The sequence below is a fragment of the Streptomyces sp. NPDC014727 genome (assembly GCF_043083485.1).
GTDB lineage: Bacteria > Actinomycetota > Actinomycetes > Streptomycetales > Streptomycetaceae > Streptomyces.
In genome coordinates this window covers 113,177-168,583 of record NZ_JBIBYR010000015.1, presented here as the reverse complement: position 1 = coordinate 168,583, position 55,407 = coordinate 113,177, and the positions used below count along the sequence as shown (strand labels likewise).

At 70.4% G+C, this 55,407-nt stretch carries 53 protein-coding genes, 3 tRNA genes and 1 pseudogene (2 of these 57 only partly in view); 23 read left to right on the top strand and 34 right to left on the bottom strand.

The annotated features are described in order from the left end of the window. The 4 genes from ACF1B9_RS23810 to ACF1B9_RS23795 all read right to left on the bottom strand — a co-directional run. On the bottom strand, positions 1-406 hold the 5' portion of the coding sequence (locus tag ACF1B9_RS23810; RefSeq protein WP_391738795.1) for a MaoC family dehydratase N-terminal domain-containing protein. It extends 47 nt beyond the left edge of the window; 406 of the gene's 453 nt are visible here — the first part of the coding sequence; the start codon lies at positions 404-406; its stop codon lies off the left edge, out of view. Positions 407-509: 103 nt separating this feature from the next. Next, positions 510-674 carry a 50S ribosomal protein L33 gene (gene rpmG / locus ACF1B9_RS23805; RefSeq protein ID WP_003956487.1) on the bottom strand — a complete coding sequence of 55 codons (165 nt, stop codon included), beginning with the start codon at positions 672-674 and terminating at the stop codon, positions 510-512. A gap of 89 nt (positions 675-763) precedes the next feature. Next, positions 764-836: transfer RNA gene (locus tag ACF1B9_RS23800), tRNA-Met, on the bottom strand. Between the two features lie 45 nt (positions 837-881). After that, positions 882-954 (bottom strand) — tRNA-Thr (locus ACF1B9_RS23795). Between the two features lie 303 nt (positions 955-1,257). On the opposite strand from ACF1B9_RS23795, the gene ACF1B9_RS23790 reads away from it, so the two are divergent. Continuing rightward, positions 1,258-2,553: an amidohydrolase family protein gene (locus tag ACF1B9_RS23790; RefSeq protein ID WP_391738793.1), complete on the top strand. Its 1,296-nt coding sequence runs from the start codon at positions 1,258-1,260 to the stop codon at positions 2,551-2,553. Positions 2,554-2,587: 34 nt separating this feature from the next. Next, the gene (locus tag ACF1B9_RS23785) at positions 2,588-3,244 is read left to right on the top strand and encodes an SDR family oxidoreductase (protein WP_391738791.1); all 657 of its coding nucleotides are present in this window, start codon (positions 2,588-2,590) and stop codon (positions 3,242-3,244) included. A 62-nt stretch (positions 3,245-3,306) separates the two neighbouring features. On the opposite strand, the gene ACF1B9_RS23780 is transcribed toward ACF1B9_RS23785, so the two are convergent. Together ACF1B9_RS23780 and ACF1B9_RS23775 are read right to left on the bottom strand one after the other, a co-directional pair. After that, a complete protein-coding gene (locus ACF1B9_RS23780; RefSeq protein WP_391738789.1) occupies positions 3,307-3,756 on the bottom strand; it encodes a DUF523 domain-containing protein in 450 nt (149 codons plus the stop codon). 98 nt (positions 3,757-3,854) lie between these two features. Then, a tRNA-Tyr gene (locus ACF1B9_RS23775) sits at positions 3,855-3,936 on the bottom strand. 366 nt (positions 3,937-4,302) lie between these two features. Between ACF1B9_RS23775 and ACF1B9_RS23770 the strand changes: the two genes are divergently transcribed. The 3 genes from ACF1B9_RS23770 to ACF1B9_RS23760 all read left to right on the top strand — a co-directional run bounded on the left by ACF1B9_RS23770 (position 4,303) and on the right by ACF1B9_RS23760 (position 6,158). Continuing rightward, entirely contained in the window at positions 4,303-4,791 is a 489-nt protein-coding gene (locus ACF1B9_RS23770) for a YajQ family cyclic di-GMP-binding protein (RefSeq protein ID WP_351085021.1), read from the top strand. 187 nt (positions 4,792-4,978) lie between these two features. After that, a complete protein-coding gene (locus ACF1B9_RS23765) occupies positions 4,979-5,488 on the top strand; it encodes a methylated-DNA--[protein]-cysteine S-methyltransferase (RefSeq protein WP_391738787.1) in 510 nt (169 codons plus the stop codon). Position 5,489: 1 nt separating this feature from the next. Then, the gene (locus ACF1B9_RS23760) at positions 5,490-6,158 is read left to right on the top strand and encodes an alpha-ketoglutarate-dependent dioxygenase AlkB family protein (protein ID WP_391738785.1); all 669 of its coding nucleotides are present in this window, start codon (positions 5,490-5,492) and stop codon (positions 6,156-6,158) included. Positions 6,159-6,164: 6 nt separating this feature from the next. On the opposite strand, the gene ACF1B9_RS23755 is transcribed toward ACF1B9_RS23760, so the two are convergent. The 15 genes from ACF1B9_RS23755 to ACF1B9_RS23685 all read right to left on the bottom strand — a co-directional run bounded on the left by ACF1B9_RS23755 (position 6,165) and on the right by ACF1B9_RS23685 (position 18,866). Continuing rightward, the gene (locus tag ACF1B9_RS23755) at positions 6,165-6,437 is read right to left on the bottom strand and encodes a GlsB/YeaQ/YmgE family stress response membrane protein (protein ID WP_351085015.1); all 273 of its coding nucleotides are present in this window, start codon (positions 6,435-6,437) and stop codon (positions 6,165-6,167) included. Positions 6,438-6,454: 17 nt separating this feature from the next. Continuing rightward, positions 6,455-6,607: a hypothetical protein gene (locus tag ACF1B9_RS23750; protein ID WP_391738783.1), complete on the bottom strand. Its 153-nt coding sequence runs from the start codon at positions 6,605-6,607 to the stop codon at positions 6,455-6,457. Positions 6,608-6,779: 172 nt separating this feature from the next. Next, positions 6,780-7,172: a YccF domain-containing protein gene (locus tag ACF1B9_RS23745; RefSeq protein WP_391738781.1), complete on the bottom strand. Its 393-nt coding sequence runs from the start codon at positions 7,170-7,172 to the stop codon at positions 6,780-6,782. Then, a complete protein-coding gene (gene htpX / locus ACF1B9_RS23740; protein WP_351085008.1) occupies positions 7,169-8,032 on the bottom strand; it encodes a zinc metalloprotease HtpX in 864 nt (287 codons plus the stop codon). Before htpX ends, ACF1B9_RS23745 begins: the two co-directional genes overlap by 4 nt. A gap of 213 nt (positions 8,033-8,245) precedes the next feature. Further along, positions 8,246-8,704: a large conductance mechanosensitive channel protein MscL gene (mscL, locus tag ACF1B9_RS23735; RefSeq protein WP_391738779.1), complete on the bottom strand. Its 459-nt coding sequence runs from the start codon at positions 8,702-8,704 to the stop codon at positions 8,246-8,248. Between the two features lie 102 nt (positions 8,705-8,806). Beyond that, positions 8,807-10,411 (bottom strand): NADH-quinone oxidoreductase subunit N, encoded by a 1,605-nt coding sequence (locus ACF1B9_RS23730; protein WP_391738777.1) that lies wholly within the window; start codon positions 10,409-10,411, stop codon positions 8,807-8,809. Next, positions 10,408-11,958 carry a NuoM family protein gene (locus ACF1B9_RS23725; protein ID WP_391739313.1) on the bottom strand — a complete coding sequence of 517 codons (1,551 nt, stop codon included), beginning with the start codon at positions 11,956-11,958 and terminating at the stop codon, positions 10,408-10,410. Before ACF1B9_RS23725 ends, ACF1B9_RS23730 begins: the two co-directional genes overlap by 4 nt. A gap of 27 nt (positions 11,959-11,985) precedes the next feature. Next, positions 11,986-13,986, bottom strand: a complete 2,001-nt coding sequence (locus ACF1B9_RS23720; protein WP_391738775.1) for an NADH-quinone oxidoreductase subunit L — start codon at positions 13,984-13,986, stop codon at positions 11,986-11,988. Continuing rightward, complete coding sequence (gene nuoK, locus ACF1B9_RS23715) at positions 13,983-14,387, bottom strand: NADH-quinone oxidoreductase subunit NuoK (protein ID WP_351085000.1); 405 nt, start codon at positions 14,385-14,387, stop codon at positions 13,983-13,985. The genes ACF1B9_RS23720 and nuoK overlap by 4 nt, the downstream gene beginning before the upstream one ends. After that, positions 14,387-14,950 (bottom strand): NADH-quinone oxidoreductase subunit J, encoded by a 564-nt coding sequence (locus tag ACF1B9_RS23710; protein ID WP_391738773.1) that lies wholly within the window; start codon positions 14,948-14,950, stop codon positions 14,387-14,389. The genes nuoK and ACF1B9_RS23710 overlap by 1 nt, the downstream gene beginning before the upstream one ends. Next, on the bottom strand, positions 14,947-15,579 hold the full coding sequence (locus ACF1B9_RS23705; protein ID WP_391738771.1) for a NuoI/complex I 23 kDa subunit family protein: 633 nt from the start codon (positions 15,577-15,579) through the stop codon (positions 14,947-14,949). The genes ACF1B9_RS23710 and ACF1B9_RS23705 overlap by 4 nt, the downstream gene beginning before the upstream one ends. Beyond that, on the bottom strand, positions 15,579-16,547 hold the full coding sequence (locus ACF1B9_RS23700; protein ID WP_391738769.1) for an NADH-quinone oxidoreductase subunit H: 969 nt from the start codon (positions 16,545-16,547) through the stop codon (positions 15,579-15,581). Before ACF1B9_RS23700 ends, ACF1B9_RS23705 begins: the two co-directional genes overlap by 1 nt. After that, entirely contained in the window at positions 16,544-17,800 is a 1,257-nt protein-coding gene (locus ACF1B9_RS23695) for an NADH-quinone oxidoreductase subunit C (protein WP_391738767.1), read from the bottom strand. Before ACF1B9_RS23695 ends, ACF1B9_RS23700 begins: the two co-directional genes overlap by 4 nt. Next, positions 17,797-18,474: an NADH-quinone oxidoreductase subunit B gene (locus ACF1B9_RS23690; RefSeq protein WP_391738765.1), complete on the bottom strand. Its 678-nt coding sequence runs from the start codon at positions 18,472-18,474 to the stop codon at positions 17,797-17,799. The genes ACF1B9_RS23695 and ACF1B9_RS23690 overlap by 4 nt, the downstream gene beginning before the upstream one ends. After that, a complete protein-coding gene (locus ACF1B9_RS23685) occupies positions 18,465-18,866 on the bottom strand; it encodes an NADH-quinone oxidoreductase subunit A (RefSeq protein ID WP_189544080.1) in 402 nt (133 codons plus the stop codon). Before ACF1B9_RS23685 ends, ACF1B9_RS23690 begins: the two co-directional genes overlap by 10 nt. A 170-nt stretch (positions 18,867-19,036) precedes the next feature. Here ACF1B9_RS23685 and ACF1B9_RS23680 point away from each other — a divergent pair, with 170 nt between their 5' ends. From ACF1B9_RS23680 to ACF1B9_RS23655, 6 genes are all read left to right on the top strand, one after another. Then, positions 19,037-20,248 carry a sensor histidine kinase gene (locus ACF1B9_RS23680; protein ID WP_391738760.1) on the top strand — a complete coding sequence of 404 codons (1,212 nt, stop codon included), beginning with the start codon at positions 19,037-19,039 and terminating at the stop codon, positions 20,246-20,248. Between the two features lie 381 nt (positions 20,249-20,629). After that, the gene (locus ACF1B9_RS23675) at positions 20,630-21,985 is read left to right on the top strand and encodes a sensor histidine kinase (protein WP_391738758.1); all 1,356 of its coding nucleotides are present in this window, start codon (positions 20,630-20,632) and stop codon (positions 21,983-21,985) included. A gap of 184 nt (positions 21,986-22,169) precedes the next feature. Beyond that, positions 22,170-22,844 (top strand): response regulator transcription factor, encoded by a 675-nt coding sequence (locus tag ACF1B9_RS23670; RefSeq protein ID WP_305137553.1) that lies wholly within the window; start codon positions 22,170-22,172, stop codon positions 22,842-22,844. A 328-nt stretch (positions 22,845-23,172) separates the two neighbouring features. Further along, complete coding sequence (locus tag ACF1B9_RS23665) at positions 23,173-25,128, top strand: 2-oxoacid:acceptor oxidoreductase subunit alpha (RefSeq protein ID WP_391738755.1); 1,956 nt, start codon at positions 23,173-23,175, stop codon at positions 25,126-25,128. Next, positions 25,121-26,179 carry a 2-oxoacid:ferredoxin oxidoreductase subunit beta gene (locus ACF1B9_RS23660; protein ID WP_391738753.1) on the top strand — a complete coding sequence of 353 codons (1,059 nt, stop codon included), beginning with the start codon at positions 25,121-25,123 and terminating at the stop codon, positions 26,177-26,179. The genes ACF1B9_RS23665 and ACF1B9_RS23660 overlap by 8 nt, the downstream gene beginning before the upstream one ends. A gap of 310 nt (positions 26,180-26,489) precedes the next feature. After that, positions 26,490-28,445 (top strand): APC family permease, encoded by a 1,956-nt coding sequence (locus tag ACF1B9_RS23655; protein ID WP_391738751.1) that lies wholly within the window; start codon positions 26,490-26,492, stop codon positions 28,443-28,445. Here ACF1B9_RS23655 and ACF1B9_RS23650 read toward each other — a convergent pair. Further along, positions 28,433-28,855: a winged helix-turn-helix transcriptional regulator gene (locus ACF1B9_RS23650; protein ID WP_391738749.1), complete on the bottom strand. Its 423-nt coding sequence runs from the start codon at positions 28,853-28,855 to the stop codon at positions 28,433-28,435. The two genes, ACF1B9_RS23655 and ACF1B9_RS23650, sit on opposite strands and share 13 nt — an antisense overlap. A gap of 109 nt (positions 28,856-28,964) precedes the next feature. Here ACF1B9_RS23650 and ACF1B9_RS23645 point away from each other — a divergent pair, with 109 nt between their 5' ends. Beyond that, positions 28,965-29,825, top strand: a complete 861-nt coding sequence (locus tag ACF1B9_RS23645) for an SDR family oxidoreductase (RefSeq protein WP_391738747.1) — start codon at positions 28,965-28,967, stop codon at positions 29,823-29,825. 183 nt (positions 29,826-30,008) lie between these two features. Further along, complete coding sequence (gene rarD / locus ACF1B9_RS23640) at positions 30,009-30,983, top strand: EamA family transporter RarD (protein WP_391738745.1); 975 nt, start codon at positions 30,009-30,011, stop codon at positions 30,981-30,983. On the opposite strand, the pseudogene ACF1B9_RS23635 reads toward rarD, so the two are convergent. After that, positions 30,868-32,322: pseudogene (locus ACF1B9_RS23635) on the bottom strand (MFS transporter); the annotation flags it as partial. The gene rarD and the pseudogene ACF1B9_RS23635 sit on opposite strands and share 116 nt — an antisense overlap. A gap of 140 nt (positions 32,323-32,462) precedes the next feature. On the opposite strand from ACF1B9_RS23635, the gene ACF1B9_RS23630 reads away from it, so the two are divergent. The 3 genes from ACF1B9_RS23630 to ACF1B9_RS23620 all read left to right on the top strand — a co-directional run bounded on the left by ACF1B9_RS23630 (position 32,463) and on the right by ACF1B9_RS23620 (position 34,883). Next, entirely contained in the window at positions 32,463-32,915 is a 453-nt protein-coding gene (locus tag ACF1B9_RS23630; protein WP_391738743.1) for a winged helix-turn-helix transcriptional regulator, read from the top strand. A 71-nt stretch (positions 32,916-32,986) separates the two neighbouring features. After that, positions 32,987-34,597 carry an FAD-dependent monooxygenase gene (locus tag ACF1B9_RS23625; protein WP_391738741.1) on the top strand — a complete coding sequence of 537 codons (1,611 nt, stop codon included), beginning with the start codon at positions 32,987-32,989 and terminating at the stop codon, positions 34,595-34,597. A 70-nt stretch (positions 34,598-34,667) separates the two neighbouring features. Further along, the gene (locus ACF1B9_RS23620) at positions 34,668-34,883 is read left to right on the top strand and encodes a hypothetical protein (RefSeq protein WP_391738739.1); all 216 of its coding nucleotides are present in this window, start codon (positions 34,668-34,670) and stop codon (positions 34,881-34,883) included. Positions 34,884-34,915: 32 nt separating this feature from the next. On the opposite strand, the gene ACF1B9_RS23615 is transcribed toward ACF1B9_RS23620, so the two are convergent. Continuing rightward, a complete protein-coding gene (locus ACF1B9_RS23615) occupies positions 34,916-35,557 on the bottom strand; it encodes a CGNR zinc finger domain-containing protein (protein ID WP_391738737.1) in 642 nt (213 codons plus the stop codon). Positions 35,558-35,579: 22 nt separating this feature from the next. Here ACF1B9_RS23615 and ACF1B9_RS23610 point away from each other — a divergent pair, with 22 nt between their 5' ends. Continuing rightward, positions 35,580-36,029 carry a VOC family protein gene (locus tag ACF1B9_RS23610; protein WP_376210927.1) on the top strand — a complete coding sequence of 150 codons (450 nt, stop codon included), beginning with the start codon at positions 35,580-35,582 and terminating at the stop codon, positions 36,027-36,029. Positions 36,030-36,036: 7 nt separating this feature from the next. Here the strand turns inward: ACF1B9_RS23610 and ACF1B9_RS23605 are convergent, their stop codons facing one another. Together ACF1B9_RS23605 and ACF1B9_RS23600 are read right to left on the bottom strand one after the other, a co-directional pair. Next, a complete protein-coding gene (locus ACF1B9_RS23605) occupies positions 36,037-36,426 on the bottom strand; it encodes a VOC family protein (RefSeq protein ID WP_391739312.1) in 390 nt (129 codons plus the stop codon). 96 nt (positions 36,427-36,522) lie between these two features. After that, positions 36,523-37,461, bottom strand: a complete 939-nt coding sequence (locus tag ACF1B9_RS23600) for a nitroreductase/quinone reductase family protein (RefSeq protein ID WP_391738734.1) — start codon at positions 37,459-37,461, stop codon at positions 36,523-36,525. Positions 37,462-37,843: 382 nt separating this feature from the next. Here ACF1B9_RS23600 and ACF1B9_RS23595 point away from each other — a divergent pair, with 382 nt between their 5' ends. Then, complete coding sequence (locus ACF1B9_RS23595) at positions 37,844-38,650, top strand: HAD family hydrolase (protein ID WP_391738732.1); 807 nt, start codon at positions 37,844-37,846, stop codon at positions 38,648-38,650. 184 nt (positions 38,651-38,834) lie between these two features. On the opposite strand, the gene ACF1B9_RS23590 is transcribed toward ACF1B9_RS23595, so the two are convergent. The 5 genes from ACF1B9_RS23590 to ACF1B9_RS23570 form a co-directional block, all read right to left on the bottom strand. Next, positions 38,835-39,428, bottom strand: a complete 594-nt coding sequence (locus ACF1B9_RS23590; protein ID WP_391738730.1) for a TetR/AcrR family transcriptional regulator — start codon at positions 39,426-39,428, stop codon at positions 38,835-38,837. 196 nt (positions 39,429-39,624) lie between these two features. Further along, the gene (locus tag ACF1B9_RS23585) at positions 39,625-40,512 is read right to left on the bottom strand and encodes an ABC transporter permease (RefSeq protein WP_391738729.1); all 888 of its coding nucleotides are present in this window, start codon (positions 40,510-40,512) and stop codon (positions 39,625-39,627) included. Then, positions 40,499-41,485, bottom strand: coding sequence for an ABC transporter ATP-binding protein (locus tag ACF1B9_RS23580; RefSeq protein WP_391738728.1), 987 nt, complete (start codon positions 41,483-41,485; stop codon positions 40,499-40,501). Before ACF1B9_RS23580 ends, ACF1B9_RS23585 begins: the two co-directional genes overlap by 14 nt. A gap of 138 nt (positions 41,486-41,623) precedes the next feature. Continuing rightward, positions 41,624-42,880, bottom strand: coding sequence for an outer membrane lipoprotein carrier protein LolA (locus ACF1B9_RS23575; protein WP_391738726.1), 1,257 nt, complete (start codon positions 42,878-42,880; stop codon positions 41,624-41,626). A gap of 219 nt (positions 42,881-43,099) precedes the next feature. Next, entirely contained in the window at positions 43,100-44,110 is a 1,011-nt protein-coding gene (locus tag ACF1B9_RS23570) for a polyprenyl synthetase family protein (protein ID WP_391738724.1), read from the bottom strand. A gap of 156 nt (positions 44,111-44,266) precedes the next feature. On the opposite strand from ACF1B9_RS23570, the gene ACF1B9_RS23565 reads away from it, so the two are divergent. From ACF1B9_RS23565 to ACF1B9_RS23545, 5 genes are all read left to right on the top strand, one after another. Next, complete coding sequence (locus tag ACF1B9_RS23565) at positions 44,267-45,766, top strand: peptide MFS transporter (protein ID WP_391738722.1); 1,500 nt, start codon at positions 44,267-44,269, stop codon at positions 45,764-45,766. Between the two features lie 9 nt (positions 45,767-45,775). Further along, the gene (locus ACF1B9_RS23560) at positions 45,776-47,770 is read left to right on the top strand and encodes a CocE/NonD family hydrolase (RefSeq protein WP_391738720.1); all 1,995 of its coding nucleotides are present in this window, start codon (positions 45,776-45,778) and stop codon (positions 47,768-47,770) included. 135 nt (positions 47,771-47,905) lie between these two features. After that, on the top strand, positions 47,906-49,135 hold the full coding sequence (fahA, locus tag ACF1B9_RS23555; RefSeq protein ID WP_391738718.1) for a fumarylacetoacetase: 1,230 nt from the start codon (positions 47,906-47,908) through the stop codon (positions 49,133-49,135). Next, positions 49,132-49,809 carry a GPP34 family phosphoprotein gene (locus ACF1B9_RS23550; protein WP_391738716.1) on the top strand — a complete coding sequence of 226 codons (678 nt, stop codon included), beginning with the start codon at positions 49,132-49,134 and terminating at the stop codon, positions 49,807-49,809. Before fahA ends, ACF1B9_RS23550 begins: the two co-directional genes overlap by 4 nt. A gap of 155 nt (positions 49,810-49,964) precedes the next feature. Beyond that, positions 49,965-50,573 (top strand): Uma2 family endonuclease, encoded by a 609-nt coding sequence (locus tag ACF1B9_RS23545; protein ID WP_391738714.1) that lies wholly within the window; start codon positions 49,965-49,967, stop codon positions 50,571-50,573. A gap of 25 nt (positions 50,574-50,598) precedes the next feature. On the opposite strand, the gene recQ is transcribed toward ACF1B9_RS23545, so the two are convergent. The 3 genes from recQ to ACF1B9_RS23530 all read right to left on the bottom strand — a co-directional run. Further along, complete coding sequence (recQ, locus tag ACF1B9_RS23540; RefSeq protein ID WP_391738712.1) at positions 50,599-52,689, bottom strand: DNA helicase RecQ; 2,091 nt, start codon at positions 52,687-52,689, stop codon at positions 50,599-50,601. A gap of 153 nt (positions 52,690-52,842) precedes the next feature. After that, positions 52,843-54,507: an NADH-quinone oxidoreductase subunit NuoN gene (gene nuoN / locus ACF1B9_RS23535; RefSeq protein WP_391738710.1), complete on the bottom strand. Its 1,665-nt coding sequence runs from the start codon at positions 54,505-54,507 to the stop codon at positions 52,843-52,845. Then, positions 54,504-55,407 carry the 3' portion of an NADH-quinone oxidoreductase subunit M gene (locus ACF1B9_RS23530; protein WP_391738708.1) on the bottom strand. It continues 695 nt past the right edge of the window, so 904 of the gene's 1,599 nt are visible here — the last part of the coding sequence; its start codon lies off the right edge, out of view; the stop codon is at positions 54,504-54,506. The genes nuoN and ACF1B9_RS23530 overlap by 4 nt, the downstream gene beginning before the upstream one ends.

Genomic DNA, 55,407 nt, shown 5'->3' with positions numbered 1-55,407 from the left:
CGACGTGCTCACCGGACTCGTCGTGGACCTCGCCACGGATGTCCAGGATGTCGTTGCCCGCCAAGGACTTGACGCCCTCGATCGTCGAGGTGACCGTCAGCCGGTCCCCCGCCCGAACGGGACGCGTGTAGGCGAACTTCTGGTCGCCGTGCACGACGCGGCTGTAGTCCAGACCCAGCTGCGGGTCCTGCACCACCTGCCCCGCGGCCTTGAAGGTGATCGAGAAGACGAACGTCGGCGGCGCGATCACATCGCTGTGACCGAGCGCCTTGGCGGCTTCGGGGTCGACGTACACCGGATTGGTGTCGCCCACCGCCTCGGCGAACTCGCGAATCTTCTCCCGGCCGACCTCGTACGGCGGAGTGGGCGGATAGGTCCGCCCCACGAAGGAATGGTCGAGCGCCATGTGCTCGCTACCTCCTGATGAAAGATGAAAAGACCGAGGGGACAGCCCCATACAACGACACGAGGCCGCCCCCGGTGGGGACGGCCTCGTGTACGAGCCTTTTTCAGCGCGTTTCGCGGTGCGCCGTGTGCGAGTTGCAGCGCGGGCAGTGCTTCTTCATCTCAAGACGGTCCGGGTTGTTGCGCCGGTTCTTCTTGGTGATGTAGTTCCGCTCCTTGCACTCCACGCAGGCCAGCGTGATCTTCGGGCGGACGTCGGTGGCAGCCACGTGAGTGCTCCTTGGACGGACGGATGGACGGATGAACGCAAAAAAGAGTAGCCGATCGAAGGACCGACCCCACAATCGGCTACCGTAAGTAGCGGTGACCGGACTTGAACCGGTGACACAGCGATTATGAGCCGCTTGCTCTACCGACTGAGCTACACCGCTTTGATGAAGAGTCCCCCCGCCGAAGCGGGGTTTCCCGATCACCAGAGCCCCAATGCGGAATCGAACCGCAGACCTTCTCCTTACCATGGAGACGCTCTACCGACTGAGCTATTGGGGCGAGCGATGAAGACATTACACGGTTGGTCGCCGATCGCCCAAATCCGTTTCGGAGCCCCGTCCGGCGACCGTGACCAGCACCCGGCCGATCCCTTGATCGACCCCTTTCCGGCCCGCCCATCAGCCGCTTGAGCAGCGCCTCGGCGACCCCATGGGCCGCCTGGGCCCCAGCAGCACACCCGTGCCACGGATCCCTCTCGGGGGCCACACCGGTACGACTATTTCGCTCCTCCTCGAACCGGACCGAACACGCCCCTAGGCTCGTCTCACTCTGCGTGATCTTGTCTTCCTTCCCAGGAGCGCGATGCCCGACAGCCAGCCGTGGCAGCCGGACGACCACGCCGCCGACGCGGCCGATGCGACCAGCAGCCCCGACACCGCCGAGACCGGCACCCTGGTGCTCTGTGGCGCCCGGCTCACCGACGGCCGCGTCGTGGACGTACGGCTCGGTGGCGGACGCATCGAGGCCGTCGGCACCGCGGGCAGCCTGACCGCCCCCGGCCCGCGGGTGGACCTGCGCGGTCACCTGCTGCTCCCCGCCCCCGCCGAACCGCACGCCCACAGCGACACCGCGCTCACCGTCGGCGGTACGGGCCCCGACACCCCGGGCCCCGTGTCGCACCGCCCCGAGGACATCCAGCGCCGCGCCACCGAGGCCGCCCTGCTGCAGCTCGGCCACGGCGCCACCGCGCTGCGCGCGCACGTACGGATCGGCTCCGTCCAGGGCCTCGCGTCCCTGGAAGCGGTACTGCGGGCCCGCGATTCGCTGCGCGGACTGGCCGAGCTGGCCCCCGTCGCCGTGCCCCGGCTGCTCACCGGCGTCGCGGGCGCCGACAATCTCGCCATGCTGCGTGAGGCGGTGAAGATGGGGGTCGGCGCGGTCGGCGGCTGCCCCGACCTCGATCCGGACCCGGCGGGGTACGTGGAAGCCGTCCTGGAGATCGCCGCCGAACAGGGCTGCCCCGTCGATCTGCACACGGACGGTGACGATCCGGCGCGGCTCGGCCGACTGGCCGCCATGTCCGGCGGGCTGCGGCCGGGCGTCTCCATCGGTCCGTGCGCCGGCCTCTCCCTGCTCCCTTCCCAGTCCTCGGCCCGAGCCGCCGACCAGCTCGCCGCGGCCGGGGTGACGGTGATCTGCCTCCCCCAGGGCGGCTGCAGCGGGGTGGAGGGCCGGGGCACCGCGCCCGTACGGCTGCTGCGCGCGGCCGGCGTCCGGGTCGCGGCGGGCAGCGGGGCGCTGCGGGACGTCGCGAACCCGGTGGGCCGCGGTGACCCGCTGGAAGCCGCCTACCTGCTGGCCTCACAGAGCGGCTTGCGCGCCGACGAGGCCTACGAGGCGGTGTCCTCGGCCGCCAGGAGGGCGATGGGGCTGCCCGAGGTCCGGGTCGAGGCGGGCTTCCCCGCCGAGCTTCTCGCCGTGCGCGGGGAGCAGCTCTCGGGCGCGCTGTCGCTCGCCTACAGCCGGGTCGTGGTGCACCGCGGCCGGGTGGTGGCACGAACGAGCGCGGTACGCGAGTACTGCGACTCGGAGACCGTCGTCGCTCTCGGCCTGCCGCGCCAGGGCCGGCCGGATTCCGGCCCCTGCGGCGGGCCCTGAGCGCGGCGACCCGCAGCGGCGTACGGTCGTGAGCATGCGCATTGTCATCGCAGGTGGACATGGTCAGATCGCGCTTCGGCTGGAGCGGCTGCTCGCCGCGGGCGGGTACGAGGCCGTCGGCGTCATCCGTAATCCCGAACAGAGCCAGGACGTCCGGGCGGCAGGCGCCGAACCGGTCGTCCTGGATCTGGAATCCGCCTCCGTCGAGGAGGTGGCGGAGGTGCTGCGCGGCGCCGACGCGGCGGTCTTCGCGGCCGGTGCGGGCCCGAACAGCGGCGCGGCACGCAAGGAGACGGTGGATCGCGGTGCGGCCGTCCTGTTCGCGGACGCGGCGGAAAGGGCAGGCGTCCGGCGCTATGTCGTGGTCTCGTCGATGGGCGCCGATCCCGACCACCCGGGGGACGAGGTCTTCGACGCGTATCTGCGGGCGAAGGGCGCCGCGGACGCGTATGTGCGCTCCAGGAGCGCACTCGACTGGACGATCCTGCGCCCCGGGATGCTGACGAACGACGCGGGCACGGGAATGGTCCTCCTGGCCGCTTCGGCGGGCCGGGGACCGGTGCCGCGCGACGACGTGGCGGCGGCGCTGGTGGAACTGCTGGAGACCCCGGCGACGGCGGGCCTCACGCTGGAGCTCATCTCGGGGAGTGTGCCGGTGGCGGTCGCGGTGAAGGACGTGGCGGGGAACTGAGGCGTTGATCCGGCTCTCCGGGGCCGCGTGCCTCGCCCCGGTCGGCGGCCCGCCCCTTCGGTTCAGCCGCCCGGCGCCGGGCGGACCGTGATGCCGTGGCGCTCCAGCAGGGCGGCGGTGACGCCGTCGCCCTCGCGGAGTTCGCCCGCGAACGTGCCGTCATAGACGCTGCCACGCCCGCAGGAAGGGCTGCGGGCCATCAGCAGCGCCTCGGTGCACCCGGCCCGCCGGGCGGCCTCCAGCGCGCGTCGAGCGCCTTCCACGAACTGCTCCGTGACGTCGTGCCCGGTGTCGTCGACGACACGGGCGCGGCCGTCGAGGACGTCGTGGCCGTCGCCGCCGACGATCTCGGCGGGGCGACGCGGGGTGGGCAGTCCGGCGGCGACCTCGGGGCAGAAGACGACGGGGCGTCGGTCCCCGAGGGACTCGGCCACAGCGGCGGAGGTCTTGGCGCGGCCGTCGAAGCGGCAGGGCACACCGTGCAGACAGGCGCTGACCAGTACAGGTTCCATGTTCACGCCCCTCCCAGCAGAAACGGCCCTCGCAGCAGGAACGCTCCTCGTGGCAGACACAAAGAAGGCCCCTGTCCTGGGACAGGGGCCTTTCCATGTGGCGGCGCCAGGGTTCGAACCTGGGTAGGCTGAGCCGGCAGATTTACAGTCTGCTCCCTTTGGCCACTCGGGCACACCGCCAGGGATTGCTGCCATAAGAACCGCTTTTCGGCGGTGCTCCTTGGCAACGACGTAAACGATACCCGATGCCCAGGGGTGCTCCGCCACTGGATTGATCAGCGGCCCGATCGGGCGCGGGTGACCGAAAACTGTTCCCGTACTCCCTGGTGGACCGGTGTGCCCCTCCGGCCCGCCGGAGCGGCACCTTCGCGCCGGGTGCATTCGGGCGATGCGGCGACGCGGCGGACTGTCGTGGCTGTCGTCGCGCGCCCGCCGGGGGCCACGGGACAGCCCTTAGGCTTTGATCGGCGACGCGGGGCCGGCAGGCACGCCGCCGCCCGTATTGCACCCCGTTCCCAGCACCCCCGATACAAGGAGCCACACGTCATGGCCGACTCCAGTTTCGACATCGTCTCGAAGGTCGAGCGGCAGGAGGTCGACAACGCCCTCAACCAGGCCGCCAAGGAAATCTCGCAGCGTTACGACTTCAAGGGCACCGGCGCCTCGATCTCCTGGTCCGGCGAGAAGATCCTCATGGAGGCCAACGGTGAGGAGCGGGTCAAGGCGATCCTCGACATCTTCCAGTCCAAGCTGATCAAGCGCGGCATCTCGCTGAAGTCGCTGGACGCGGGCGAGCCGCAGCTGTCCGGCAAGGAGTACAAGATCTTCGCCACGATCGAGGAGGGCATCTCCCAGGAGAACGCCAAGAAGGTGGCGAAGACCATCCGCGACGAGGGCCCGAAGGGCGTCAAGGCGCAGGTCCAGGGCGACGAACTCCGGGTCAGCTCGAAGAGCCGGGACGATCTGCAGGCCGTGCAGGCGCTACTGAAGGGCAAGGACTTCGACTTCGCCCTGCAGTTCGTGAACTACCGGTAGGTCTTCGGCAGGTCGTGCGCCTTCCGGGCGCGGGGTGGCGCGGAGCGGGATGCGCCGCTCCGCCCCGCACCCGGGACGCGATGTCCGAATACCGCCGGTCGCGTCGGAGCGGGGGACGCAGACTTGTCCGTACCGGACGACGATCCTGTCGATTTCCGGCTGTGACGGGCAAGGAGAGGGACGAGTCATGACCATGTACGCAACGGTCGACAGCCCGCTGGGTGAACTGCTGCTGGTCGGCGAGGAAGCCCCCGGCGCGGCCGGCGGGGTCGCCCTCGCCTCGCTCTCGCTTCCCGGCCAGAAGGGTGCCGCGGTCGTCCAGGACGGGTGGGTTCACGCACCGGAGGTCTTCGCCGGGATCGCCGCACAGCTCCGGGAGTACTTCGAGGGACGGCTGACCCGTTTCGACATCGTCCTCGCGGACGGGCTCGGCACCGATTTCCAGCGACGCGTCTGGGCCGCCCTGGACACCGTCCCGTACGGGGAGACCGTGTCGTACGGACAGATCGCCGAACGGATCGGTACGCCGGGGGCGGGTGTACGCGCCGTGGGGACGGCGATCGGGCGCAATCCCCTGCTGGTCGTACGGCCGTGCCATCGGGTGATCGGCGCCGACGGGACGCTGCGGGGTTACGCGGGTGGCGTGGAGTGCAAGGAACAGCTTCTGGGGCTGGAAGGCGCCCTGGCGGTGCGCTGACATGTCCGGGCTCTTCCCGAGGCCACGGGCCGTCGTCGCGCCGGGGGCCGTGCATGTGCCCGAGTGGCTGTCGCCGCAGCGCCAACGGGAGCTGGTGGCGGCCTGCCGGGAATGGGCGCGGGGGCCCGTGCCCCTGCGGCACACCGTGCTGCCGGGTGGTGGGGTGATGTCCGTACAGACGGTCTGCCTGGGGTGGCACTGGCAGCCGTACCGGTACTCACGTACGGCTGACGACGTGAACGGCGCACGGGTCGCCGAATTGCCCGAGTGGCTCGCGGAGTTGGGACGGGACGCCCTGTGGGAGGCGTACGGGGGCGAGGGCCCGGTGCGGACGTACGCGCCGGACACCGCCCTCATCAACTTCTATGACGGCACGGCACGGATGGGCATGCACCAGGACAAGGAGGAGCGGTCCGGCGCTCCGGTGGTGTCCCTCAGCGTCGGCGACACGTGCGTCTTCCGCTTCGGGAACACCGAGAACCGGGGAAGGCCTTACACGGACGTGGAGTTGGCCTCCGGCGACCTGTTCGTCTTCGGCGGACCCGCACGCTTCGCGTTCCACGGTGTACCGAAGGTCTACCCCGGGACGGCCGATCCGGCGACAGGATTGAGTCGTGGCCGGCTCAATCTGACCCTGCGCGAGACCGGGTTGGGTGCTCCTGGGCGCTGACGGACGTCAGCGGCGTTCGCGGGAGTTCCCGAAGAGCAGCCGGTAGAGGATCAGCAGGACCAGCGAACCGCCGATGGCCGCGACCCAGGTGGCCGTGTCGTAGAAGTCGTTGGAGATGGGGCGGTCGAGGAAACGCGAAGATATCCAGCCGCCGAGGAAGGCACCGATGATCCCGATGAGAGTGGTGCCGACCAGGCCGCCCGGGTCGCGGCCCGGCAGCAGGACCTTGGCGATGGCGCCGGCAAGCAGTCCGAGAATGATCCAACCAATAATGCTCATGCGTGCGAACCTACCCGTCACTCGGTCTTGGAATCCAAGACGTTCCTGCCGGTCGGTCGGTTGCGAACGGCCGGTCGCGGTCGGCGGCCGGGGCCATGACCCGCTCGCCCGCGCGGGGTGGTGCGCGCGGTCTTCTCCGCGACTGCCAGCAACTGCTCGGTGTCGGTCATGGGTTCATGGTGAACGACGGCACTGACAATCGGCCGGGGCCCGTCGGCGCGTGCGGGCTCCTGGCGGCGCGCTCGTGGTTCCCGACGGTGCTCGCGGCGTCCGCAGCGGCGCCGGGGTCCCCGTCCCGGCCCTTCTCCCGTCGTGACCTCTCCCGTCGCCGGATACGGCGTCCTACCAGCCGGCGAACCGCTGGTCCGTCCGGACGATCTCCTTGCCGAGGGGCATCAGGGAGACGGGAATCAGCTTGAAATTGGCGATGCCGAGCGGGATGCCGATGATCGTGATGCACAGTGCGATGCCGGTGGTGATGTGTCCGAGGGCGAGCCACCAGCCCGCGAGGATCAGCCACAGGACGTTGCCCACGCAGGAGGGCGCGCCCGCGTCCCGGCGGTCGACGACGGTGTAGCCGAAGGGCCACAGGGCGTAGATGCCGATGCGGAAGGCCGCGAGACCGAACGGGATGCCGATGATCGTGATGCACAGCAAAAGGCCTGCGGCCATGTAGCCGAGGAACATCCAGAAGCCGCACAGGACCAGCCATATGACGTTCAGGATTGTCTTCACGGGCGATGACCTGCCATCTGCTCGAGCCGGGCGATGCGCTCCGCCATCGGCGGGTGTGTCGAGAACATCTTGGACATGCCCTGGCCGGGACGGAAGGGGTTCGCGATCATCATGTGGCTCGCGGTCTCGATCCTCGGCTCTGGGGGCAGCGGGAGCTGTTTCGTGCCGGCGTCGAGTTTCCGCAGGGCGCTGGCGAGGGCCAGTGGGTCGCCGGTCAGCTGGGCTCCCGAGGCGTCCGCCTCGTATTCGCGGGAACGGCTCACGGCCAGCTGGATGACGGACGCGGCCAGTGGTCCGAGGATCATGATCAGCAGCATGCCCAGGATGCCGGGACCCTCGTCGTCGTTGGACCGGCCCACCGGGATCAGCCAGGCGAAGTTGACCAGGAACATGACGACGGAGGCGAGTGCTCCGGCGACGGACGAGATCAGGATGTCGCGGTTGTAGACATGACTCAGCTCGTGCCCGATGACTCCGCGCAGCTCCCGCTCGTCCAGGATCTGCAGGATGCCCTCGGTGCAGCAGACCGCCGCGTTGCGCGGGTTGCGGCCGGTGGCGAAGGCGTTGGGGGCCTGCGTCGGGGAGATGTAGAGCCGGGGCATTGGCTGGCGGGCCGCTGTCGAGAGCTCGCGGACCATGCGGTAGAGCTGTGGCGCCTCGAACTCGCTGACGGGGCGGGCCCGCATGGCCCTGAGCGCCAGCTTGTCGCTGTTCCAGTACGCGTAGGCGTTGGTGCCGACGGCTACGAGGAGCGCGACGATCAGGCCCGTACGTCCGAAGAAGCTTCCGATGACGATGATGAGTGCGGACAGTCCCCCGAGGAGTACGGCGGTCTTCAGCCCGTTGTGCCGGCGGTGCACGGTACGCCCTCCAAGTGGTGCGGCAGGGGAACCCTTTGCTTGGTGGTCTCCACTCCCCCAGTGGAGCCTCCCGTACAGGTCAACGCCAGGCGAGGAGAGCTAGTTCCCTTGTGCGTGCGGCCGTGGGACCGGGTCTGTCCGGCACATGTGGCCGGATCAGGCTCTGGGCCGTACGAGTGGAGGGGCCGCGTGCGACGGTCCGTGCCCGGTGGCTCAGCGCTGGGCGGGGAGGTCGGCGAGTGCGAGGGCCTCGGGGTCCGGCTTGATCTCACTGGTGCAGTGGGCGCAGCGCGAGGCGATGGCCGGGATCTCGGTGTAGCAGCGGGGGCAGTCGCGCAGGGCGGCCTTGATGTCGACCTTCTCGTCCTCCTTGGAGAAGCGGTTCTGGACCTTAGTCATGGGAACGACGACGCCGAAGTAGAGCACCGCTGCGGTGATCAGGAAGGCGATGGCGGCGGCCAGGAACTTCCCGTACGGGAAGATGGCGCCCTCGATCGAGAACTCCGCCGAGCTGAAGTCGCCGACGGAGCCGGTGGCGAGCCCGATCAGCGGCGTGATGAAGGCGGTGCTGAATCCGGTGACGACTGCGGTGAACGCGGCTCCCACGGCCAGCCCGATGGCCATGGAGATGACGTTTCCGCGCAGGATGAAGTCCTTGAACCCGTTCAGCACTGCTCTTGCTCCTCTGGAAATGGGTGCGTGTGGGGATGTGCGGGCATGACCTTGCCCTGTGCGGGCGGTGCCGGGCAAACCGATCTTGAGAACGTCGGAGTGTCAGAAGAGATTGACGGCGGCGAACCTGAGGACCGTCTGCGGGGCGCCGGAGAGCAGCACACCGACGACGGCGGTGAGGGCGATCGCGAGGGTGAGGTGGGCCGGGGCACGGTGTCCGGCGGGAACGGCGGCGCTTGCGGGTCCGCCGTCCGCCACGGGTACGGCTCCGTCCTCCGAGGCCTCCTCCGGGGAACGGAAGAGCGCGGCGGTCCACTGCAGGTAGTAGTAGAGCGCGATCACGACGTTGACGGCCATGACGACGGCGAGCCAGCCGAGTCCCGCGTCGACGGCCGCGGAGAAGACCGTGACCTTGGCGAAGAGGCCGACGATGCCGGGCGGCAGGCCGGCCAGGCAGAGCAGGAAAAAGGCCATCGCGAGGGCGGCGAGGGGGCGGGTGGCGTACAGGCCGCGGTAGTCGGAGAGCCGGTTCCCCGCGCTCGTGCGGGCGACGAGAGCGGCGACCGCGAAGGCGCCCAGGTTCACGACGGCGTACATGAGGGCGTACGCGACGGTGGAGCCGATGTGTTCGTCACTGGAGTACGCGGCGGCGGCGATCGGCACCAGGAGGTAGCCGGCCTGGGCGACGGACGACCAGGCGAGCAGGCGTACGGCGCTGCGGACGCGGGTGGCGTTCTGGCGCAGGGCGGCCACGTTGCCGATCGTCATGGTGAGCGCGGCGAGGACGGCGAGGGCCGGTCCCCAGACGTCGGCGTACGCCGGGAACGCGATCACGGTGACGAGGATGAGGCCGGAGAAGCCGACCGCCTTCCCGACTACCGAGAGGTAGGCGGCGACCGGCAGGGGGGCGCCGACATAGGTGTCGGGCACCCAGAAGTGGAAGGGCGCGGCGGCCGTCTTGAAGGCGAAGCCGACCAGGGTGAGGACGACGCCCGCCTTGGCGAGCGTGTCGAGCTGCCCCGGCACGTCGTCGAGCCGGGTGGCGAGCTCCGTGAGGTGCAGGGTGCCGGTGGTCACGTACACGAAGCTGACGCCGAGCAGCATGACGGCGGTCGCGACGACGGAGGAGAGGAAGAACTTCAGCGCGGCTTCGGAGGACCGCCGGTCGCCGCGCTTCATGCCGACCAGGGCGAAGGCGGGCAGCGAGGCGACTTCGAGGGCGATCACCAGGGTGGCGAGGTCGCGGGCGGCAGGCAGGAGTGCCGCGCCCGACGCCGAGGACAGCAGGAGGAACCAGAACTCGCCCGCGGGGAGCCTGCGTGCGTCGCCGAGGGAGAGCAGGGCGGTCAGCAGGGCGCCGCCGAGCACCAGGGCCTGGATGACGAGGGCGAAGTGGTCGGCGGTGTAGCTGCAGGCCCCGCTGCCACCGGTGCCGGTGGCAGCGGCGGTCAGGCAGAAGGTGGAGCGGTCTCCGTCGCGCAGCGGGACGAGGAAGGCGAGTGCGGCGACGAGTCCGGCCATGGTGACCCATCCGAGGAGCGGCTTGCGCTCCTCGGGGAGGAAGAGGTCGGCGACCAGGACGATCAGGGCGACGGCCGCGACGACGACCGGGGGCGCGATGGCGAGCCAGTCGACGGACTGGACGAGGCTGGTGGTGTTCTCGGCCGCTGTGGTGACGACGCCCGGGGGGACGACGGCTGTGGTCACGACTTGCCTCCTGCGAGGAGCTTCTGCACGGCAGGGTCGGTGAGGCCGAGGAGGACGGCGGGCCACAGGCCGGCGAGGACGGTGAGGGCGACGAGCGGGGTCCAGGCGGCGAATTCGTAGCTCTGGATGTCGGCGATCCGGTGCGTTTCTTCGCGCTTCTCGCCCATGCAGACCCGGCGCACGACCAGGAGCATGTACGCGGCGGTGAGCAGGGTGCCGAACGCGGCGATCGACATGAAGGTGAGGAAGGCGGGGCGGCTGAGCCCCTCGGCCGGGTCGAACGAGCCGAACAGGGCGAGCATCTCGCCCCAGAAACCGGCGAGTCCGGGCAGGCCCAGGGAGGCGACGGCGGCGAAGGCGAGGAGGCCGCCGAGGCGGGGCGCGCGGCCGTAGAGCGCGGCCCCGGTGGCGCCGGAGAGGGTGTCGAGGTCTGCGGTGCCGTACCGGTCCTTGACCGCGCCCACCAGGAAGAACAGCAGGCCGGTGATGAGGCCGTGGGCGATGTTGGCGAAGAGCGCGCCGTTGACCCCGGTGGGGGTCATGCTCGCGATGCCGAGGAGCACGAAGCCCATGTGTCCGACGGAGGAGTAAGCGATCAGGCGCTTGAGATCGCCCTTGGAGCCCGGCCGGACCAGCGCGAGGCAGGCGAGCGATCCGTAGACGATGCCGACGACCGCGAAGGCGGCGAGGTAGGGCGCGAAGGTGTGCATCCCGTCCGGGGCGATGGGAAGCAGGATACGGACGAATCCGTACGTGCCCATCTTCAGCAGGACGCCCGCCAGCAGGACCGAGCCGACGGTCGGGGCGGCGGTGTGGGCGTCCGGGAGCCAGCTGTGCAGCGGCCACATCGGGGTCTTCACGGCAAGCCCGACACCGATCGCCAGAACGGCGATGACCTGCACGGACGAGGTGAGGCCCCGGCCGTTGTCAGTGGCGAGTGCCACCATGTCGAAGGTGCCGCTCTTCAGTCCGATGAGGAGCAGGCCCAGCAGCATGATCACCGAGCCGAGCAGTGTGTAGAGGATGAACTTCCAGGCGGCGGCCTGCCTCGCGGCACCGCCCCAGCGGGCGATGAGGAAGTACATCGGGATGAGCACCATCTCGAACGCCAGGAAGAACAGCAGCAGGTCGAGGACGGCGAAGGTCGCGAGGGTGCCGGACTCCAGGACGAGGACGAGTGCGACGAAGGCCTTCGGGGAGGGGCCCGCAGGCATCTTGAAGTAGCTGTAGAGCGCGCAGAGGAAGGTCAGCAGCGCGGTCAGCACGAGAAGGGGGAGCGAGATGCCGTCGATGCCGAGATGGATGCGGACGTCGAGCGCCGGGATCCAGCTGATGTCGGTGGTGGCCTGCATCTTCGACGGATGGTCGTGGTCGAAGCCGGCGGCCAGCACGATCGTGGCGAGAAGGATCGCGCCGGTGACGGTCACACCGTGGCGGAGCACGGCCTGGTCGGGGCTGGATCCCTTCAGTCCGGGCGGGGCCGGCAGGAGCGCGGCCGCGGCGCCGACGAGGGGGGCGACCACGATGAACGCGAGAAGGAACTGCATCACGGATGCGCTGATATCGATCACGGCTCACGACCCGGCGTTGATGGTGGCGAAGACGACGGCGGCGACCGCCAGGACCAGGGAACCGGCGAGGAGTGCGCTGAGGTAGGTCTGCACATTGCCGGTCTGGGCACGGCGGACGGCGGTGCCGAGCCAGCGGGCGCCGGTGCCGGAGCCGCGTACGTATGTGTCGACGACCTCGCGGTCCAGGAAGCTGACGAGACTCGCCGCGGCCCGTACGGGGCGGACGAACAGCGTCGTGTACAGGGCGTCGAGGTGGAAGCCGGCGGCGGCGTGGCGGTGCAGCGGGCCCAGCAGCAGGCGGCCCGGGTCGGCCGGGTCGGGGACCTCTCCGTCCGCGCCGTAGGCGGCTGTGTGGGCCGTCATCGCCTGGGCTTCGACGAGTGCGGGTTCGGCGTCGGGGTGGGCGACAACCATGCCCGCCGGGGTGCGGGCGGCGAGCGCCGAGGTGTGGCGCCAGGCGCCGTACGTGACGAGGCCGCCGACGAGCCCGACGCCGGTGGAGAGGACGGCGGTGGTCAGGGACGGGCTGAGGCTGTGCCCGTCGAACCAGTCGGTGATCGCTCCGACGGTCAGTCCGAAGGCGATGGTGGGGACGGCGAGGACCCAGAGGACGGCGGTCATCGCGACGGGCTGCCTGCCGTGATCGGGGGCTTCGGCACCGCGGCCCCGGAAGGCGAGGAGCCAGAGGCGGGTGGCGTAGGCGGCGGTGAGGACGGCGGCGAGCAGTCCGGCGACGAGGACGGTCCAGCCGGCGGCGGCCGGGGCGACGTGCCGGTCCCCGAGGGCCGTGTGCTCGGCTGCGACGAGGACGGCTTCCTTGGAGAAGAAGCCGGCGAACGGCGGGATGGCGGCGAGCGCGAGAAGGGCGACGGTCATCGTCCAGCAGGCGTCCGGGATGCGCTTCGCCAGGCCGCCCATGCGGGACATGGCGGCCAGCGAGTTGGTCCCGGCGGCGTGGATGACGACGCCCGCCGCGAGGAAGAGGACGGCCTTGAACGCACCGTGGGACAGGAGGTGGAAGACGGCGGCGCCGCGATCGCCGACGGCCAGGGCACCGGACATGTAGCCGAGCTGGCCGATCGTCGAGTACGCGAGGACGCGTTTGATGTCGTCCTGGGCGAGGGCGGCGATTCCCGAGCCGATCATCGTGATCGCCGCCATCACGGCGAGGACGACGAGGGCCGCGCCGGACTGGGCGAAGACGGGCAGGAGCCGGGCCACGAAGTAGATGCCGGCGGCGACCATCGTCGCGGCGTGGATCAGCGCGGAGACGGGGGTCGGGCCGGCCATCGCGTCGGGCAGCCAGGTGTGCAGGGGGAACTGGGCGGACTTGCCGGCGACGCCCGCGAGGAGCAGCAGGGCGATGAGCGTGGGGTGGTCCAGACCGCCGTTCGCGACGGCGCCCAGGATGCGGGTGATGCGGAACGAGCCCGTGTCGGCGGCGAGCGCGAACAGGCCGATCAGGAAGGGGACGTCGCCGAGCTTGGTGACCAGGAAGGCCTTGAGGGAGGCGGCGCGGGCTTCGGCCGTCTCCCAGTAGTGGCCGACGAGGAAGTACGAGCAGATGCCCATGATCTCCCAGCCGACCAGCAGCACCATCAGGTCGCCGGAGTAGACGACGAGCAGCATCGCGGAGGTGAAGAGGGAGACGAGGGCCGCGTACGAGGGGTAGCGGGGATCGTCGCGCAGATAGGCGGTCGAGTAGATCTGCACGCAGGTCGCGACGAGCCCCACCAGGACTGCGACGAGAACGGCGAAGCCGTCGAGGTGCAGGGCAAGGTCGATGGGGACCGAGCCGGTGGGGGTGAGCCGGGTCGCCGCGTCGATGGCCCGTCCCCCGCCCTGGCGGGAGGCGATGACGGCGGTGAGCACGAAGGCGGTGAGCGTGGGCAGTACGGCCAGGGGGCGTACGTAGCCGGGCGCGCGGCGTCCGAGAAGGAGACCGGCCGCGGCGCCCAGGAACGGAAGGAGGGGGACGAGGACGGCGAGGGTCGTGGTGGTCACGCGGTGGCCTCTGCCTTCTTTGCCTTCCCTGCCGCAGCAGTGGCCTGGTCTTCGGTGCCGATGGCCTCGTCGCCGGGGAGGGATTCGGCGGCGTCGGTCTCGGCGGTGTCTCGGAGGCGGTCGACGTCGGAGGTGCCGCGGTTGCGGTGGACGGCGAGGACGATCGACAGGCCGATGCCGATCTCCGCAGCGGCGATGGCGATGGTGAACAGTGTGAGGGCCTGGCCGGAGTGGAGGGTGTCGCGGAGCCAGACGTCGAAGGCGACCAGGTTGAGGTTGACGGCGTTGAGCATCAGCTCGACGGACATCAGGACCAGGATCGCGTTGCGGCGGGCGAGCACTCCGTACAGCCCGGTGCAGAAGAGGAGGGCGGCGAGCACTGCGGGATAGGCGAGGTGCATCAGCTCTGCTCCTTACCGCGCTTGCGGGACAGGACGATCGCGCCGACGAGGGCGGCGAGCAGCAGGACGGAGAGTGCTTCGAACGGCAGCACCCAGTGCCGGAAGAGGAAGGAACCGGTCGCCTCGGTCGAGCCCCGGGCCGGCCCGTCCAGGTCGATCCAGGTGGTGCGGAAGGCGTCGACGACGACCCAGACGAGTGTGCCGGCGGCGGCCGCCGCCACCCCGAGGGCGGCCCAGCGGTTGCCCGAATCGGCATCCGGGGAGCGGCCGATGGGGGCCTTGGTGAGCATCAGTCCGAAGAGCAGGAGGACGACCACGGAACCGACATAGATCAGTACCTGCACCCAGGCGATGAACTCCGCGGTGAGCAGGAGGTACTCGACGGCGAGACCACCGAGCGCCACGACCAGCCAGAGGGCGGCGTGCACCAGCTGCCTGGTCGTGACGGTGACGAGGGCCGCGCCGAGGGTGGCGATGCCGACGAGGACGAAAGCGATCTCGATGCCGGTCGGTGAGAGGAAGCCGGAGGAGGCGGAGTGGGCCGCGGCGGCTGCGAGTGTCACTCCTCCCCCTCTTCTTCCGTCGGGACCTGCTGGGACTGCTGGGCTTCCTGTGCCTGCTGTGCCTGTTCGACTTCCTTGATCCGCTGGGCTTCGAGCTTCTCCGCCGTCTTGCGGGCGGCGGCGATCTCCTTCGGTTCCTCCGCGCCCGGGTCGAGCGCGGGCGGTTCCGGCACCGTCCACATCCACTCGCGGAGCTTGTCGCGCTCATGAGTGAGTTCGAGGATGTCCGTCTCCGCGTACTCGAACTCCGGCGACCAGAACAGTGCGTCGAAGGGACACACCTCGATACAGATACCGCAGTACATGCAGAGCGAGAAGTCGATCGCGAAACGGTCGAGGACATTGCGGCTGCGCTCGCGGCCGCCCGGGGCGGCGGCGGGCACCGTCTCCTTGTGGGAGTCGATGTAGATGCACCAGTCCGGGCATTCACGGGCGCAGAGCATGCAGACCGTGCAGTTCTCCTCGAACAGGGCGATGACGCCGCGGGAGCGGGGCGGGAGCTCGGGCTGGACGTCCGGGTACTGCGCGGTGACCGTCTTCCTCGTCATCGTCCGCAGGGTGACGGCCAGGCCCTTGGCCAGGCCGGAGCCGGGGATGCGGGGCCGGGAGGTCGGGAGCGACTCGGCCATCAGTTCATCGCCACCTTCACGATGCCGGTGAGCGCGATCTGCGCGAGAGCGAGCGGAATGAGGGTGGTCCAGGCGAGCTTCTGCAGCTGGTCCTCGCGGAGCCGGGGATAGCTCACGCGCAGCCAGATGACGACGAAGGCGAGGACCGCGATCTTGAGGAGCGTCCAGAGCCAGCCGAGGCCGTCGGCGCCGAACGGACCGTGCCAGCCGCCGAGGAAGAGGACGGTGGTCAGTCCGCACAGGACGACGATGCCCGCGTACTCGGCCAGCAGGAACAGCGCGAAACGGAGGCCGGTGTACTCGGTGTACGCGCCGAAGATGATCTCCGAGTCGGCGACCGGCATGTCGAACGGCGGGCGCTGCAGCTCGGCGAGCCCGGCCACGAAGAAGACCAGGGCGCCGACGATCTGCCAGGGCAGCCACCACCACTCGAAGGCGTCGAGGATGCCCGGGAGGGAGACGGTGCCGGCCGCCATGGCCACGGAGGCGGCGGCGAGCAGCATCGGCAGTTCGTAGGCGAGCAGCTGGGCTGCGGTACGCAGGCCCCCGAGGAGGGAGAATTTGTTGGCCGAGGCCCAGCCCGCCATCAGTGAGCCCAGCACTCCGACGCCCATCACGGCGAGCACGAAGAAGATGCCCGCGTCGACGACCTGTCCGACCGCGCCCTCGCCGGGGCCGATCGGGATGGCGACGAGCACGAGGAGGTACGGAAGCAGGGCGACGGCCGGTGCGAGCTGGAAAACGCGGCGGTCGGCCTCGGCCGGGACGATGTCTTCCTTCTGCGCGAACTTCACGCCGTCCGCGACGAGCTGGGCCCAGCCGTGGAAGCCGCCCGCGTACATGGGTCCCAGGCGGCCCTGCATATGGGCCATCACCTTGTGCTCGGTCTGCCCGACGACGAGCGGGAGGACCATGAACACGGCGAAGACGATGACGAGCCGGAGGGCGACGTCGAGTACGTCGTTCACGCGCCATCGCCTCCGGAAGGACGGTCGGGATGCGGCTCGGACGTGGGATCCGGGGCCGGGGTGGTGGGCTGGTCGGGGGCCGTCTCGTCGCGGGCGCCCGTGGAGGACGGCTCGGGTTCGGGGGCGCCCGTGGAAGACGGCTCGGGTTCGGGGGCGTCGGTGGAGGACGGTTCGGGCTCGGACGCGTCCGCCGCGGACGGTTCGGGCTCGGAAGTGGCGTCGTAGGCGGGGCGGGCGTGGTGCCACGGGGCGTCGCCGCTTCCCGACTTCGGCGTCGGCTTCTTCCGCGAGGGCTCCGGGGCCGCCGCGCCCGGACCTGCCCCGCCCGGAGCTGTCTGGTTCCGGGCCGCCTGGTCCTGGGCCGCCTGGTCCGAGGTCGATCCCATCGGTGTCGTCCCGGATGCGGCCGGTCCGGTCGTGGCCGGTCCGGTCGTGGCCGGTCCGGTCGTGGTCGGCTTCTCCGGCTCGGGCCGCTGGCTCGCCGAGCCCTGCGACGCGCTCCGGGCACGGCGCGGGGCTGCGGGAGGCGCGGACCCGGCCGTCGACGCCGCCCGCTCCGGCTGCTGGCTCGCCGAGCCCTCGCTCACACTGCGGGCGCGGCGCACCGGGCGGTCACCCGCGGTGCGCGGGGTACGGGCCGGGCGGGACGGGGCGGGCGGGAGCTGGCCCTTCAAGGGGCCCCATTCGTTCGGATCGGGGACGCCGGGCGGCAGCATCGTGCGCCGCTTCGGGCCGCCGTGCTCCGACTCGCCCGGCTCCTTCGCACCCGGCCAGGCCTTCGCGACGCGTGCCGCCAGCACGAAGTCCTTGCGCAGCGGATGGCCCTCGAAGCCCTCGGGCAGCAGCAGCGGCACCAGATGCGGATGGCCCTCGAAGCCGATGCCGAACATCTCGTGTGTCTCGCGCTCGTGCCAGGCGGCGCCCGCGTAGATGTCGACGGCGGTGGGGAGGACCGCCGCGTCGTGCGCGACGGTCGTACGGATCAGGAGCCGACGGACCCTGCCCTCGGCCAGGGCGGCGACGTGGACGCAGACGCTGAAGCCCGTGCCCGGCTCGTCGACCGCGCTCAGCCAGTCGAAATAGGTGCAGCCCAGCGTGTCGCGGGCCGTTTCGAGGGCGGCGGTCCAGGAGGCGGCCGGGACGTCGACGGTCAGCAGGTCGTACGCGGACTCGGCCGTCGCTCCCTCGCCGAAGAGCTCGGCCGCGGCATCCGGGAGGCGGTCGTAGGCGTCGCCGGCAGAGGCGTCGGTCATGTGCGGTCCTCCCCCGGTGTCGGCGGGGCGGCCACCAGGCCGCTGCGCAGTGCGGCGGTGGAGGGACGGCCACCGCCCGGCGTGTAGCGCTCGCCCAGCGACTCGCGGGCGATCTTCTCCTGAAGCTTGAGGATGCCCTGGAGGAGCGCCTCGGGCCGGGGCGGGCAGCCGGGTACGTAGACATCGACCGGGATGATCTGGTCGACGCCCTTCGTCACGGAGTACGAGTCCCAGTACGGGCCGCCGCAGTTGGAGCAGGCGCCGAAGGAGATGACGTACTTGGGCTCGGGCATCTGCTCGTACAGCCGCTTCACGGCCGGGGCCATCTTGTCCGTCACCGTGCCGGAAACGATCATGAGGTCTGCCTGGCGCGGACCGGGCGCGAAGGGGATCACTCCGAGCCGGATGAAGTCGTGCCGGGCCATGGAGGCGGCGATGAATTCGATGGCGCAGCAGGCGAGCCCGAAGTTGAAGACCCAGAGGCTGTAGCGGCGGCCCCAGTTCAGGATCACCTTCATCGGCTCCGGGGCCAGGCGCGACAGGACGCCGAGCCGCTTGGGCTCCGGCAGGAACGTCGGAACGGGCTGCGGTTCGGGCCCCGCCCCGGGCACCGGCTCCGTCCCCGATCGCGCTGCGGGGCGGTGCTCGGGGGGCGGCGGGCTCGTCACGTCCATTCGAGGACGCCCTTCTTCCATGCGTAGAGCAGTCCTACGGCCAGGAAACCGAGGAAGATGAACATTTCCACCAGAGTCGTCGCCCCGTATCCGGGAGCGGCGAATACGGTCGCCCACGGAAACAGGAAGATCGAGTCGACGGCGAAGATCACGTACAGGAAGGCATAGACGTAATAACGGACCTGGGTATGTGCCCATCCTTCACCCACCGGGTCCACGCCGCACTCGTACGTCAGGAGTTTCTCCGGCGTGGGCACCACGGGGCGCAGCAGTCGGCCTGCCCCGAAGGCCACCGCGACGAACAGCACACCGATCACGGCGAGCAGTCCGACCACGGAATAGCCGTGGAAGTAGTCCGACGCGAGAACGGTCGATTCCGGCAGATCCGCCACGTCCGTCCCTCGCTCCCTCGAACCCGTTCGACGATCTGTACGCACGGGAGTCTAGGCCCTGTTAAAGGGAGGGTAAGCAGCCGCATCGGACAACGGGTGGGGTTATCCCTACTTCACGCCACCCACGAGCCCCATGGCATGCGCGGGCGCCGCCCGGCAGGCTGGTGCGTATGACCATGAGCCCCCTGGTGCCCGACAACGACCGGCCACCGCCCGCCCGCTTCGCCCTCGATCGGTGGACATGGAAGGAGATCGGCCATCTGCTGGCCAACCTCCCCATGGCCCTGGCCGGGTTTGTTTACACAGTTGTCATGATCGCCATCGGCATGGGGCTCGCGGTCACGGTGATCGGTCTCCCTCTGCTCGCCGCCGGGCTGCAGGGAGCGCGGCTGATCGGCCGGGCCGAGCGGGGCCGGGCGCGGGCGCTGCTCGGGGTGTGGGTCGACGAGCCCAGCCCGACGGTCCTGTCCCGCCGCGAGCAGGGCTTCTTCCCCTGGCTGTGGTCGAGCCTGATGGACCCGGTGGGCTGGCGGGCAGTGTTGTACTCCTTCATCCGGCTGCCCTGGGGCGTACTCACATTCGTCGTGGTCCTTGTGAGCCTCTTCCTGCTGTGGCCGGTGCTCCCCTTCATCGCGCGGTTCCTCGCCAATGCCGACCGGGCGATGGCGCGCGGGCTGCTGTCGCCCTCCGACGAGCTGGAGCGCAGGATCGCCGAGCTGGAGTCGGACCGCGGGGTGGTCGTCGACACGGCCGCCGCCGACCTGCGCCGCATCGAGCGCGACCTGCACGACGGCGCACAGGCCCGCCTCGTCGCCCTCGCCATGGACCTCGGCCTGGCGAAGGAGAAGCTGACCGACGACCCCGAGGCCGCCGCCCGCATGGTCGACGAGGCCCACGGCGAGGTCAAGGTCGCCCTCCAGGAACTCCGCGACCTCGCCCGCGGCATCCACCCCGCCGTCCTCACCGACCGCGGACTCGACGCCGCACTCTCCGCCATCGCCTCCCGCTGCACCGTCCCCGTGACGGTGGGGGTGGATCTGGCGTCCCGGCCCGCCGAAGCCATCGAGGGCATCGCGTACTTCACGGTCTCCGAGCTGCTGCAGAACGTGAGCAAACACAGCGCCGCCCGTTCGGCGTCCGTCGAGGTGTGGCGGGCCGGGGACCGACTGCTGGTCCAGGTCACCGACGACGGGCAGGGCGGAGCCCGGATGGACGGCGGTACGGGCATGGCCGGGCTGGCCGAACGGCTGGGTGCCGTCGACGGGCTGTTCGTCCTCGACTCACCGGTCGGTGGGCCCACGACGGTCACCGCGGAACTGCCCTGGCGGGACCGGGACGGGGAGAAGGAGCCGAACCGCCCCCGGGCGGCCAGGCGCCCGTAGAGCCGGTTGGGCCCGGCCGGCCCGGACCCACCCGATCCCGGCCGGCCCGGGGCCGCCCCATCCCGTCCGGCCCGGCGGGATCCAGCCCGCCCCGGCCCGGCACGATCCCGCCCGATCCGGCATGCTCTCCGGGGCGGACACTCCCCGGCCGCCCTCGCCAGGTGGGGGAAACCCCCGGTCGAAGACGGATACCGCCCTCATGGTGCGCCGGCCCGAGGCCCAGCACCCTTGATGGAGCGGCCGGAGCCCCGGAACCACCGGGGCACCGGCCACCGCCCCGCAACCCGGGCCCCCGGAATCCCGGATCCCGGAACCCCGGGGAACCCGGAGCACGAACCCTCGACCGCATCCCAGACCGCCGAGAAGAAACGGACAGCACCCATGGCCACGGCATATGGACCTGACACTCGGGACCACCAGCGGTCCGGAGCCGGTCTCGGGGGTCATCCCCCGGAGAAGCACTTCTTCCCGGCCGCGCTGCGCGCGCCCTTCGAGGGCAGGACCTGGCGCGAGTTCGGCTATCTCCTGCTGAGCCTGCCGATCAGCACGGTGCTGTTCAGCCTCTCGGTCGCCCTGACGTGCCTGAGCGCCGGCATGCTGATCACCTTTCTCGGCATCCCGATCCTGGCCGGCACGCTGGTCATGTGCCGAGGGTTCGGCGCACTGGAGCGGGCACGAGCGCGCGGGCTGCTGAAGCTGGACGTGGCGGACCCGGCACCGGCGCGCGGCAAGACCGGCGGCCTGATGCCCTGGGTGGGCGCGGTCCTCAAGAGCGGGGTCTCCTGGCGGCATCTGCTCTACGCGCTGCTGCACTTCCCGTGGGCGGTCTTCGCCTTCGTCGTCTCGCTGACGCTCTGGACGTGCGGGTGGGCCACCTTCACCTACCCGCTGTGGCACTGGGTCTTCCCGTCGTACGTGGGGACCGGCGGTATTCAGCTGTACGGCGACAAGACCCACCAGGTCTACCTGGACTCCTCCTTCGATCTGGCCGCGACCAGCGTGTGCGGTCTGGTGGTCGTCCTCGTCACCCCGTGGATCATCCGCGGCCTGACGAACGTGGACCGGCTGATGGTGGCCGGGCTGCTCGGGCCGTCCCGGCTGGCGACGCGCGTCTCGGAGCTGGAGTCGGACCGCGGGGTGGTCGTCGACACGGCCGCCGCCGACCTGCGCCGCATCGAGCGCGACCTGCACGACGGCGCACAGGCCCGCCTCGTCGCCCTCGCCATGGACCTCGGCCTGGCGAAGGAGAAGCTGACCGACGACCCCGAGGCCGCCGCCCGCATGGTCGACGAGGCCCACGGCGAGGTCAAGGTCGCCCTCCAGGAACTCCGCGACCTCGCCCGCGGCATCCACCCCGCCGTCCTCACCGACCGCGGACTCGACGCCGCACTCTCCGCCATCGCCTCCCGCTGCACCGTCCCCGTGACGGTCGAGGTGGATCTGGCGTCCCGGCCCGCCCAGGCCATCGAGGGCATCGCGTACTTCACGGTCTCCGAACTGCTGCAGAACGTGAGCAAACACGCCCGCGCGACCCATGCGTCGGTCGATGTGTGGCGGACCGCGGACCGGCTGCTGGTCCAGGTCGTCGACAACGGGCGCGGCGGCGCCGACATGTCGTCGGGGAGCGGACTGGCCGGGCTGGCCGAACGGCTGGAAGCGGTGGACGGCGTCCTCGTCGTGGACTCGCCGCAGGGCGGTCCGACGCGGATCACGGCCGAGTTGCCGTGGCGCGGCTGAGCACACCCCCATGGCGCCGTGACGAGAAAACCCCAGGTCGCAGCGGCTTTCACTGCTCCTCGTCCCCGGCCGCCGCGTCGGCTCGATTCCGAGCCGGTACGGCGGCCGGGGACACCGCGCTGCCGATACTGGGATGCTGGAAGCCGTAAGGGCACAACCAGCGAACAATGGGGGAAACAGCGTCATGGTGGAGGACAGAGTGCGGGTAGTGATCGCCGAGGATTCGGTACTGCTCCGAGAGGGGCTCACCCGGCTGCTGACCGATCTCGGGCATGACGTCGTCGCCGGGGTGGGGGACGCCGAGGCGCTGATCAAGACGGTGCACGACCTCGCCGGACAGGACGCGCTGCCCGATGTGGTGGTCGCCGACGTGCGGATGCCGCCGACCCACACCGACGAGGGCGTGCGGGCGGCCGTACGGCTGCGCAAGGACTATCCCGGGATCGGGGTACTGGTCCTTTCGCAGTACGTCGAGGAGCAGTACGCGACCGAGTTGCTGGCCGGGTCCAGCCGGGGTGTGGGGTATCTGCTGAAGGACCGGGTCGCCGAGGTCCGGGAGTTCGTGGACGCGGTGGTCCGGGTGGCGCAGGGCGGCACGGCGCTGGACCCGGAGGTGGTGGCGCAGCTGCTGGGCCGGAGCCGTAAGCAGGACGTCCTGGCCGGGCTGACGCCGCGTGAGCGCGAGGTCCTCGGCCTGATGGCGGAGGGGCGGACGAACTCCGCGGTGGCCAGGCAGCTCGTGGTGAGCGACGGCGCCGTGGAGAAGCACGTCAGCAATATCTTCCTGAAGCTGGGCCTGTCGCCCAGTGACGGGGATCACCGCCGGGTGCTGGCGGTATTGACCTACCTGAACTCCTGAGGAGCTGACACCCTGTCAGATATCTGATGGGCGTCGCGCGCATCACCGAGGTCACCGCGGGGGCCGGCGTCGGCCACCGCGGTGGCCGGGATCCCGGCCAGCGCAGAGCGCCCCGGGGTCCTAGAACCAAAGAATGAGTGCACAGCGTCTTCGTCGAACGGCTGGGGGGCTTGCAAAACATGACAAATCGCTATCAAATCGCGTCTCAAAACAACGTCCACCATATGGTCGGTCCAGGGAAGGCGACCCTTACCGACGTAGGGTGGGCCTTGGGACCGCCGGCGGGCCGGCCGGTCCCGAGCAGCCGCCCCGAGGGAGGTCCAGTTCAGTGACCAGCCAGGTCAGTAGCCCAGCCGAACAGGCCGATGAGGCCAGCGAGGCGCTCGTCGGGGGACAGCGTGCCCCCCGCCCCGGTCACGCGGGCGCCGGCGAGAAGGAGATCCGCCGTCTGGACCGGGTGATCATCCGCTTCGCGGGTGACTCCGGAGACGGTATGCAGCTCACGGGTGACCGGTTCACCTCGGAGACCGCTTCCTTCGGGAACGATCTTTCCACGCTGCCGAACTTCCCCGCCGAGATCCGCGCCCCCGCAGGCACCCTGCCGGGGGTTTCCTCGTTCCAGCTGCATTTCGCCGATCATGACATCCTGACGCCGGGCGACGCCCCGAACGTCCTGGTCGCGATGAATCCTGCCGCCCTCAGGGCAAACCTCGGCGATGTGCCGCGCGGCGCCGAAATCATCGTCAACACCGATGAATTCACCAAACGCCCGATGGCGAAGGTCGGCTATGAGACCAGCCCCCTGGAGGACGGCTCACTGGACGCCTACAACGTCCACCCCGTCCCGCTGACCACGCTGACGATCGAGGCGCTGAAGGAGTTCGGGCTCTCCCGCAAGGAGGCCGAGCGCTCGAAGAACATGTTCGCGCTCGGGCTGCTCTCCTGGATGTACCACCGGCCGACCGAGGGAACCGAGGCGTTTCTTCGCGCCAAGTTCGCCAAGAAGCCGCAGATCGCCGAGGCGAACGTGACCGCGTTCCGGGCCGGGTGGAACTTCGGGGAGACGACGGAGGACTTCGCGGTCAGCTACGAGGTGGCGCCCGCCTCCCAGGCCTTCCCGACCGGCACGTACCGCAACATCTCCGGGAACCTGGCGCTGTCCTACGGCCTGATCGCCGCGGGCCGGCAGGCGGATCTGCCGCTCTACCTGGGCTCGTACCCGATCACCCCGGCCTCCGACATCCTGCACGAGCTCAGCAAGCACAAGAACTTCGGTGTACGGACCTTCCAGGCCGAGGACGAGATCGCCGGCATCGGTGCCGCGCTGGGCGCCGCGTTCGGCGGGTCCCTCGCGGTGACGACGACCTCCGGGCCGGGGGTGGCCCTGAAGTCGGAGACCATCGGGCTCGCCGTCTCCCTCGAACTGCCGCTGATCGTCATCGACATCCAGCGCGGCGGCCCGTCCACCGGCCTGCCCACCAAGACCGAGCAGGCCGACCTGCTCCAGGCGATGTACGGGCGCAACGGCGAGGCCCCGGTCCCGATCGTCGCCCCGAGGACCCCGGCGGACTGCTTCGACGCCGCCCTCGACGCCGCCCGGATCGCGTTGACCTACCGCACCCCGGTCTTCCTGCTCTCCGACGGCTACCTCGCCAACGGCTCCGAGCCGTGGAAGATCCCCGAGATCGACGAACTACCCGATCTGCGCGTCCGGTTCGCCACCGGCCCGAACCACGAACTGGCCGACGGCACCGAGGTGTTCTGGCCGTACAAGCGCGACCCGCAGACCCTGGCCCGCCCGTGGGCGATCCCCGGCACCCCCGGCCTCGAACACCGCATCGGCGGCATCGAGAAGCAGGACGGCAGCGGCAACATCTCCTACGACCCCGCCAACCACGACTTCATGGTCCGCACCCGCCAGGCCAAGATCGACGGCATCGAGGTCCCCGACCTCGACGTCGACGACCCGGCCGACGCACGGACGCTCGTGCTGGGCTGGGGCTCCACCTACGGCCCCATCACCGCCGCCGTCCGCCGGCTGCGTGCCGCAGGGCACCCCATCGCCCAGGCTCATCTGCGCAACCTCAACCCCTTCCCGACGAATCTCGGCGAGGTGCTGAAGCGTTACGACAAGGTGGTCGTGCCGGAGATGAACCTGGGCCAGCTCGCCACGCTCATCCGGGCCAAGTACCTTGTCGACGCGCACAGTTACAACCAGGTCAACGGTATGCCGTTCAAGGCCGAACAGCTCGCGACGGCTCTCAAGGAGGCCATCGATGCCTGACACCAACGAACTTCTCCAACTGGTGCCCAAGGCCGAGGCCAAACAGTCCATGAAGGACTTCAAGTCCGACCAGGAGGTGCGCTGGTGCCCCGGCTGCGGTGACTACGCGGTCCTCGCCGCCGTACAGGGCTTCATGCCCGAACTCGGACTGGCGAAGGAGAACATCGTCTTCGTCTCCGGCATCGGCTGCAGTTCCCGCTTCCCGTACTACATGAACACCTACGGGATGCACTCGATCCATGGCCGCGCCCCGGCCATCGCCACCGGCCTCGCCTCCTCCCGCCGCGACCTGTCCGTCTGGGTCGTCACGGGCGACGGCGACGCGCTCTCCATCGGCGGCAACCACCTCATCCACGCGCTGCGGCGCAACGTGAACCTCAAGATCCTGCTCTTCAACAACCGGATCTACGGACTCACCAAGGGCCAGTACTCCCCCACCTCCGAAATCGGCAAGATCACCAAGTCGACGCCGATGGGCTCGCTCGACGCCCCCTTCAACCCGGTGTCCCTGGCCATCGGAGCGGAGGCGTCCTTCGTCGCCCGCACCATCGACTCCGACCGCAAGCACCTGACGAGCGTGCTGCGCGCGGCGGCCGACCACCCAGGCACGGCGCTGGTGGAGATCTACCAGAACTGCAACATCTTCAACGACGGCGCCTTCGAGATCCTCAAGGACAAGGACCAGGCACAGAACGCCGTCATCCGGCTGGAGCACGGCCGGCCGATCCTCTTCGGCACGGACGACACCAAGGGTGTGGTCCGCGACCCGGCCACCGGCGACCTCAAGGTCGTCACGGTCACGGAGGAGAACCGGTCCCAGGTCCTCGTCCACGACGCCCATGCGGCCAGCCCCACCACGGCCTTCGCGCTGTCCCGGCTCGCCGATGCCGACACCCTGCACCAGACCCCCATCGGGGTACTGCGCAGCGTCGACCGGCCGGTCTACGACACACAGATGGCCGAACAGCTCGACACCGCCGTCGAGAGGGACGGCAAGGGCGACCTGGCCGCACTGCTCGCGGGCAACGACAACTGGACGGTCGTCGGCTGAGGGCTGTCCCGTGATCCGTGGTGGATCAGCGCGCGGCGTCAGATGCGGTGCATCGCAAGGCGGAGGGACGTCCGCATACTGGATGTATGCGGATGTTCCGGCAACGCGGCGAGGTGCCGTAGCTGTCGTCGCGCGCCCGCCGGGGATTACGGGACAGCCCTCAGGACCTTTCGCTCGGATCCGGCCTGATCCGAGCAGAAGGCCCTCGTCGACACCCGCAGGGGTACGCCGCCTCGCCGGACGGGCTGAATTTCGGCCCGTCCGGCGTTTGCGACCAGGGGTGCGACCGGCCACCGCGCACCATGTGGCCATGGCCCTGGACCGCCCCGCGTACCGCATCAAGCGGCGTCTGCTCGGCAGAGCGCTCACCACCGAGCGCATCAGCGAGGAGAAGCTCGACAACCGGACGGCGCTCGGGGTGCTCGCCTCCGACTGCATCAGTTCGTCCGCGTACGGCTCCGAGGAGATGCTCCGGGTCCTCGTGCCCGTCGTCGGTGCCGCCGCCTTCACCCTGCTCATGCCGGTGACCGGCGCGATCCTGCTCGTCCTGCTGCTGCTGACCCTCTGCTACAGCGATGTCGTGATGATCTACACCCGGGCGGGCGGTTCGTACGTCGTCGCCCGGGAGAACTTCGGGCCCAACGTCGCACAGATCGCCGCCGTGGCGCTGCTGGTCGACTACATCGTCACCGTCGCCGTCCAGGTCTCGGCCGGCACCAACGCCCTGATCTCGCTCGCCCATCTGATCGGCAACGACTTCACCGGCCTGGACCATCTCCAGCTGCCGGTCTCCTTCGCCGTCATCGTGCTGCTCGCGTACGGGAATCTGCGCGGGGTCCGCGAGGCGGGCCGGGCCTTCGCGCTGCCCGCCTATCTCTTCATGACCGCCGTCGGCCTCATCCTGCTGGTCGCCGCGCTGCGCGGGCTCACCGGTGAGCTGCCGCACGCCGATCTGCATGCCGACGGGGTCGTGCCGCTCGGCACCCCGGGCAACGGCTGGCTGTACGGCGCCTCGCTCTTCATCGTGCTGCGCTCGTTCGCCAACGGCGGCTCGTCCCTCACCGGGCTCGAAGCGATCTCCAACGGCATCTCCACGTTCCGTGAACCCCAGGGCCGCAACGCCCGCCGCACCCTCATCGCCATGAGCGTGGTCCTGGGCATTCTCGTCCTCGGTGTCTCCACGCTGGCGCACTTCACCCATGCCGTCCCGTACACCGACGGCACTCCGACCGTCATCGCGCAGGAGGCCCATCTCGCGTTCGGCGGCGGCCCGCTCGGGACGGTCGGACTGGTCTTCGTACAGCTGGCGACCGCGCTGGTCCTGTACACCGGCGCCAACACCCCGTTCACCGGCTTCCCGTACCTCGCCAGCTTCGTCGCCGCGGACCGGTTCCTGCCGAGGATGCTGACCCGGCGCGGGCACCGGCTGGCGTTCTCCAACGGCATCATCGCGCTGACCGTCGTCTCGCTGGCGCTGCTGCTGGTGACCGGCGCCAGCGTGGACCGGCTGGTGGCGCTGTACGCGATCGGCGTGTTCACCGCCTTCACCATGGCCGGGGCCGGCCTCACCGCGTACCACCTCAGGCGCCGGGAGCCGTACCGCCGGCTGAAGATCGCGGTCAACGGGCTCGCCGCGGCCAGCTCGGCCACCGTCGTACTGATCTTCGCGGTCACCAAGTTCACCGAGGGCGCCTGGCTGGTCGTGGTGGTCTTCCCGCTCGGGGTCTGGGCACTGACGCGGATCAACCGCGAGTACCGGCACGAGGCCGTCGCGCTGCAGAGCATCCACGCTCCGGGCGCCGACCGCGCGCGCTACCGCCGCCATCTGGTCTTCGTCCTCGTCGAGACGCTCGACCTGGCGACGCTGAAGGCCCTGCGGTACGCCCATGAACTGCGCCCGGACGAGATCCGGGCGGTGCATTTCGCGATCGACGAGGCGTACGGCAGACGGCTGGCCGCCCGCTGGGAGGCGACGGACGCCACATCCGTCTCGCTGGAGCTGGTGCAGTGCCCGGACCGGCGGCTGCGCCACGCGATGAAGGAGCTGGCCTCCCGCACCACGGAGGACGGGAACACCTGGCTGACGGTGCTGGTGCCCCGGCGGACGTACAGCAATGTGCTCGGGAAGCTGTTGCACCGGGGCACGGGCGAGCAGATGGCGAAGACGCTGGCGCAGCTGCCGCATGTGGCGGTGACGATCCTGCCGTTCGACGTCTCGCGGGCGCTGCGGGCGCTGGAGGAGGGGCGCTCGCCTCAGCCGGACTGATCCTGGAGTCCCCGGGCGTCCCGCGCCTCGCGCGCCTTCTGCCGGTCATAGGTCCCGCGCGCCGCCTGCACGGCGTCCAGGCGGCGCTCCGTCCAGCGTGCCAGCGCCCACACCTGCTCGGCGGCCTCCCGGCCCAGCCCGGTGAGCGAGTAGTCCACCCGCGGCGGGATCACCGGTTTCGCGTCCCGGTGCACGAAGCCGTCGCGCTCCAGCGTCTGGAGGGTCTGGGCCAGCATCTTCTCGCTGACGCCGCCGACTTCGCGGCGCAGCTCGCTGAAGCGGTACGAGCGTTCCAGAAGGGCGGCGAGGACCAGCACGCCCCAGCGGCTGGTGACGTGTTCGAGCACCAGCCGGGAGGGGCACATCTGCCGGTTCACATCGGGCTTCGGGTTCAGGTCACTCACGCTCATACCAGTACCTTACTTCAAAGTGGGTACTTTCGATTGGTTAGTGCTCTCCGTAGAGTGAGTGACACCGAACCGAACAAGGGCCAGTGCCACCCAAGAGGAGAAACCCCCCATGAGCATCGTTGTCACCGGAGCCACCGGAGAGCTCGGCCGCCTCGTCGTCGACCAGCTGCTCACCACCGTGCCCGCGAACGAGGTCGCCGCCGTCGTCCGCGACGAGGAGAAGGCCGCCCCGCTCGCCGCCCGCGGCGTCGAGCTCCGCGTCGCCGACTACGACCGTCCGGAGTCCCTCAAGGACGTCTTCCGGGCCGGTGACCGCGTCCTGCTCATCTCCGGCAGCGAGGTCGGCAGGCGTGTGCCGCAGCACACCGCCGTCATCGACGCGGCCAAGGCGGCGGGCGTCGCCCAGCTCGCGTACACCGGCGTACTGGGCGGCCCCGACGCCGACTTCCAGCTGGCCGCCGAGCACAAGGTCACCGAGCAGCTGATCCTGGACTCCGGACTGCCGCACACCTTCCTCCGCAACGGCTGGTACACCGAGAACTACACCGCCAACCTCGCCCCCGTCCTGGCGCACGGCGCCGTCGTCGCCAACGCCGGCGACGGCCGGGTCGCCTCCGCCACCCGTGCCGACTACGCCGCCGCCGCGGCCGCAGTGCTGACCGGCGAGGGCCACCTGGGCGCGGTCTACGAACTGAGCGGCGATGTCGCCTGGTCGTTCGCGGAGTACGCCGCCGAGATCGCGCGGGCCACCGGCAAGGAGATCGTGCACCAGAACGTGCCGGCCGCCGTGCACCAGGAGATCCTGGTCGGCGCCGGTCTGCCCGAGGGCTTCGCGGCGATCCTGGTCGACGTGGACGCGGCGATCGAGCGCGGGCTGCTCGCCGGGACGAGCGGCGACCTGGCCCGGTTGATCGGCCGCCCGACGACGCCGCTGGCCGAGACGGTGGCAGCCGCGGTGGCCTCGGCGTAACCGCCTGATCCACTCCCTGTCGCGCACCAGGCCGTAACTCCGCCCGACCGCCGCTCCCCTTCCCCCACACCTCAGGGACCCCATGTCACGACCGTATGGCGATACGGCTATGACATGGGGCCCCTTCGGCGATACCGTCGTGCAGTCGGCGGAGCAGTTGACACAGACATGCCGGGAGGGTCCGTGAAGGGGACAAATGAACAGCGGGCCGGACTGCTGTCCGGCATCGGCGCCTACGGCCTGTGGGGTCTCGTCCCCCTGTTCTGGCCGCTGCTGAAGCCCGCCGGCGCGATCGAGATCCTCGCCCACCGCATGGTCTGGTCCCTCGCGGTCGTGGGCATCGCGCTGCTCGTACTGCGCCGCTGGTCATGGATCGGTGAGCTGATACGTCAGCCGAGGAAGCTCGGCCTGATAGCGGTCGCCGCGGCTGTGATCACGGTCAACTGGGGCCTCTACATCTGGTCCGTGAACAACGGCCATGTCGTCGAGGCCTCGCTCGGCTACTTCATCAATCCGCTGGTCACCATCGCCATGGGTGTCCTGCTCCTCGGTGAACGGCTGCGCCCCGCGCAGTGGGTGGCGGTCGGCACCGGCGTCGCGGCGGTGCTCGTGCTGGCCATCGGTTACGGACAGCCGCCGTGGATCTCGCTGATCCTGGCGTTCTCCTTCGCGACGTACGGCCTGGTGAAGAAGAAGGTCAACATGGGCGGCCTGGAGTCGCTCACCGCCGAGACCGCCGTGCTGTTCGTGCCGGCGCTCGGCTATCTGCTGTGGCTGGGCGCCCGGGGCGACTCGACGTTCGGCTCCGAGGGCCTCGGTCACGCGTCGCTGCTGGCCGCGACGGGGGTCGTCACGGCCACGCCGCTCGTCCTGTTCGGGGCGGCGGCGATCCGTGTGCCGCTCTCCACGCTGGGCCTGCTGCAGTATCTGGCACCGGTCTTCCAGTTCGTCCTCGGCATCCTGTACTTCCACGAGGAGATGCCGCCGGAGCGGTGGGCCGGGTTCGCCCTGGTGTGGCTGGCGCTCACCCTGCTGACCTGGGACGCGTTCCGGACGGTGCGGCGGACGAGGGCACAGGCGCTGGCTCTGGCCGCACAACCGGCGCCGTCGGCCGGGGACGCCGCTTCGTCCTCGCCTTCCACAACCCCAGCGCGATGACCAGCGCCCCCACCGCCACCATCACCACCGGGACGACGAGCGCCGCCCGGTAGGCCGCCAGAACGGCTCCGGGCGAGCCGTCCGTGCCCGCCGACGCGATCCCGTACACGGCCGTCACCGCCGAGATACCGACGGCCGAACCGAACTGCGTCGAGGTGTGCAGGAGCCCGCCCGCCAGGCCCTGCTCCCGGTCCGGTACGCCGTCGGTCGCCGCGATGGTCAGCGGACCGTAGGCCAGGGCGAAGGCGGTCCCGATGAGGATCAGCGTCGGGAACATCGCCGCGTACGACCAGTCCGCCCCGACCGGCAGGAACAGCGCGTACGAGAGGACGGCGAGGACGAAGCCGCCGAGGGCGACCCGGGCATTACCGAAGCGGTTCACCAGGCGTGGCGTGAGGGTCGGCGCGATGACCGCGTCGGCGCCCATCGCCACCAGGGCGAGTGCGGTCTGCAGCGAGGACCAGCCGCGCAGTTCCTGGAGGTAGAGCGTCACCACGAACTGGAAGCCGAAGAACGAGCCCACGAACAGCAGGGCGCCGAGGTCGGCGCGGATCATCGAGGCCCGGCGCAGCAGGGCGAGTTCGACCAGCGGCGCCGCGGAGCGCCGCTCGATCAGGACGAAGGCCGCGATCAGGAGCAGCCCCGCGGCGAACGCCCCCGCCGACCATCCCCAGCCCGCCGCCCCGTGCTCCAGGCGCACGATCCCGTACGCGAGCAGCAGCATCGCCCCGGCCGCCGCGGCGGCCCCCGCCAGGTCGAAGCCGCCGGTACGCGCCGGACGCGCCTCGGCCGGGAGGATCCGGAGCGCGGCGAGCAGGATGGCGCCGGCCAGCAGCACGGGCGCGAAGAACACCCATCGCCAGCCGAGCTGAGTGAGCAGCCCGCCGATGACGAGGCCGAGCGAGAAGCCGCCGGCGGCGGTGCCGGCGAAGACCAGCAGCGCCTTGTTGCGCTGCGGCCCCTCCTCGTAGGAGGTGGTGATGAGCGACATCGCGGCCGGGGTCATGAACGCGGCGGCCACCCCGGTGACGAAGCGGGCGACGAGCAGCATCCAGCCGTGCTCCGCGAAGCCGCCGAGGCCGGAGAAGAGCAGGAAGACGGTGAGCCAGACCAGGAACATCCGCCGTCTGCCCAGCAGGTCGGCGGCGCGTCCGCCGAGCAGGGTGAAACCGGCGTATCCGAGCACATAGGCGCTCATCACCCACGCCGCACTGCCGGTCGACAGACCGAGATCGGCCCTGATCGAGGGGACGGCCACGGCGAGCATGGCGACGTCGATGCCCTCCAGGAAGATCGTGCCGCACAGGACGAGGAGCAGGACACGGGCACGGGCGGTCATCACGGGCGGTCGGCTCCGGGCAGGCGATTCGGGCGCGGCAGACACAGCTGTCCCCTTCGGGTACGTGAATGGATCGGTTACTCGGAAGAAGGTCGGTTCCCTCTTGTAACCAATGGCATCGTGCGCCAGCATCGGTTGCCATGGAAGAAGGCACTTCGAAGTCACCGAGTCACCTCAAGGGCACCGGGAGTGCGGGCGAGCTGATCGGCGATCCCGATCCGTTCCAGTGGGACACCCGCGAGGGCTGCGAGGTGCGGCAGATCCTCGACCGCGTCGGCGACAAGTGGTCGCTGCTCGTCATCGCCCTGCTGGACCGGCGCAGGCTCCGCTTCACCCAGCTGCGCCGCGAGATCGACGGCATCAGCCAGCGGATGCTGACGGTCACCCTGCGCCAGCTGGAACGCGACGGACTGGTCGAGCGGACGGTCCACGCGGTGGTGCCGCCGCGTGTGGAGTACGAGCTGACGCCGCTCGGCGGCACGCTGCACGCCACGATCCGGGCGCTCGTCACCTGGACCGAGGAGCACCGGAACGAGATCGCGAGGGCACGCGCCACGTACGACGCCCGCGAGGCCACAGACACGCAATTTTAGCTACCGAGTTGCTTTTGTGACTCGGTTGCGTTTTCCTGGACCTCCACGGAACCACGACCGAGGAGCCCTCCATGCCCGCATCCGCCCCGGCGCCCATCACCCAGGTACTGATCGTCGGCTCGGGCCCGACCGGCCTGACCCTGGCCTGCGAGCTGGCCCGGCGCTCGATCGACGTGCGGATCATCGACAAGTCCCCGGACTTTCCGCGCAGTTCGAGGGCCAAGGGCCCCAACCCCCGCTCCCTGGAGGTCCTGGAGGACCTCGGCGTCGTGGACCGGGTGCTGGCGGCGGGCTCGACACCGCCGCTCATGCGCAAGTACCGGAACAGGCTGCCGATCGCCGACGCCGACCTGTTCGAGGCGTCCTCCCCGACACCCGACGCCCCGTACGACCGGCCGTGGATGATCGCCCAGTGGCAGCTGGAGGAGATCCTGCGGGATCGCCTGGCGGAGTACGGCGTACGCGTCGAACTCGCTTCCGAGGCGGGCGGGTTGACGGCCGGCCCCGAATCGGTGACGGTCGCGCTCACCGACGGCCGGAGCATCGGGGCGCGGTACGTGGTGGGCTGCGACGGCGGGCACAGCCCGGTACGCAAGCTGCTCGGCGTCGCCTTCGAGGGGACGACGACCGAGGAGCAGTCGATGGTCTGCGGGGACGTGGAGGCGGACGGCCTCGACCGCGGCTACTGGCACCAGTGGTTCGACGAGGACGGCGCCGTGCTGCTGTGCCCGATCCCGGGTACGGGGGCGGGCTGGTGGTTCCAGGCGAGTCCCGAGCGGGACGGGACGGGAGCCTGCGTGCCACCCTCGTTGGAGAGCTTCCAGCGGCTCTTCGCCAAGCACACCGGGCTGCCGGGCACCCGCCTGTCGCGGGCCGCCCTGCTGTCCACGTACCGGGTCAACGAGCGCCTGGCCGACCGCTACCGGGTGGGCCGCGTGCTGCTGGCCGGGGACGCCGCGCACGTGCACTCCGTCGCGGGCGGGCTGGGCATGAACACCGGGATCCAGGACGCGTACAACCTGGGCTGGAAGCTGGCCCGGGTCGTGACCGGCCGGGCGGATCCCGGGCTGCTGGACACGTACGAGGAGGAGCGGCTGCCCGTGGCCTCCTGGACGCTCGGCATCACCTCCGAGCGGCTGCGGGTCACGCTCGACGCGATTCAGCGGCCGGGCGGCGGCCTGGACTCGGCGGTCACCGGCGAGACCATGGGGCTGAGCCTCGGCTACCGCTGGAGCTCGCTCTCCCTCACGGGCTCCACCACCCGCCTGCGAGCGGGCGACCGCGCCCCGGACGCCCCCTGTCTCGACGCCGGAACGGGCGCACCCGCCCGTCTCTTCGAGGCGTTCGCCGGCCCGCACTTCACCCTGCTGGGCTTCGGTCCGGGCACTGCGGAGGCCCTACGGGCGGCGGAAGCGGCGTACGGCGACGAGGTGCGGGCCTACGCGGTGGGCGGCGGCCCCGCCGGGGCGGACGGGGACGGCCCGGCCCGGCTGACCGACGAAGCGGGCCACGCCCGGACGGCGTACGGCATCGAGCCCGGTACCGACACGCTCGTCCTGATCCGCCCGGACAATCACGTGGGCCTGATCGCGCCGGCGAGGGACCACCGGGCCGTCGGGGCCTATCTGGACCGCCTGGACCATCTGGACCACGTGAGCGGTACGGCATTCAGGCGGCTCTGAGCGCGTCGCGCCGGGTACGCTCCGAAATCATCACATTTTTATATTTTCCTGACACCTTATGAACCGACTCATGCTGATGTCCGGAAGCTCCCGCATGCTCCTGCGCACCGCCGTCGCGGCCCTGTCCACGCTGTCGTTCCTCGTCTTCGGAACCTCGCCCACCGCCCACGGGGACACCGGCACGGACCGGGTCCTCCCGTCCGGCCCCGATTCCCCGCACCGCGTCCACGCCATCGAGGCGTACGCCCGGCAGCACACCCTCGGCCCTTGGGTCACCGCCTCGTGACCGCCCCCCTGCGGGCGGCGCGATCGCGGCCCTCAGCCGTTCGGGGCGTGCCGGGCGCGGTGGGCCCGGACCTTGTGGAGGTTTCCGCAATGCTCCATCGCGCACCAGCGCCGCCGACCCGGCCGTGAGGTGTCGACGAAGAGCAACTTGCAGTTGTCGGAGCCGCATTCGCGGAAGCGGTCGGCATGAGGGCCGGTGAACAGCTTGACCGCGTCACGGGCGACGGTCGACAGAAGGGCCGTTCCGGTGGCGGCCGGGGCCCACGCGAGGCCGCCGGAGCCGGCGTCGATGCGAGGAACGAGCGGGGGCTCGGCCGCCACGGCGTTCACCGTAGCGAGGTCGGCCGACGGGAGCGGGCGGCCGTGCGCGCGGGCGGCGGTCAGACTCCAGAGGGCGCCGCGCAACTCGTGCGCGCGGCGCAGCTCCGCCGTACTCACCGAGAGGGACAGGCCGTCCGGCAGCCGGCTCTCGCCCGCCCATCGCACCAGGTCGGCGGGGGTGTGCAGCACCTCGTACGCCGCGTACCGGGTACGCACCACCTCGTCCGCCGCGTCCGGCGCATACCCGCCGGTGGGCAGCAACTCCAGGCACAGAGCGCCGGGATCGAAGCGATACGGGCGGCCTTCCCGGGTACGGAGGATCAGTCCCGGCGTGCCCATTGCCGACTCGGTCATGTAACCACTATAAACGGTTTCCATGACTCTGCACTGGAAGATCGTCATCGACGCGTCCGACCCGCACGCCCAGGCCGCCTTCTGGGCCGAGGCTCTCGGCTACCTGGTCGAGGACAACAGCACACTGATCGAGCGAGTGCTCGGCCTCGGGGCAGCGCCGGAAGAGGCAACCGTCCTGGTCGACGGCCGCCGGGCCTGGCGCGACCTCGTGGCGGTGCGGCACCCGGACGATCCGTACGAGGAGGAGAGCGGAACGGGCCTCGGGCGGCGGCTGCTGTTCCAGCGCGTACCGGAGGCCAAGACCGTGAAGAACCGCCTCCACCTGGATGTGCACGCGGGCCCGGGGCGGCGCGAGGCCGAGGTGAAACGGCTGGAGGCACTGGGCGCGACGGTGCTCCACGAGGTCGAGCAGCCCGGGGGCACATGGACGGTTCTCGCCGATCCCGAGGGCAACGAGTTCTGTGTGCAATAGCGTCGGTTCAGTCCTCCACCACGTTCTGGGGATACCAGCGCAGCTCCACGGTGTTGCCGTCCGGGTCCCGGACGTACACCGACTGCGCCTCACCCCGGGCGCCGGAACGGCTGACCGGGCCCTCCAGCACGGTGAAGGTGCCGGAGTCGATGACCTGCTGCCAGTCCAGCGGTTCGACGACCAGGCAGATGTGATCGACGTTCGACTCGGAGCGCGGACGGCCCAGCAAATCGATGATCATGCTCGGGCTGACCCGCACCGACGGGAACGGGAACTCACCGGCCCGCCACTCGTCGACCCTGATCGGCTCCAGGCCGAGCGGGCCGCAGTAGAACTCCAGGGAGCGCTCGACATCCCGCACATTGAGCACCAGGTGATCGAAGTCCTTGACTCTCACTCGCACGGCACAACCTTTCAGCCATTCAGATTCGGGTTCACGTTCGGTTCTGGTTTTGGTTCTGGTTCGGTTCGGTTCGGTTCGGTTCGGTTCGGTTCAGGAAGCCTCAGGGGCCGGAGCCCCCGGAGGAACTGGAGGGCCCGGAGGCCATGGGACCTCCGCCAACAAGGGGACGATCTGCTCCTCCTCGTGATCCAGATGTGCGTTCAGCTCCCTGGACATCCTGTCCAGCTCCGCATGGAAGCGCTCGGAATCCTTGATGCCGATGTCCGCCAGCAGCGCCGCCAACTCGCCCTGGATGCGCGCGATCGTACGGTGTTCGTCGGTGAGCCGGGCGAAGGTGTCGGACAAGTGCGGGTGGTGGCGGGCGATCCCGGGGAACAGGTGCGCGTCCTCGCTGGTGTGATGGAACTGCAGCGCCTGGCAGAAGGCCAGACAGCGCTGCCGGATCTGGAGTCCCAGGCTCGGGGGCGGTGGTTCGCCGGGGCCCCGGTGGGCCGCGCGTGCACGGAAGTGCGCGTCGGCCTCCGCCTTCACCTGACGCAGCTGACCCCGCAGCCAGGTGTGGACCTCCATGACTTTGTCGGCAAGGGAGTTGACCTCGCGCGGGCCCTCCCAGCCGTCGGGCTCGGCGCGCTCCAGCACCACGACCGGCAGGAGCCGGGCCGTCCGGGCCTGGTAGTCGCCGTATCCGGGCGCCGCTCCCACGGCGTGCGCGAACAGTTCCTCACGCCGCGCTCCCTCGGCCGGGACCGCGAGGGCCTGGAAGGTCCGGGTGCCGAGCTCCACCCGTACCACGGGGTGGGCGAGCAGGTTGTGGTACCAGTCGGGGTGGGCCGGGGCACCGAGGTTGGAGCCGACGACCAGCAGTGAATCCCCGTGCCGGACGTAGCCGAGAGGGGTGGTGGCTTCCTTCCCCGACCTCGCGCCCGTGGTCGTCAGCAGGAGGAGGTCGCCGCCCTCGAAGGGGCCACCGACCTTTCCTCCGTTGGCGCGGAACTCCTCGATGACCGACTGATTGAAGGACGTGGGCATACGGGTCTGTTTCTCCCTGGTTCGCAGGTGCGGCCGGAGCCGGGGTGATCTGCGGGAACGGTGATCGTGGTGCGCGTCCGCGCGCCGGTCGCGGACGGCGCGGCGACACGGCGCGCGGCGGACGGCACGTGTGAGGGTGCGCGCAGCGCTGGAGGACATGACGGCCGACGACGACGTGCGGCAGCCGTACTGTCGCTGCGTCAGATGCAGGGTGCGGAGCTGGAACTCATCACGGACCCCTTGAATGAAGAGTGTTCGCCCGATCACCGGCCGGCCCACTGCTCTTTGGCCGGCGTCACGCGACACCGTTTTCATTACACGCAGTCGGCCGTCGCCTGTCAACGCGGACGTGTGCGCACCGGGCCGACCTTAGGCTTGATCCATGCCGATCCCACCCGCATACGCCCTCGTCGCCACGGACCTGGACGGCACCCTGCTGCGCCACGACGACACGGTGAGCCCGCGCACCCGTGCCGCGCTCGCCCTGGCCGCCCGAGCCGGGGCGCGGCACCTCGTGGTCACCGGACGGCCCGTACCCGGCATACGAGGACTGCTCGCCGGGCTGGGCTACCGGGGGCCCGTCGTCTGCGGGCAGGGCACCCAGCTGTACGACGCCGGGACCGGGCGCCTGGTGCACGCGATCACCCTCGACCGGGAGGCGGCCGACAGCGCGCTCGGCAAGATCGAGGCACAGGTGGGGCCCGTCTTCGCGGCCGTGGACCAGGACGGCGTCGAGGGCCGGACGCTGATCGAGCCGGGATATCTGATGCCCCACCCCACACTCCCCGCCCAACGGACACGCCATCGGCACGAGTTGTGGTCCGCCCCCGTCGTCAAGGTGCTCGTCCGGCACCCCGACCTGGGCGACGGCGCGCTGGCCGAGGCGGCCCGTACGGCGGTCGGCGATCTCGCCTCCGTCACGCTGTCCGGCCCCGGCACCGTCGAACTGCAGCCGTTCGGCGTCGACAAGGGCAGCGGGCTCGCCCTGGCAGCCGATTTCCTGGGCGTGGACGCGCGCGACGCGATCGCCTTCGGGGACATGCCCAACGATCTGCCGATGTTCCGCGCGGCCGGGTACGGCGTCGCGATGGCCGACGCCCATCCGGACCTCCGGGCCGCGGCGGACGAGGTGACGTCGTCGAACGAGACCGACGGGGTCGCCGAGGTGCTGGAGCGGGTCTTCCGCTGAGCGGCAGGCCTCGCTCGCCGGGCAACACGCCGATACGGGTCGATCCCCTGGACCGGGAGCAACGGCAGCCCGGCCGCTTCGACACCCGGGCCGAAGACCGTCAGGGCCGTGGTGTCGTCAGGTGCGCTGCCATGCCCGCATGCTCGCACGCCCGTCCGACAGTGCCATGCCGTCCGGCCGGATCTCATGGTTCCGGTGACGCCCCCAGCGCCCGCAGCACGTGATCGACCAGCGCCCTGATCGTCTCCTCGTCCTGCATCGGCTTGCGCAGCACATGGCGGTAGTACACCGGGCCGTACAGCATCTCCACCGCCAGCGGGAGGTCGGCGTCCGGCGGGATCCGTCCTTGCTCCTGGGCCCGCCGCAGCCGGTCGACCGCCTCCTCGAAGCGGGGGTCGATCAGCTTCGTCCGAACGGTTTCCGCCAGTGCGTCGTCGTGGTGGACCTCGGAAAGGATCCCGGCGTACGCGGGGCCGTAGGGCGGCGTGGAGAGCAGCTTCACCGCACCCATCACATTGGCCCGCAGGTCGGCGGCGATGTCGCCGGTGTCGACGAACGGCGTCGTGCCGACCAGCGCGTCGGTGAACGCCTCCAGCATCACCGCGCTCTTCGAAGGCCACCAGCGGTAGATCGTCTTCTTGCTGACGCCCGCCCTGGCAGCGATGGCCTCGATGGTGACGCGGCCGTACCCCTTCTCCGTGCACAGCGTGAGGGCGGCTTCCAGGGTCGCCCTTCGTGATCTCTCGCTGCGGCGCAGTGAACTCGGCGATGTGATCATTCGGTGAGCATAGGTGTGTTTGAGCCAATCCTTGTTGACAGTCCGTCGCCAGAAGTCGAACAATGCTGAGGCGGAAACGGAACGTGCCGTGTCGCATCGTTCCCGCTGTTCGCACCGTTCGTGCCGTTCGTGCCGCGACGAGCCGATCGGGGGACGGCTCGCCCGGCCGACGGCGCGAGGGCGATGCCGTCGGGTGTCAGGCGGTGATGTCCTTCGCCGTGAAGCGGGCCCAGGCCGCCGAGCCGAACACCACCGCGTACAAGCCCTGAAGTCCCAGGTTCTTGACCACCTCGTCCCAGGGGACGGGCTCGCGCAGCAGGTCCGCGTACGACATCCAGTAGTGCGGGAAGAGATACGGGTGGATGCCGCTCAACTGCGGGATCGTGTCCACGATCTGCACGGTGATCAGCATTCCGACGGTGGCGGCCATCGCCGCGATGCCGCTGCCGGTGAGGGTCGAGACGAACAGCCCGAGCGCCGCGAATCCGATCAGTGACGCCGCGACCACCACCGCGATCAGGCCGGCCCGCAGCAGCCCTTCACCGAAGCCGATCCGGGTCCCGGAGATGGTGGTGACCTCGCCGACGGGGAAGAGCAGCGACCCCACGGCGAGCGCCGAGAGGGCCACGACCAGGGTCGCGACCAGGCAGAACGCGAGGACGGAGGCGTACTTCGTCAGCAGCAGCCGGGTCCGACCGGCCGGGGCGACCAGCAGATAGCGCAGGGTTCCGGCGTTGGCCTCACCGGCGATCGAGTCGCCCGCCACGACCCCGACGGCCATCGGGAGGAAGACCGGGAGCGTCACCGCGAGGGCCGCGAAGACCAGGAAGAGGCCGTTGTTGGTGACCTGGGAGAGGAACGCGGGACCTCCCCCGCCACCGCCCGGTCCGGGTGTGGAGCCGTGGTCGGTCTCGACCTTCACCGCGATCCCGATGAGCACGGGAACGGCGGCCAGCACCCCGAGCAGCGCGAGGGTGCGCCAGCGGCGGAATGTGGTGGTCAGTTCGGAGCGAAGAATTCCGAAGGTCCACAGCGGGTTGCGCGTCCTGTCCGCCGCCACGGGTACGACTTCAGCCTGCGACATCGAATCCCTCTCCGGTGAGTGCGACGAAGGCATCCTCCAACGAGGCCCGTTCGATGCCGAAGGACCTCAGGCGTACGTCGGCGTGCACCAGCGCCGAGCTGAGGTCCGCGAGCTCGACCTCGCCCGGCGGGGCCTCGGCGCTCACCCGGTCGCCGTCGACCCTGACGCCGGTGAGGCCCCGTTCCTTGAGGACGCGGGCGGCATCGCCCGGGTCCGGGGTGGTGACGGCCAGCCGGCCGCGGGCGCCCGCCGCCAGATCCGCGACCGGCCCCTGGATGACCAGCCGGCCCCTGGCCATCACCGCGACATGGGTGCAGACCTGCTCGATCTCGTCGAGGAGGTGGGAGGAGAGGAAGACGGTGGTGCCCTCCGCCGCCAGTTCCCTCACCAGCGTGCGGATCTCACGCATGCCCTGCGGGTCCAGGCCGTTGGTCGGCTCGTCCAGGACGAGCAGGCGGCGCGGCTGGAGCAGGGCGGCGGCGAGACCGAGCCGCTGCTTCATGCCGAGCGAGTACGCCTTGGCCTTCTTGCCGGCCGCGGCTGCCAGCCCGACCCGGTCCAGGGCCTGGGCGACCCGGACCCGGCGGGTGCGCGGATCGGCCGTGGGATCGGCCGAGTCGTAACGCAGCAGATTGTCCCGGCCACTCAGGAAGCCATACAGCGCGGGCCCCTCGATCAACGCCCCCACCTGCGGAAGTACGGTGCGGGCCGCGTCCGGCATGGGCTGACCGAGTACCTGCGCGGTGCCGGACGTGGGGTCGATCAGGCCCATCAGCATCCGGATCGTGGTGGTCTTCCCGGAGCCGTTGGGCCCGAGGAACCCGAAGACGCTGCCGCCGGGAACGTCGAGGTCGAGGCCGTCCACGGCGAGCTGGCCGCCGCGGTACCGCTTGGTCAGGCCCCGCGTCTCGACAACGGCCCCGGCGGACTCGGTCACCGCCTTCGGCCCGATCGCGGTCCCAGGCTCTGTCATGCGTACTCCCCAAGGGTCGGGTGGGGCCGGGTCCGGCGGATCGGGGCCGGACAGCACGGCTCGGCGCGGACCGCCCCGCCGTACGGAGAGTACGGCGGGGCGGGTGAACAGCGGCGCGAAACGCGGTGCGCCCCTGTGTCAGGCGGCGTTGTTCGCCGCCTTGACCAGCGCGTCCGGCGTGACCGCGCCGACGTACACCTTGCCGTCGTCCGTCATCAGGGCGTTGACCAGGCGGGACTTGAAGACCGTGCCGGAGCCGAACTTGCCGCTGACCTTGTCGCCCAGCGCGTCCAGGAACTGCTGCGCCTCGGCCGGCACGTCGCCCGACGCCTTCGAGGGGAGACCGGTGCCGCCCGGGGTCCTGATCTCGGCGATCGCGTTCCAGCCCTCGCCGATGACCTTCGTGTCCTTGCCGCCCTCGGCCCCGGCGCCCAGTCCGCCGGCACCCGGTCCCTCCGCGCCCGGGAACATGCCCGGACCCTTGTCCCCGTCGGCCTTGTGCTGCGCCTTCGCGTCGTCGGCCTCGGTCACCTTGGTGCCCTTGGGCGGGGTGAACGTGAACGAGGAGGCGGCCGGCTTCCCGAAGTCGACCTTGGTGAACCCGGCGTCGACGACGGCCTTGCCACCGCTGCTCGCAAGCAGTGTGAACTTCAGCGGCACACCGTTCTTCGCGTCGACCGCGACCGTGACCGAGCCGATCGTGGAGCCGCTCTGCCGGGGCTTGACGACCAGCTTGTACGCGTCACGTCCGGCTATCCGCGCCGTGCCGTCGACCGTCACCGAGGTGGTGGGGCCCGCGGCCTTCAGGACCTGCTCGGCGAGTGCCTTCGGCGTGGTCGGCACGGACTCGGGAGCCGGGGCCGGGTGCCCGGCCTTCTTCCCGCTCCCGTCCTCCGTGGCGTGATACGCCTCGTTGGAGCTGCTGTCGTACGCCCAGACCTGATCGCCGTTGCGGATCAGGCTGTACTCCGCCGCGCTGTCCAGGATCGACACCCGCTGCTTGTCGGGGCCGTCGGCGGCCACCCGCAGGGTGTGCGTGCCGGACGCCAGCTCCGTCATCTTCTTCTGCGGGTCGGCGCCGGAATCACCCTTGCCGCCGCCCTGGGCGAAGGAGCCGGCCAGACCGCCGAGCGACGGAATGCCGAGGTCCGTGCTGATCTTCACCGTGCCGGAGAACTGCTGGGTGTCCGAAGCGGCGATCTTCTCGATGAGCTGCTGTGCGGTGATCTTCGGCAGATCGGGGTCACCGGTGCTCGCGAGCGCCGGGACGAGCCCGATCGTCGCGGCCGCCACCCCCGCCACCGCGACCGGGACGATGTAGCGCGCCGCCTTCCGGCGGCCGACGGCGGTGCCCCTGGTCCCGCCGTTCGTCTCAACGCTGTCGTTCGGTGCCATGTGTGCCCTACCTCCGTGGTCGGCGGCTTCCGTCCGGATGCACTCGTCCACTCCGCGCCGCCATTCTCACCCGATTTGCTCAGGAGTGGTTGTGCTCCATCTGACCAAACCGGCGATGCGAAAGCGTCACCCCCGGGGAGCAACTCCGCCTACCTCTTCGGTATGACACCCCCCGGGCGGGCCCGCCCCGTCCCGTAGGGGTATCGCACCCACGGGCTCTCAGCCCGCGCGGTGCACCACCGCGTCGCACACTTCCTCCAGCGCGGCCTTCGCGTAACAGTCGGGCAGCGGGGCCAGGGTCCTGCGTGCCTCCTGCGCGTACCGGACGGCGTCCCGCCGCGCCTCCTCCAGCGCCGGGTGGGCGCGCAGCCTGCGCAGCGCCTCGGCGTGCCGCGCGTCGTCGCTCAGGTCGCCGTCGAGCAGCTCGACGAGTTCCAGGTCGTCCGGCTTCCTGTCGGCCGCGGCGCGGGCCCGCAGATGGAGCACGGGGAGCGTCGGAATGCCTTCGCGCAGGTCGGTGCCGGGGGTCTTGCCGGATTCGTGGGAGTCGGAGGTGATGTCGAGTACGTCGTCGGCGAGCTGGAAGGCGACGCCGAGCCGCTCCCCGTACTGGGTGAGGATGTCGACGGCCGACTCCTGCGCACCGGCCGTCATCGCGCCGAACCGGCAGGCCACGGCGACCAGCGAGCCGGTCTTGCCGCGCATCACTTCGAGGTAGTGCTCGACCGGGTCGCGCCCGTCGCCCGGACCCGCGGTCTCCAGGATCTGACCGGTGACCAGCCGCTCGAACGCCTCCGCCTGGATGCGTACGGCCTCCGGACCGAGGTCGGCCAGTATGTGGGAGGCGCGGGCGAAGAGGAAGTCGCCGGTCAGGACGGCCACCGAGTTGCCCCAGCGGGTGTTGGCGCTGTCGACGCCGCGGCGTACGTCCGCCTCGTCCATCACGTCGTCGTGGTAGAGCGTCGCGAGGTGGGTCAGCTCGACGACGACGGCCGCGGGCACGACGCCCGGCGCGTCGGGGTCGCCGAACTGGGCCGCCAGCATGCCCAGCAGCGGCCGGAAACGCTTGCCCCCGGCGCGTACGAGATGCTGCGCGGCCTCCGTGATGAAGGGCACGCCGCTCTTGGTGGCCTCGAGCAGCCCCGACTCGACAGCAGCCAAACCGGCCTGGACATCGGCCTCAAGAGCGTGGTCCCGCACGCTCAGTCCGAACGGCCCGACGACGGTCACGAGGGGATCTCCTGTCTACTGACGATCACACGGAATGTCGATGTGTCGCTGTCATCACTCAAGTCAGCGTATCCGGTCCCCTTTGGATCAACGTGGGCGCCTTCCCGCCACCGCCGGTATGTTCGGGATCAGCTCATACGATCTGGAGTTCTCCCTTTGTCCCACACGGCCACCGACACCGAACCCACTCAGCTGCCCCCCAGCGACGACCATGCCTTTTTCGGCCAGCCACGAGGCCTGAGGACCCTGTCCGGCCTGGAGGTCTGGGAACGATTCTCGTTCCTCGGCATGCAGGCGATCCTGGTCCTCTACTTCGCCGACACCGTCGCCCGCGGCGGCATGGGGATGGAACCGGGCACCGCGGCCTCCGTCTCGGCCGCCTACGGCACCCTCGTCTACCTGGTCTCCGTGGCCGGCGGCTGGCTGGCCGACCGGATCCTCGGCTCGTACCGCGCCGTCCTGTACGGCGGAATTCTCATTGCCTGCGGGCATTACGCCATGGCGGTGCCCAGCGACGCCATGACATGGACCGGCCTCGGTCTGATCAGCGCCGGCACCGGTCTGCTCAAGCCCAATGTGGCGACCATGGTCGGCAAGCTCTACCGCACCGCCGACGAGCGTCGCGACGCCGGCTTCGCGCTCTATTACATGGGCATCAACATCGGCGCGTTCCTCGGCCCGCTCGTCACCGGCTGGCTCGGGGACCACGCGAGCTGGCACTGGGGCTTCTCCGCCGCCGCCTTCGGCATGACCCTCGGCCTGATCCAGTACGTACTGGGCCGGCGTCACCTGTCCGGCCGAAAGCACAGCGCCGAATTCGCGCTGGAACCGGCACCGATGCGCCGTGCCGTACGACTGATCGTGATCGGCGCCGTCGTGGTCGCCGCCGTCGCCACCGCGCTGGCCCTGGCGGGCTGGCTGACCATGGGCCGCTTCGTCGACCTGCTCACCCTGGTCTCGGTGATCGCACCGGTCGTGTACTTCGCGGTGATGTTCCGCAGTCCGCGGGTCACCGGCGAGGAACGCGGCAGGCTGCGCCCGTACGTGGTGCTGTTCCTGGCCTCCGTCGTCTTCAACTTCATCCTCTTCCAGGCGTACTCGACGATGATGCTGCTCGCGTCGGCCAACGCCCGTACCGAGATCCTCGGCTTCCACTTCCCGGCGAGCTGGTACGCCTCGGCGCTCGGCGCCTTCGAGGTCGCGCTCGCCCCGGTGGTCGCCGCCGTCTGGGCCCGGATGGGCCCGCGTCAGCCGCACGCCTCCAACAAGATCGCGATCGGGGTGATCCTCGGCGGACTGTCCTTCCTGCTGATGGTGCTGCCGACCTCCGGGCATTCCGGCGACACCTTCAAGATGGCCGCCTGGTGGATCGTCGGCTCGTACCTGCTGCTCGGCCTCGGCGACGTCCTGCTGGAGACCTCCGGCATGTCCGCGACCACCAAGCTCGCGCCCAAGGCGTTCGCCAGCCAGACGATGGCGCTCTGGTTCCTCTCGCTGGCCCTCGCCAACGGCATCCAGGCCCAAGTCGTGAAGCTGTACGGCGAGGTGTCCAACCCCGCCTACTTCGGTGTCAATGGCGCGATCGCGGTGGTGGCCGGTGTGGCTGTCATCACCGCCGCCCCCTGGCTCAAACGCACCATGCACCCCGTCCACTGAGGTACCGCCATGCACATCCGCACCACGTTTCCGTATGACACCACCCATGAGGACGTCTACATTCCGCTGCCGGACGGCACCCGGCTGTACGCCCGGATCTGGCGGCCCGTCACCGACGAACCCGTCCCCGCGCTCCTCGAATACCTGCCGTACCGGCTGAGCGACTGGACGGCGCCGCGCGACTGGCAGCGCCACCCCTGGTACGCGGGCCACGGCTACGCCTCCGTCCGGGTGGACGTACGCGGACACGGCAACAGCGAGGGCTTGCCGGGCGACGAGTACGACGCGACGGAACTCGCCGACGGGGTCGCCGTCATCCACTGGCTGGCCCAGCAGGAGTGGTGCTCCGGCCGGGTCGGCATGTTCGGCATCTCCTGGGGCGGCTTCAACTCGCTCCAGATCGCGGCACTGGCCCCCGAACCGCTGAAGGCGATCGTCACCGTCTGCTCGGCCGACGACCGCTACGACAACGACGTCCACTACATGGGCGGCTCGGTCCTCGGCGTCGACATGCATGCCTGGGCGGCCACCATGCTGGCCTTCGTCTCCCGGCCGCCGGACCCGGCGCAGGTCGGCGAGGGCTGGAAGGACATGTGGCTGAATCGGCTGGAGACGGTCGAACCGTTCATCCACACCTGGCTGGCGCACCAGACCCGTGACGACTACTGGAAGCACGGCAGTGTCTGCGAGGACTACTCCGCGATCCAGGCCCACGTCCTCGCGGTGGGCGGCTGGCACGACCCGTACCGCGACACGGTCCTGCGGCTCGTCGAGCATCTCGCCCCGGACAAGGTCCGCGGGCTGATCGGCCCCTGGTCGCACCAGTACCCCGACCGCGGTCTGCCGCCCGGTCCGGCGATCGGCTTCCTCCAGGAGACGCTGCGCTGGTGGGACCAGCACCTGAAGGACGAGGACACCGGCATCATGGCGGAGCCGCTGCTCCGGTCCTGGATCAGCGAGTCGCACCGCCCCGCCACGGTCTACGAGACACTGCCGGGACGCTGGGTCGGCGACACCGCCTGGCCGTCCCCGAACATCACGCCCGTCGTGTACGCCCTCCAGGGCGGTCCGCAGATCGTCGACTCGCCGCAGCAGACCGGTCTGGACGCCGGGCGCTTCTTCCCGTTCGGCAACGACGCCGACCTGCCACCCGACCAGCGCGACGAGGACGCCAAGTCGGTCTCGTTCGAGTTCCCGGTCGAGGACGCCCCGATCGAGATCCTGGGCCGCGCCCGGGTGAAGCTGCGCATCCGGATGGACGTGGCGCGCGGCCAGGCCATCGCCCGGCTCTGCGACGTCGCACCGGACGGCTCCTCCACCCTGGTCACCCGCGGGGCGCTCAACCTCTCCGCCCGGCACGGCCGCGACCGCGCGGACGACTGGCCGGTGGGTGCGACCGAGGACGTGACCTTCGAGCTCAACGGCATCGGACACACCTTCCCGCCCGGCCACCGGATCAGGCTCGCGATCTCGTCCTCGTACTGGCCGTGGATCTGGCCGCAGGCGGGCTCGGTCGGCTTCACCCTGGACGCCGACGGCAGCTCCCTCGAACTGCCGGTGCGCCGGCACACCGAGGACCCGGCGATCCGTTTCGAGGAACCGGAACAGTCGGAGCCGCTCGGCGTCGTCCACCCCGTGACGCTCGACGGACAGCGCCCCGAACGCCTGGTCGTCCGCGATGTCGCCAAGGGCGAATGGCGGCTGGAGGTCGACCCCCGCTACGGCGGCACCCGCGTCTATCCGGACGGCCTCGAATTCACCGAGGACGCCCTGGAGACCTACACGATCCAGGAGAACGACCCGCACTCCGCCCGTACTCGCTCCGACTGGACGATCCGGCTGCACCGGCCGGAGATGGCGTGGGACGTACGGATCGAGTCCCGGTCCGAGATCAGCGCGGACGACACCGACTTCATCACGTCCGACGAGGTGGTGTGCAGGGACGGCGGCGAGGTCGTCTTCCACCGGACCTGGGAGAAGCGGATCCCGCGCACGGCCGGATGAGCCACCGCCGTGCCCCCGCAGACCGGGGGCACGGCGGAACTTTCCGGGCATCAGGAGCAGTTGGGACACTCCCGCGGGGTGGCGACACCGACGTAACGTGTCCTCCAAGCGACCTGGAAAGCGAGGCAGCAACACATGCCCGAGCAGAGCAGCCCGCTCGATCTGGCCGAGGGCGACCCCTTCGGTCCGCACAACCTTCCCTACGGTGTGTTCTCCACCCCCGACCACCCCGGGGACCGCCGGGTCGGCGTCCGCATCGGCAACCACGTACTGGACGCCGGAGCCGCGGCGCACGCACTCGGCTCGCCCTACGCGCAGCTCCTCGCCCAGCCGGACCTGACCGCACTGCTGGCCGCGGGCCGCACCGCCTGGCGGGACGTCCGGCGGGCCCTGACCGCGTGGGTGACGGTCCCGGCACACCGCGCGGACATCGAACCGCTGCTGCACCCGGTCGAGTCCGTGACACTCCATCTGCCGTACGAGGTCGCGGACTACGTCGACTTCTACGCGAGCGAGCACCACGCCACCAACGTCGGAAAGATCTTCCGGCCGAACGGTGACGCGCTGACGCCCAACTGGAAGCACCTCCCGATCGGCTACCACGGCAGGTCCGGCACCGTCGTCGTCTCCGGTACGGACGTGGTGCGCCCCTCCGGACAGCGCAAGGCACCGTCCGACGCGGCCCCGGTCTTCGGCCCGTCCGTCAAGCTCGACATCGAGGCCGAGGTCGGCTTCGTCGTCGGAGTCGGCTCCGAGCAGGGCCGCCCGGTCCCGCTCGGCGACTTCCGCGAGCACGTCTTCGGGCTCTGCCTGCTCAACGACTGGTCGGCGCGGGACATCCAGGCCTGGGAGTACGTCCCGCTCGGCCCGTTCCTCGGCAAGTCCTTCGCCACGTCCGTATCGGCCTGGGTGACACCGCTCGAAGCCCTGGAGGCGGCCCGGATCGCGCCCCCGGCCCGCGACTTCCCGCTGCTCCCCTATCTGGAGGACGCGGGCGAGGAGGAGGCCGGCGGCTTCGACCTGCGGATCTCCGTCGCCATCAACGGACAGCCGGTCGCCGAGCCGCCGTTCGCCACCATGTACTGGACGGCGGCCCAGATGCTGGCCCAGATGACGGTCAACGGGGCGTCGCTGCGCACCGGTGATCTGTACGGCTCGGGCACGGTCAGCGGCTCCGAGCCCGGACAGCGCGGCTCCCTCCTGGAGCTGACCTGGAACGGCAGCGACCCGCTGGACCTCCAGGACGGCAAGCGGACGTTCCTGGAGGACGGCGACACGGTGACGATGACGGCCTGGGCGCCGGGCCCGGACGGCACCCGGGTCGGCCTCGGCGAGGTCACGGGACGGATCGTGCCCGCGTCGTGAACCCCGCTCCCCCGGAGCACACGCTCCCCGAGGAACTGCTCCTGCTCGCCCTGGACCCGCGGCGCGGCAAGCCGTACTGCCGAAACCGTTTCCTGGAGTACGGGGTGGCGGGCGCGGTCCTCGCGGAGCTGGAGCTTCACGGCCGGATCGCCGAACAGCTCGGCCGGGTACGGGTGATCAGCCCGCAGGCTCCCCAGGACCCGCTCCTCGCGCAGGTCCTGGGGAGCCTGCCGGCCCCGGAGGGGGGCGGGCTCGCGGGCGGCGTCAGCGCGAAGGCGTGGATCCGGCGGACCGGCCGATACGTCGAGGAGCTGTGCCTGGAGCATCTGGTGGGCCGCGCGCTTCTGCGCAGGGAGACCCACCGGCTCCTCGGTCTGCTCCCCTACCACCGCCACCCGGCGGCGGACCCGGCCCTGCCGGCCGCGGTCCGAGAACGCTTCGCGGCCGCCGAGGCGGCCGGCTTCCCGGACCGGCGCAGCCGCACCCTGGCCGCGCTGGTCTCGGCGACCGGCCTGTCGGGCGCCGTGGCACAGGGCGGCTGGAGAAGCCGTTCGACGATGCGCGATCTGGTACACGACGAGTGGACCGCCCATGCGGTGCTCCGGAACGTACGCCAGGACAAGGCGAACCAGGGCGGGGGCGGCACGGGAGGCGGCGGAGGCGGGGACGACTGACCCGGGCGGGGCCGGGGACAGTGAAGACCTGGTCAGGGGGCCGGACGCCCGACGGTCAGCAGTGCGCGGGTCGTTCACACGTTTGGGGGAGCCGCACCCCGTTCCCGGCGGATACGCTGGAATCTCCCGCGAGTCTCCGCGTCATGGGAGCACTGATGAGCATCGAACCCGAGGCCTCCGAGCCGCGGTGGGCGGTTCCGCCCGTGGGCGGCTGGACCGCCGATGACCTGGACACACTCCCGAATCTGCCTCCCCACACGGAGCTGATCGACGGGAGCCTTGTTTTCGTGAGTCCGCAGACCCTGTTCCATTCACGAGCGGTCAGCTTCTTCGAGTGGCAGTTGCAGTCGCTGCTGCCGCCCGACCTGGAGGTCGTGCGTGAGTTCACCATCGACATCGACCGCTACAACCGGCCCGAGCCCGATGTGATCGTCGTGGACGGAGAGATCATCCAGGACCCGAACCAGACCCGTTTCCCCGCCGGGTCAGTCCGGCTGGCGATCGAGGTCGTCTCGCCGGACTCCCTGTCCCGGGACCGCGAGACCAAGCCCGTGAAGTACGCCCGGGCACGGATCCCGCACTTCTGGCGGGTCGAGAATCACGACGGCCGGGCGGTGGTCTACGTCTTCGAGCTGGAACCGGCAACCGGCGCCTACACCTCCACCGGGATCTTCCATGACCGGATGAAGGTCTCCGTCCCCTTCCCGGTCGATCTGGATCTCACCGCCATCACCCCCCGCCGCCGGGCAGCGGACACCCATTAGCTCAGCCGCCGCCCGGCCCCGACACTCACTCGTACTCGGGCGGTTCCTCGTCCCAGCCCCACTCCGGATCGGCGTCGGGGACCATCACGGGTGCGGCCGGGCGTGGGGCGGGCGCCTGCGCAGCCGGGCGCGAGGCCGTGGGCGGCTCCACGATCGAGGTGGCCTCGCCGGCGGTCTCCGGCAGCTCGGCCGCCGACGCCGGGACCGGTGCGGCGGGGACCACCGCAGGACCCGGCTCCGGATCCGCCGTGCCCTCCCCGAACGACGCGAGCACCTCCAGCACCCCCTCCCCGTACGTCGCCAGTTTCTTCTCGCCCAGGCCGCTGATACCGCCCAGCGCGGACACCGAGTCCGGCAGGGCCGTGGCGATCTCGCGCAGCGTCGCGTCGTGGAAGATGACGTACGCCGGGACGCCCTGCTCCTTCGCCTGCGCGCCGCGCCAGGCCCGCAGTGCTTCGAAGACCGGGACCGCCTCGGGCGCCAGCTCGGCGGCGGCTGCCTGGGACTTCGCCTTGCGTTCGCCCTTCGTGGAGCGCGACGCGGGCTTCGGTGCCTCCTTGCGCAGCAGCACCTCGCGCTCCCGGCCGAGGACGGAGCCGCTCTCCTGCGTCAGCACCAGCGTGCCGTACTCGCCCTCGACCGCGATCAGCCCCTGGGCGAGCAACTGCCGTACCACTCCGCGCCATTCGGCCTCGGACAGCTCCTCGCCGATGCCGAAGACCGAGAGCTGGTCGTGGTCGAACTGGATGACCTTCGCCGTCTTGCGGCCGAGCAGGATGTCGATGATCTGGCCCGCACCGAACTTCTGCCCCCGCTCCCGCTTCAGCCGGACCACGGTCGACAGCAGCTTCTGCGCGACCACCGTGCCGTCCCAGGACTCGGGCGGGGTGAGGCAGGTGTCGCAGTTGCCGCAGGCCGCCGCGCCGGGCTCCTGGCCGAAGTACGTCAGGAGCTGGGCGCGGCGGCACCGGACCGTCTCGCACAGGGCCAGCATCGAGTCGAGGTGGGAGGCGGCTCGGCGGCGGAACGCCTCGTCGCCCTCGCCGCCCTGGATGAGCTTGCGCTGCTGGACGACGTCCTGGAGTCCGTACGCCATCCAGGCCGTGGACGGCAGCCCGTCACGCCCGGCACGGCCGGTCTCCTGGTAGTAGCCCTCCACCGACTTCGGCAGGTCCAGATGGGCGACGAAGCGTACGTCCGGCTTGTCGATGCCCATGCCGAACGCGATGGTCGCGACGACGACCAGGCCCTCTTCGCGCAGGAAGCGGGACTGGTGGGCGGCGCGCGTGGCCGCGTCCAGACCGGCGTGGTACGGGACGGCGTCGATGCCGTTGCGACAGAGGTACTCGGCGGTCTTCTCCGTCGAGTTGCGCGACAGGCAGTAGACGATGCCCGCGTCCCCGGAGTGCTCCTCCTTGAGGAAGGAGAGCAGCTGCTTCTTCGGATCGGCCTTCGGCACGATCCGGTACTGGATGTTGGGCCGGTCGAAGCTGGCGACGAAGTGCTTCGCGTCCGGCATGCCCAGACGCTGGGTGATCTCCTGGTGCGTGGCGTTGGTCGCGGTGGCCGTCAGGGCGATGCGCGGTACGTCGGGCCAGCGCTCGCCGAGGACGGACAGCGCCAGATAGTCGGGCCGGAAGTCGTGGCCCCACTGGGCCACACAGTGCGCCTCGTCGATGGCGAAGACGGAGATCTCGCCGCGGGAGAGCAGGCCGAGGGTGGAGTCCAGGCGGAGCCGCTCAGGGGCCAGGTAGAGCAGGTCGAGCTCACCGGCGACGAACTGGGCCTCCATCGAGCGGCGCTCGTCGAAGTCCTGCGTGGAGTTGATGAAGCCGGCCCGCACACCGAGCGCCCGCAACGCGTCCACCTGGTCCTGCATGAGGGCGATCAGGGGCGAGATGACAATCCCCGTACCGCCTCTGACCAGGGACGGGATCTGGTAGCAGAGGGACTTTCCGCCGCCGGTCGGCATGAGCACGACGGCGTCACCGCCCGCGATCACATGGTCGACGATCGCTTCCTGCTCGCCCCGGAATGCCTCGTACCCGAACACCCGGTGCAGCGTCCGCCGCGCGTCGCTCTCGGTCACGTCCATGGTCCCGCCCGTCACGCTCATCGCTCTGTCCCCCCGAGTTCCCGGGTCCGTCCCGTTCCGTCCTGCCACCGTCCCCTGCCACGATAGGCGCCGCCTACGACAACGCCGGACGGGCTCGACTTCTCAAGCCCGTCCGGCGTTGTCATGGCGGTGCACCGGCTGTGCGCGTGTGCGCTACCTCACGAACACTCCCGCCTGGCCGGCCAGGTCCAGGAAGTACTGCGGGGCGAGGCCCAGCACCAGCGTGACCGCGACACCGACCGCGATCGTCGTCATCGTCAGCGGGGACGGGACGGCGACCGTCGGGCCGTCCGCCTTCGGCTCGCTGAAGAACATCAGCACGATGACGCGGATGTAGAAGAACGCGGCGATCGCCGAGGAGATCACACCGACCACGACCAGGCCGCCCGCGCCGCCGTCGGCCGCGGCCTTGAAGACGGCGAACTTCCCCGAGAACCCGGAGGTGAGCGGGATCCCGGCGAAGGCCAGCAGGAACACCGCGAAGACCGCGGCGACCAGCGGCGAGCGCCGGCCGAGCCCGGCCCACTTCGACAGGTGCGTCGCCTCGCCGCCCGCGTCGCGCACCAGGGTGACGACGGCGAACGCGCCGACCGTCACGAAGGAGTACGCGCCCAGGTAGAAGAGGACCGACGAGATGCCGTCCGGGGTGGTCGCGATGACACCGGTGAGAATGAAGCCGGCGTGGGCGATCGAGGAGTAGGCGAGCAGCCGCTTGATGTCGGTCTGCGTGATGGCGACGATCGCACCGCCCAGCATCGTGACGATCGCGACGGCCCACATGACCGGGCGCCAGTCCCAGGCGAGGCCCGGCAGCACCACGTACAGCAGTCGCAGCAGCGCGCCGAACGCCGCGACCTTGGTGGCCGCGGCCATGAAGCCGGTCACCGGGGTCGGGGCTCCCTGGTAGACGTCCGGGGTCCACATGTGGAACGGGACGGCGCCGACCTTGAAGAGCAGACCGGTCAGGATCATCGCGCCGCCGATCAGGAGCAGCGCGTCATTGCCCATGGTGTCGGCGAGCGCCGGGTCGATCTGTGTGACGGAGCCGTCGACCACGTGCGCGATGGTGGCGTACGAGACGGAGCCCGCGTAGCCGTACAGCAGGGCGATCCCGAAGAGCAGGAACGCCGACGAGAAGGCACCGAGCAGGAAGTACTTCACCGCGGCCTCCTGCGACATCAGCCGCTTGCGGCGGGCGACGGCGCACAGGAGGTAGAGCGGGAGGGAGAAGACCTCCAGGGCCACGAAGAGGGTCAGCAGGTCGTTGGCCGCAGGGAAGACCAGCATGCCGGCCACGGAGAAGAGGACCAGCGGGAAGACCTCGGTGGTGGTGAAGCCGGCCTTGACCGCGGCCTTCTCGCTGTCGCTGCCGGGGACCGATGCGGCCTGTGCGGCGAAGGAGTCGACGCGGTTGCCGTGCGCGGCGGGGTCGAGCCGCCGCTCGGCGAAGGTGAAGACGGCGACCAGCGAGGTCAGCAGGATGGTGCCCTGCAGGAACAGCGTCGGGCCGTCGATCGCGAGGGCGCCCATCGCGGCGATGTGCGCCTTCGTCGTGCCGTACCCCCCGGCCGCCAGGCCGACCACCGCGGCGAACGCGGCGGCGAGGGCGACGACCGTCAGGAAGACCTGCGTGTAGTAGCGGGACCGGCGCGGCACGAAGGCCTCGACGAGCACGCCGACGACGGCGACACCGATCACGATGAGCACCGGGGTCAGTTGGGCGTACTCGATGACCGGTGCCTTGAATTTCTCGGCCGGGGCGGCCGATGTCACCCCGCCCGCCGTCGTCCACAGGCTGTGGACAGCTGTTGCGCTCACTTGGCGGCCTCCACCTCAGGCTGGGGGTCCTTCTTCTGGACGTCCGACATGGTGTGCTGCACCGCCGGATTCACGATCTCCGTCAGCGGCTTCGGATAGACACCCAGGAAGAGCAGCAGCGCGATCAGCGGGAGAACCACCACCAGCTCCCGGACCTTGAGATCCGTCATGCCCTGGACCTCGGCCTTCACCGGGCCCGTCATCGTCCGCTGGTAGAGGACGAGGACGTACAGCGCGGCGAGCACGATGCCGGTCGTGGCGACGATGCCGGCCGCCGGGTACGCGCTGAACGTGCCGACCAGGACCAGGAACTCACTGACGAACGGGGCGAGTCCGGGCAGCGACAGGGTGGCCAGACCACCGATCAGGAAGGTGCCGGCCAGGACGGGCGCCACCTTCTGCACCCCGCCGTAGTCGGCGATGAGCCGCGAACCGCGCCGGGTGATCAGGAAGCCCGCCACCAGCATCAGCGCGGCCGTCGAGATCCCGTGGTTGACCATGTAGAGCGTGGCGCCCGACTGGCCCTGGCTCGTCATCGCGAAGATGCCGAGGATGATGAAGCCGAAGTGCGAGATCGACGCGTAGGCGATCAGCCGCTTGATGTCGCGCTGGCCGACGGCGAGCAGCGCCCCGTACACGATGCTGATCAGCGCCAGGACGACGATCACCGGCGTCGCCCACTTGCTGGCCTCCGGGAAGAGCTGGAGGCAGAAGCGGAGCATCGCGAAGGTGCCGACCTTGTCGACGACCGCGGTGATCAGGACGGCGACCGGACTGGTCGCCTCGCCCATGGCGTTGGGCAGCCAGGTGTGCAGCGGCCACAGCGGGGCCTTCACCGCGAAGGCGAAGAAGAACCCGAGGAAGAGCCACCGTTCCGTACCGGTCGCCATGGAGAGCGAG

Coding starts and splice junctions, on each gene's coding strand:
- ACF1B9_RS23790 (WP_391738793.1), top strand. CDS start 1,258: ATGCCCGACAGCCAGCCGTGGCAGCCGGACGACCACGCCGCCGACGCG.
- ACF1B9_RS23785 (WP_391738791.1), top strand. CDS start 2,588: ATGCGCATTGTCATCGCAGGTGGACATGGTCAGATCGCGCTTCGGCTG.
- ACF1B9_RS23780 (WP_391738789.1), bottom strand. CDS start 3,756: ATGGAACCTGTACTGGTCAGCGCCTGTCTGCACGGTGTGCCCTGCCGC.
- ACF1B9_RS23770 (WP_351085021.1), top strand. CDS start 4,303: ATGGCCGACTCCAGTTTCGACATCGTCTCGAAGGTCGAGCGGCAGGAG.
- ACF1B9_RS23765 (WP_391738787.1), top strand. CDS start 4,979: ATGACCATGTACGCAACGGTCGACAGCCCGCTGGGTGAACTGCTGCTG.
- ACF1B9_RS23760 (WP_391738785.1), top strand. CDS start 5,490: ATGTCCGGGCTCTTCCCGAGGCCACGGGCCGTCGTCGCGCCGGGGGCC.
- ACF1B9_RS23755 (WP_351085015.1), bottom strand. CDS start 6,437: ATGAGCATTATTGGTTGGATCATTCTCGGACTGCTTGCCGGCGCCATC.
- ACF1B9_RS23750 (WP_391738783.1), bottom strand. CDS start 6,607: ATGACCGACACCGAGCAGTTGCTGGCAGTCGCGGAGAAGACCGCGCGC.
- ACF1B9_RS23725 (WP_391739313.1), bottom strand. CDS start 11,958: ATGCAGTTCCTTCTCGCGTTCATCGTGGTCGCCCCCCTCGTCGGCGCC.
- nuoK (WP_351085000.1), bottom strand. CDS start 14,387: ATGCACCTCGCCTATCCCGCAGTGCTCGCCGCCCTCCTCTTCTGCACC.
- ACF1B9_RS23705 (WP_391738771.1), bottom strand. CDS start 15,579: ATGGCCGAGTCGCTCCCGACCTCCCGGCCCCGCATCCCCGGCTCCGGC.
- ACF1B9_RS23695 (WP_391738767.1), bottom strand. CDS start 17,800: ATGACCGACGCCTCTGCCGGCGACGCCTACGACCGCCTCCCGGATGCC.
- ACF1B9_RS23690 (WP_391738765.1), bottom strand. CDS start 18,474: ATGGACGTGACGAGCCCGCCGCCCCCCGAGCACCGCCCCGCAGCGCGA.
- ACF1B9_RS23680 (WP_391738760.1), top strand. CDS start 19,037: ATGACCATGAGCCCCCTGGTGCCCGACAACGACCGGCCACCGCCCGCC.
- ACF1B9_RS23675 (WP_391738758.1), top strand. CDS start 20,630: ATGGCCACGGCATATGGACCTGACACTCGGGACCACCAGCGGTCCGGA.
- ACF1B9_RS23670 (WP_305137553.1), top strand. CDS start 22,170: ATGGTGGAGGACAGAGTGCGGGTAGTGATCGCCGAGGATTCGGTACTG.
- ACF1B9_RS23660 (WP_391738753.1), top strand. CDS start 25,121: ATGCCTGACACCAACGAACTTCTCCAACTGGTGCCCAAGGCCGAGGCC.
- ACF1B9_RS23655 (WP_391738751.1), top strand. CDS start 26,490: ATGGCCCTGGACCGCCCCGCGTACCGCATCAAGCGGCGTCTGCTCGGC.
- ACF1B9_RS23650 (WP_391738749.1), bottom strand. CDS start 28,855: ATGAGCGTGAGTGACCTGAACCCGAAGCCCGATGTGAACCGGCAGATG.
- ACF1B9_RS23645 (WP_391738747.1), top strand. CDS start 28,965: ATGAGCATCGTTGTCACCGGAGCCACCGGAGAGCTCGGCCGCCTCGTC.
- ACF1B9_RS23630 (WP_391738743.1), top strand. CDS start 32,463: ATGGAAGAAGGCACTTCGAAGTCACCGAGTCACCTCAAGGGCACCGGG.
- ACF1B9_RS23625 (WP_391738741.1), top strand. CDS start 32,987: ATGCCCGCATCCGCCCCGGCGCCCATCACCCAGGTACTGATCGTCGGC.
- ACF1B9_RS23620 (WP_391738739.1), top strand. CDS start 34,668: ATGCTGATGTCCGGAAGCTCCCGCATGCTCCTGCGCACCGCCGTCGCG.
- ACF1B9_RS23615 (WP_391738737.1), bottom strand. CDS start 35,557: ATGACCGAGTCGGCAATGGGCACGCCGGGACTGATCCTCCGTACCCGG.
- ACF1B9_RS23610 (WP_376210927.1), top strand. CDS start 35,580: ATGACTCTGCACTGGAAGATCGTCATCGACGCGTCCGACCCGCACGCC.
- ACF1B9_RS23600 (WP_391738734.1), bottom strand. CDS start 37,461: ATGCCCACGTCCTTCAATCAGTCGGTCATCGAGGAGTTCCGCGCCAAC.
- ACF1B9_RS23595 (WP_391738732.1), top strand. CDS start 37,844: ATGCCGATCCCACCCGCATACGCCCTCGTCGCCACGGACCTGGACGGC.
- ACF1B9_RS23590 (WP_391738730.1), bottom strand. CDS start 39,428: ATGATCACATCGCCGAGTTCACTGCGCCGCAGCGAGAGATCACGAAGG.
- ACF1B9_RS23585 (WP_391738729.1), bottom strand. CDS start 40,512: ATGTCGCAGGCTGAAGTCGTACCCGTGGCGGCGGACAGGACGCGCAAC.
- ACF1B9_RS23580 (WP_391738728.1), bottom strand. CDS start 41,485: ATGACAGAGCCTGGGACCGCGATCGGGCCGAAGGCGGTGACCGAGTCC.
- ACF1B9_RS23575 (WP_391738726.1), bottom strand. CDS start 42,880: ATGGCACCGAACGACAGCGTTGAGACGAACGGCGGGACCAGGGGCACC.
- ACF1B9_RS23560 (WP_391738720.1), top strand. CDS start 45,776: ATGCACATCCGCACCACGTTTCCGTATGACACCACCCATGAGGACGTC.
- fahA (WP_391738718.1), top strand. CDS start 47,906: ATGCCCGAGCAGAGCAGCCCGCTCGATCTGGCCGAGGGCGACCCCTTC.
- ACF1B9_RS23545 (WP_391738714.1), top strand. CDS start 49,965: ATGAGCATCGAACCCGAGGCCTCCGAGCCGCGGTGGGCGGTTCCGCCC.
- recQ (WP_391738712.1), bottom strand. CDS start 52,689: ATGAGCGTGACGGGCGGGACCATGGACGTGACCGAGAGCGACGCGCGG.